The sequence below is a fragment of the Paenibacillus sp. NPDC058367 genome (assembly GCF_042723305.1).
Taxonomy (GTDB): domain Bacteria; phylum Bacillota; class Bacilli; order Paenibacillales; family Paenibacillaceae; genus Paenibacillus_AQ.
In genome coordinates, this window is the sequence record NZ_JBHXIZ010000004.1 from 519042 (window position 1) to 576712 (window position 57671).

The window sequence follows — 57671 nt, forward strand, 5'->3', positions numbered from 1 at the left end:
GCCCTAACTCGGTCATCTTTGATCAGGCTGAGAACCGCCTGCATGCGCAAAAGGCTTTAATGGCTGCGCTGATGAGTTAAGGAATCATAGATAATTAGGATTGAACTTATATTGGTCTAAGATTATATAAAATACTATATAAGATGAACTTAATAAGTAGCGTTGGAATTCCGGTGCGGAGCAATGAAGTGAAAGTTTGGAACTGTAGGAGCGTTAGCGTTCGCCTTTATAATCAGATTTCATCTGCGAAGGCAGACTACAATCATAGAAATCTGATTATAACAGCGACCGGAAGTCCAAACATTTCACGTAGTTGCGCTTTATCACCGGAGTTCTATAAGCGCATTTAAGCGAATCTTATACCCCCCACACGAAAGGAAGTTGCCACACCATGGCTAAAGAAAAAATTGTACTCGCCTATTCCGGCGGACTAGATACATCTGTTATTTTGAAATGGCTTAAAGAAACTTATGATGCTGAGATCATCGCCTTCACAGCCGATATCGGCCAAAAAGAAGAGCTCGACGGTTTGGAGGAAAAAGCACTAGCAACCGGCGCATCGAAAGTATACATCGATGATCTGCGCGATGAGTTCGCTAGCGACTTCATCTACCCTATGTTCCAATCCGGCGCGCTTTACGAAGGCCAATACTTGCTCGGAACTAGTATTGCTCGTCCACTGATCGCTAAGCGTATGGTGGATATCGCCATCGCTGAAGGCGCAACGGCTATCGCGCACGGCGCGACAGGTAAAGGTAACGACCAAGTGCGTTTCGAGCTTGGCGTAGCTGCTCTAGCACCAAACATTAAAGTAATCGCACCTTGGCGTCTGGAAGAGTTCCGCAATCAATTCCCGGGTCGTGCGGAAATGATCGCTTATGCGGAAGCTAATGATATTCCGGTACAAGCATCTGCGGCGAAGCCGTATTCGATGGACCGTAACCTGCTGCACATCAGCTATGAGAGCGGCGTATTGGAAGATCCTTGGTTTGATCCAAGTGCACCTGAGAACAAAGGAATGTTCCTACTGAGCAATGCTCCTGAGGATGCTCCGGATGAAGCGGAATATTTGGAACTCGATTTCGTTAAGGGAGACTGCGTAGCGCTGAATGGTGAGTCCTTAAACCCACTTCAAGTGATGGAGAAACTTAATGAGCTAGGCGGTAAACACGGTATCGGACGTGTGGATATGGTTGAGAACCGTTTTGTCGGCATGAAGAGCCGTGGTGTGTATGAGACTCCAGGTGGAACAATCCTATTTGTCGCTCATCGCAAAATGGAGTCCATCACGATGGACCGTGAAGTGATGAACCTGCGTGACAGCCTGATCACTCGTTACAGCACTTTGGTGTATAACGGTTTCTGGTTCGCTCCAGAGCGTATCGCACTGCAAGCTCTTGTAACACAGAGCCAACAAAATGTAACGGGTACTGTTCGTCTTAAACTGTACAAAGGCAACATCATCGGCGCTGGAGTGAAGAGCCCAGTCAGCCTGTACAATCCTGAGATTGCAACGATGGAAGCTGATCCTACACAAGCTTATGATCAAGGGGATGCAACTGGTTTTATCCACTTGAACGCATTGCGCCTTAAAGTTTCTACTGGTGTAAATGGAGCTTCGAAATAGAACGATAACATAAACTTAAACGGGCAACCCGAAGGCCGTTCCTCCCGTCAGGATAGGAGCGGCCCTCTGGCGTCCAAGAGGAGGAAACTACAGGTGAGCAAGCTTTGGGGCGGACGGTTTACTAAAGGAACAAACAAGCTGGTGGAGGAGTATACGGCTTCCATTGGATTTGATAAGGCTTTGGCCAAAGAAGATGTACAAGGCAGTCTGGCGCATGTCACAATGCTGGGCAAATGCGGAATCCTTCCACAAGAAGATGTGGAGACCATTAAGCAAGGTCTGAACAAAGTATTGGACAAGGTTAACGCTGGAGAGGTTGTTTTCTCCGTAGCGGATGAAGACATCCATATGAATATTGAAAAACATCTGATTGAGGAAATCGGTCCAGTCGGAGGTAAGCTGCACACAGGACGCAGCCGTAATGATCAAGTGGCAACGGATATGCACCTTTACCTACGGGGCCGTGTAGTTGAGCTAGTTAGCTTGCTGCATGAATTGCAGGAAGCTTTGATCGAGCAAGCCAAAGACAATGTGGAGACGATCATCCCTGGTTATACGCATTTGCAACGGGCACAACCGATCCTGTTTGCTCACCACTTGTTGGCTTACGTCTCCATGTTCCGCCGCGATGCAGAACGTCTGACGGACAGCTACAAACGGATCAACGTTCTGCCACTCGGAGCAGGAGCGCTTGCGGGAACGACCTTCCCGATCGATCGCCATTTTGTGGCCGAGCAATTGGGCTTTGACAGTGTTTACGAGAACAGTCTGGATGCTGTCAGCGACCGTGACTTCATCGTGGAGTTCTTGGCGAATGCAGCGCTTGTTATGACACATCTATCCAGACTCAGTGAGGAATTGGTACTGTGGAGTAGCACAGAGTTTAGTTTCGTGGAACTGGATGATGCTTTCTGCACAGGCAGCAGCATTATGCCACAGAAGAAGAACCCGGACGTACCAGAACTGGTACGGGGTAAAACTGGTCGCGTATACGGCAACCTGATTGGCTTGCTGACCGTACTGAAATCACTGCCACTCGCGTACAACAAGGATATGCAGGAAGACAAAGAAGGCATGTTCGATACCGTTACTACACTGACTGGTGCACTGCAATTGTTCGCGCCGATGATCTCCACCATGAAGGTGAACAAGGGACGTATGCGTGAAGCCGTGAACACGGACTTCTCGAATGCAACGGATATCGCCGACTTTTTGGTAGGTAAAGGTCTTCCTTTCCGCCAAGCACATGAAGTAATCGGAAAAACCGTGCTCTACTGCATTAACGAAGGCAAGTTCCTGCTGGATCTGACGTTGGAAGAGTTCATGCAATTCTCACCGCTGTTCGACGAGAATATCTATGCTGTTCTTCAACCGGAAGCTGTAGTTAACGCCCGTAACGTTTATGGCGGCACAGCCACGGTTCAGGTGAAGGCTGCAATCGAACGCGCGGAGCAGGCACTGCACGAAGCTAATGAATGGGTTGTAAAACACGGTGACGCTATATTGTAAACCGTATCAATACCAAATCTCGCCTCAGACTTTTATAGGTCGCAGGCGGGATTTTTTTATCTAAATGGGCTCTACTTATAACATAACTGGATTCACAGTGTTCTTTACGGTTATCCTTATATTAGGGATAGGAGGGCACGTAAGTATGAGTAGAGAGCAAATCCTAGACGAGCTTGGATCGCAATTAGAACTGGGGAATCATATTATTGGAGTAGCCACAGGTGCTGGAATAACGGCAAAGTATGCGAAGCAGGGTGGAGCAGATTTCCTTCTGATGTTAAACTCGGGGAAATTCCGGCAGATGGGGAGGAGCTCTCTCGCTGGGATTTTGCCATTTTGCAATAGTAATGATATGGTGATGGACTTTGCGTCTAGAGAGATCATACCTTTGGTAAGAGATATTCCTATTATTTTTGGACTCAATGCAACCGATCCGACAAAAGATATGGAGAGCTACATCAGTGAAATAAAGAATAAGGGGTTTTCCGGAATTAATAATTACCCCACGGTTGGATTAATAGATGGTCAATTTGGAGAAGCGCTCGAAGATGAGGGGAATGGTTATCTACTCGAAGTAGAAGCTATAAGAATAGCACACGAAAAAGGTTTGTTTACCATTGCTTTTGTATTTGACGAAATCCAAGCCGCTCAGATGATCGAGGCAGGAGCAGATATTATTTGTGCACATTTAGGCTTAACCGAAGGGGGATTATTAGGAGCCAAGAAGGTATTCTCGCTGGAAGCTGCCAAGGCTAAGGCGGACAAGATTTTTAATACATGCAATGAGCTAAAGCCAGATTTAATTAAATTGGTTTATGGTGGTCCGGTGAAAACGCCAATTGATGTGCAGTATATGTACAGTAATAATCAAAACTTGATGGGGTATATTGGGGGCTCTGCTTTTGAAAGAATTCCCTCGGAGAAGTCCATTACGAATATAACCAAAGCTTTTAAAGTGTCGGGGACACTGGATGAAGATGATTTTATGGTCAAAATGTTAGACGGCATCACAAAGCACTATGATTATGTTGAATTTGTAAAAGAATACGTAGCTCAAAATTATATGAATGAGATCTTGTTTGCAGATTTAGCTAAGGTGGCCCATGTATCCCGAAGTTACTTAAGTAGCTTGTTTACCAAAAAAGTAGGCTGCAGCTTTCAAACGTATCTCGTACAATTTCGGATGGATAAGGCAGCGGAAATATTACATAGAGACCCTATCCAGTTATCTGAGCTAGCACCATTAGTTGGGTACCAAGACTATGCGCAGTTTAGCAAAATGTTTAAGAAGTATAAAGGGTTCTCTCCAAAACAATATAAATCTAACATAAACACAAAAACATAAGACATAAAAGCGTTTTCATTGATAAACCAAAGAAGTATGATTAACTCATAAGTTGATCATGCTTTTTTTTGTTGCAGATATTTGAAGAGGAGGTTGAAGAAATGAAGACGATTGCCATTGCCGGAACTTTTGACACCAAGGGTGAAGAATATCTCTACATTAAAAGTTTGCTGGAAAGCTTGGAACTGGGTACGTTCACGATTCATACGGGTGTGTTTGAACCCACCTTTACACCGGATATCTCTAACCGAGAAGTAGCAGCAGCCGCGGGTGTAAGTATAGATGAGCTCGTTGCCAAGAAAGATAGGGCACTAGCAACAGAATTATTAGCCAAAGGTATGGGAAAATTAGTACCTGAATTATATAAGCAAGGCAAATTTGATGGAATTATCTCCTTTGGGGGCACTGGAGGGACTTCACTTGTAACCCCTGGTATGCGGGCATTGCCTATTGGTGTACCAAAAGTGATGGTTTCGACCGTAGCTTCAGGGAATACTGCTCCATATGTAGGCACTAGTGATATTGTCATGATGCCATCCGTAGTGGATGTTGCTGGACTCAACTCCATTTCAACAAAGATTTTTACCAATGCGGCCTTCGCCATCGCCGGTATGCTTAAATTTGAGAATAGACAAGTGATAGAGAAAAAACCATTAGTAGCTACAACAATGTTTGGGGTAACAACCCCCTGTGTGACGGCAGCCCGTAACTATCTTGAAGCTAGAGGATATGAAGTGCTTGTATTCCATGCAACAGGTGTAGGTGGCCAGTCCATGGAAGCGCTAATCGAGGCTGGTTTTATTGAAGGTGTATTGGATCTGACCACAACAGAATGGGCGGACGAAATTATTGGTGGTGTGCTAAATGCCGGACCTCATCGGTTAGAAGCTGCTGGAAAACATCATATTCCACAGGTTGTATCGGTAGGCGCGCTTGATATGTGCAACTTTGGCCCTTATGATACGGTACCCGAGAAATTTGCTGGACATAAGTTCTATAAGCATAACCCTACAGTTACTTTGATGAGAACAACAGTAGAAGAGAATGCAGCCATCGGTAAAAAGCTTGTCGAGAAATTAAATATGGCCAAAGAAAAAACGGTATTAATGTTGCCTCTTAAAGGGATATCCGGCATTGATGTTGCAGGGGAAGCTTTTTATGGCGTAGAGGAAGATCAAATGTTATTTGATATCTTAAGAAATGGTGTGAACAGAAATGTTGTCGAGGTTATCGAGATGGATTGTGCCATTAATGATTTAGAGTTTGCAGAAGCAGCAGCTCAGAAGCTTATAGATCTCATGAGCAAATAAGGCTTTTATAAGATAAATAAATATTTAAATGGAGGCGTTACACATGAACAAAAATACAAGAACTGAAATCATGGCGAAGTTTAGAGAAGAAGTGGCAAATGGAAAGATTCTTTTAGGCGTGGGAGCCGGCACAGGAATTACTGCAAAAAGCAGTGAAGCTGGCGGAGCAGATATGCTGATTGTTTATAATTCAGGAAGATACAGAATGGCAGGTCGTGGATCACTGGCAGGGTTATTATCTTATGGGGATGCCAACCAAATCGTAGTCGAAATGGGTTCTGAGGTATTGCCAGTTGTGAAAAATACTCCCGTATTAGCAGGCGTATGTGGAACGGATCCTTTTAGAGTGATGGAGGTTTATTTAAAACAACTTAAGGAACAAGGTTTCAGTGGCGTGCAAAACTTCCCAACCGTTGGTTTGATCGATGGCGTATTCAGACAGAACCTTGAAGAGACAGGGATGGGGTATGGTTTAGAAGTAGATATGATTAGAGCAGCGCATGAATTAGATATGCTCACCACTCCTTACGTATTTGATCCTGAACAAGCTAAAGCTATGGCAGAAGCAGGCGCAGATATTTTGGTGGCACATATGGGCTTGACTACCAAAGGTACGATTGGAGCTAAAACAGCTCTTACATTGGATGATTGTGTAGAAAGAATTGAAGCGATTATTAAAGCAGGGAAAGCAGTAAATCCAGATATTATGGTGATTTGCCACGGTGGACCGATTGCTGAGCCAGAGGATGCGGCGTATGTAATTGAACGGACAGAAGGCATAGACGGATTCTTTGGTGCATCGAGTATTGAGAGATTCGCTGCTGAAAAAGGAATTACGGAACAGACAGGATTATTTAAAAAAATCACCAAATAAGCATAATTGCCTTCGGCGTCCTTATAAGGACGGTAAGCAATTAAGCGAGAAATATAAGGATAAAGTAGTATGAAATTTATACTCTATCCTTATATTTTAAAAGAACCCTCGGAAGAGGGTAATCTCATTAGAACTGATATTAAAGGTGCAGCTTATGGCTGCACCTTTTTGTTGTCTATTAGAAGAAGCTAGTTATTACTCAACGGGAGCCAAGCTAATATATCGCGGATTTTGGCATCCCAGTAGCCCCATTCATGGTTGCCAGGACCTTCATCGTAGGTGAAATCAAGGGAGGTTGCTCGGCATGCATCGCGGAATTTCAAGTTATCTGTGTACAGGAAATCTTCTGTGCCACAGCATTGATACAGCGCTGGTTTCGGTCCCGTGGAGCGGTTCACTTCCTCAAGCAGCCAAAGAAGGTCTTCGGGCGTTCCGGCGATATCTTCTGTTCCGAAGATCATCTCGTATTCTTTGCTTTTGATGGTAGGATCTTCCGCGTTCATAAAATTATGCGCCATATCGAGTGCTCCTGACAGACTCGCTGCCGCTGCAAAAGACTCCGGTTTACGCAGTCCCAGCTTGATCGCCCCGTAACCACCCATCGATAGTCCAGCTACAAAGTTCTCCTCACGTTTATCTGACAGTGGGAAAAACGAGCGCGCAAGCATCGGCAACTCTTCACTAATAAAGGTCCAATAACGGCCGCCAACCGCCATATCAGTGTAGAAACTGCGATGCACATTTGGCATAACTACAGCTATTCCCATCTCTGCTACATATCGTTCTATAGAAGTCCGGCGAAGCCAGATCGAATCATCGTCTGACAAACCGTGCAGCAAATACAGCGTAGGGTGAAGTTCACCTCTAGTTACGTTGCTCATCCCGATTTGTGTGGTTGTTTTTTGCGGCAAAATTACAGTCATTGAGGTATTCAATCCTAGTACTTCCGAATAAAATTTGCACTCTATTAAAGCCATTTCATCCATCCCCTCTCTTTCCAAATGATAGCACAGAGCAAAAGTGAGAGATATTGTAGAAATATCTGAATTATAAGGGTTTTGAGGATTGCTGTAGCTGGATATGAGAGAATATAATGGAAGTAGAAAATTAAGGAAAAAACGTGCAAATATGAAAGCATTCTCGTAGGCGGGAGGAAGAAAGTAGGATGAAATCAGGCCTAAAGAAGGAAAAAGGATTTACATTGATCGAAGTGCTGGCCGCTATTGTGATCTTATCGATAGTTTCACTGGTACTTACGTCTTACTTTACAAACGCCATGAGTTACTCTAAATCGAATCAAAACAAGACGATTATGGTCAATCTGGCGCGGAACGCGCTGTTTTATGTGGAGAAGCAGGATTTTGAGAAGATGTGGGATTATTTTATAAAGGAGAATTATGATTCGATAGAGGCGGCGAAATGCCAAAAGGATACGGATGATTCCGTGAAATGCGATGATTACATACAGCTTGTTGAAGATACTACCATCTTAAATCAGGTTTTGAACCCTTCAATCAATGGGATCAACTATCAGATCGATATTAAGTATCAGCGTGAATTGCATAACCCAAGCTTAAGCCCAAGCCCAAGTGATTCAGATGAACAGAAGATGGCAGCATATCTATTGCCGGTATTGGTAAAAGTCAGCAGAGTGGATTCTTCTAGTGGACCTCAGACCCAATCTGTTTTGGAGGGATACATTACCGATGAAAAAATTCGTTAACCTTTTCCGCAGGGAGGGTGGATTCACTTTAGTGGAGCTAATTGTAGCCCTATCGTTATTTACAGTTGCTGCAGGAATTATTTCAGGGATCACGATGTTAGGCTTACGCAGTTATCATAAAATATCGATTGAAAACTCATTGCGGGATGAAGGGGATTTGTTAATGTCCGCAATAATTACGGAGCTGTATACCTTTGCGCCTGATAAGATTACCCCAACGATGATCCAGAATGTTGATAAGACCCAGATTATTGATAGCTTCATTACGTTAGAGCGCCAGGACGGCACCAAATCGCGGATTCGTATTGCTAATGGCATTCTTACGATAGCTCCACCCGATGTGATAGATCCTCCAGCGGACACAAGAACTAAGATTACTTCTAGGTTAGCAGAGGGTTCTGCCATTACTCTAGAATGTCAGAATAGCATTCCTTGTGATAGCGGTCTAATATCCATAGATTTATCGCTAGTTCAGAGCTATGACGGAAGAGATTACCCGTTGGAGTTGAAAAGTAAATTCGGATTCTAGGAGGAGTAGGAGGGATGAGGAACCCTAACGAAAGAGGTTCAGCTCTAGTATTGGTTATGTTTGTTGCTCTTCTACTTACGATACTTGGACTAGCTGTACTAGGGGCAACGATGGGCGGGGCACAACGAACGGAAACCAGAGAGAACGATGTGCAAAGTTTACACCTTGCGCAGAAGGGGCTGGACGAAGCGGTCGCTTACATACAGACGAAGCTGGATGGACGAAAGGATATTGATCCTGATCATATGGAAGATGAGATTAAAGGTATTGTCGATGAGGTCAAGAATAAAATCGTTGTAGCCGATTATGGTGTAAGTACGCGATTATCGGGAGCGGGTGGCACGATCAAGAGCATCGCTTATGAGAAACAGATTGAAGAAAAAAATAAGTATTATATTAATTTAGCCGCTGAAGCCACAGTAAATGGCGTGAAAAGGCAATTGAAACAAAAAATTGTCATTGATACTTATCCTGATTTTTTGAAGTATGCATTTGGTTCGGAGGCAATTCTGACGTTAAATGGAGCGCCGGCTATTCATGGGAATATTTATGCAGGTAAAGAATTACACATCAGTGATACGGCCGTGTATAAATATAAGGGGATCGTACCTCCTGGAAAAAAGACCGAATATCCTAGAGTAGAGAATGATCCCACTAGCTCAATACTTACGGAGCCTCTCCCTGAAGTGCATGTACAGTCACTGGGAAGTATAAAGTACTCGGGAAACGGAGTGGTAAATACCGCTGTGAATAAAGACAATGCTTCAAGTGTACTCCCTAACATCCTTGGTATTACTAAAGAACAGGTACTTATCAAGCCGCAGAAAAAATTTGTTCAGATTAATGTACAGGAATCGTTCGCGGATAAAGTGGTGGAAGCGACAGGACTGGTAAATTCCAAGGCTGAAATTAAGCAGGCTATTGTGGAAGGGAAATTGGGTAATTACTTAAGTGCAACAGCATTGGAAAGTTTACCTAGTTTCAACTTCCCTTATCCCAAACCTGAGCTTGAAGAAGAGCCAACAGATGAACAAAAAGAGGCTTACAATGTAGCAATGGCGGATTACGAAATAAAAGAAAAAGAATATCAGAATAACTTATTAAAAGATCGGAATAAGTCAGCAATCTATAATGGCAATGGCGATCTACTCATTGACGGGATTAAATACAAGCAGTTGACGTTTAGTAATGATGCCAAAGCAGGAACCTCTTCTAAACCAAAATGGCTCATTGTAAATGGTAATCTGGAGATAAATAACTATAGCTCAGAGCCCAGGAACTTCTTAGAGATACAAGCGAATATTCTAGTAATAGGTAATGTCACGATTAGAGGCCAAGTAAAGTTCAATTCCACTATGTTTGTTTTAGGGGAAACTATAGTAGAAGATGCCGTAATTCAAGGGTTAGGCGCTCAGGAATTGGTACTTATCTCTCAAGGGAAGATACTTATTAATCGAATTGATGCATTCAATAATCCGCCTGCGAAGCTTAAGCAGGAGGAATTTTATATGAAAGCTTTTTTTTACACGGATAGTACAGCTGAGCTGTACGGGGTTGGATCAATATTTTGGTTGAACGGAGGCTTTTTTGCCAAAGATAACCTTACTGTAAATGCAGTATTAGGTGAGGTCAAAGAACCATTAGTTCCTACATTAGGTTTTGATTTTGATCAACAGGATGTGGATCGATATACTTTGGGTCACCGTTTTCAGATCAAATATAATCAGTATGTTTTTGAGCATCAGCAGTCGAGCCTCCCGCGTGTCAAGCAGGTCAATGTGACTGTTGGGCCTTTGGAGCTTGTAAGTCATTAAGGTGAATTTGAAAAAATAATGGGGTACCCTTAAGCGATTGCTTAAGAGTACCCCATTGTTCGTGGTATTTAGTATCGATCACCATTCTCGGTAGAATTCGTTACCTTCACAGTAATTGTAGCTTCTACAGGTGCTTTACCGGGAATGCCAGAATCAAAGGTCACTTTAATAAGGGCTGACCCCTTTTTGACACCTGTAACGGTTCCTTTGGTGTTCACACTGGCGATTTCAGGAGAGTTACTTACCCAACTCAACTTATCTTTGATTTGATCTATTTTAATAGAGGTTGGAAACGCCCATAGGATATCGGCTAACTCGAATTGGTGACCTACCTCTATAGTAATAAATTCATCTCTAAATCTTAATCCCGTTAACTCAACGATGTTAACCTCGTGCACTGCACTTACAACCTCACCAGATGTAACTACAATCTGTAGCTTTTCTTTAGGAGTGCTACCAGCATTCAGCCTAGCTGTTGAGCCATCTCCTGAAGGCTCAAGAGTAGCAAAATTGTTGTCAGTAGCTTTAACAAAGCTCCAGGTTAGAGATTCTGCTGAAGAGTTATCAGCATCGGTAGGGTTCTTAATCGCCTGTAGATCAATTTGACCTTCGATCAATACCGTTGTTGGCCCCGTAATCGAGAGTGTTAGTGGGTTAGTGATTGTAATTTCCATACTCGCACTTTTCTCCTCTTTATTACCCGGATTAACAGTAACGGTTACACGGTATTTACCTGACTGCGTTACACTGAATCTCTTCTTGCTATCATCATTTGGGTAGTCTGGATCAGAGGTCAGTGCGGGAACAGTAGCTCCTGTAATGACATTAGTGACAGACCAGGTGTAGGGAATTTTAGGATTCTCTTTATATTCAGCACTAAAAGGATAAAATGTATTCACTATGCCAGCTGTACGTCCTTCAAGTGTTAATGAATGATCACTTCGTAAATCTTTTACGGTTATGATCGCAGTAGCTGAAGCATTGCTTCCGTCCATAGCCCTCACAGTAATGCTAGCAGTTCCTACTGCTAGCCCAACAACATCACCGCTGCTAGGTTCTATTTGCACAATCGATTCATTATCTGTCGACCAGAGGAATACAGAATTACTTAAATCTGAAGGTGTAACGTTTGGGATCAGTCGAATCTTATCTTCTACATAAATAGTTTTGTCCTCTAATTGCAGAGCTTTAATCTTATATTCGGCTGTAAAGGTTAAGGTCTCAAACGAAATCGTAGTACGCGCTAAATTAGCTGATGAAGGATCTGTTGGTGCTGGGACAGGCAGCGGATAGATTTCTTCTGGCAAATTGCCGGTAAAAGGAAAATGAAATAAAGTCGCTGAACTCATAGTCATTGAAGCTCCAATGATTGTTCCATACACCTGTCCTCCATCGAATGTTATGGCAGACCGTGGCGCTAGAATGGTTCCGTATACGTTGGCTTGAGATATCCTTAGTTTATGAGGATCGTTAGGATCCGTCTTAGTTGTAGGAAAATTGAATAGTACACGGCTACCATCACTGCCAAGTGGGAAATGTAAGAACGGTTGGTCTGCGCTATCCTCATTAACATTAACAATTACGGTTGATCCTTGAGGAACCTTAAGTTCGGAACTGTTAAGTGTATTTAACACTGAAGTAGAAATATTAACAATATTGATAGATGAGTTACCTGTTACTGTAAGTTTTCCGTATTTATGAGTCTCTGAAGCATTGGAAGGCAGCTTAGCAATAGCATCAGAGAGCCCAAGGAGATAACTCTCATGCTTGTTGAAATTGAGAAGTTCTCCGTATGTGATAGTACCATTTTGGATAGAACCAGGCCGTTGGTCTTTGACGGCACCTTTAACCAATATGTTTCCGTAAACCGTACCTTCAGGAAGAGAAACATCTCCACCCGTGACAATACCATATGGAACTTTGTCTTTGAATTGTTCATTTACTGTAATACCAGCGTTGTTGAAGTTGACTGTGCTCCCGGAAGCTAGTGGTCCTTTAATAGTTCCGCCACGAAGTGAGGTTGTCTGAAGGATAAATGCGTTATATTCATTTGTGATTGCCAGTGGTGGCAATGTAGCGTGAATATCGACATAGGTAAGCTTGGAATCATTTAATGCATAGGTTTGGGTCTGAGTCGGAGTAACCGTGATTTGGAACGTGATCGGTTGCTCAGAATCAGGTTTATAGATCTGTTTGCCATTCTCCGTCTTTAATGAATAAGTTATGTTACTTAGATTACGTGTCAATCTATATCCGCTAGTCACATTCCCCGTGACGATCGTACCGGCTGGTAGTTCTCCTGCAATCTCCAGGTTAGGTGGAAAGTTCTCGGTAAATACAATATCCGATATCAGTTGTGTGTTGTAGGCCTGATTGGTGGTGCTGACGTTTTCAAAAGGTACAGGTTTTGGTGTAATTGAATAACTAAGGGTTACATTTTCTCCCCGCTCTACTTTCCCAGTTATAGTAGCGTTCTCAGAAAGAGATCGTGTCACACTCAAGTTAGAGTTTATTTGCAGGACATTTACTCTGATCGTTTTACTTGAGAGCGCACCGTTTTGGTCCCATGCGTTAATCTCAATATCAAGTGCACCACCCTCCGGAAGTGGATTGTTAAATGATTGATAAATATTTTGGCCCGATTTAATGCTCGTTTTGCTCATTACAGGCGCATCCAAATACTTACCATTTGTTTTGAAACGGACTTCAGTCGTCAGATCCCGATCGTTAAAGTCCAAGTCAGTTACTGTATAGTCGACAAGCAATGTTTTTTGATAAGAAGGAATAGATGAATTATTGGTCGGTGTATGCACGGTAATCTCAGGAGCATGATTAGCACCTATAAAAGCACGATACATGGTATTGACGAATAGCTTTTGTTCCCAAATAGGGAATTTTTTTAGATTGGCCGGAATATCACTTACTCCAAAAAAGTGACCTGTACCTGAGTAGGTAATATTTCCTTTGGAATATGTGTAATATTGATTCCAGCTATCTTCGGTATCACGTTGGTATTTATTATATTCTCCATTTGGTTTAATTGAGGTACCTTCAGGCATACTCTCAATGTTATACCAGGAGACCACCTCAGGGTCTTCCAGGTTAAGCGTAAAGTACTGGTTATGTGTTGGTGCAATTTGCGGTTGAATGATATCGACCTGCTTGTTGTTGGCGTCCCTCTTGCTCAGATAAAAAGGATATTGCATCAAAAGCCCGTCATTCACAGGTTTAACTTTTGTGGAAAGATTGATGGCATTGTGGCCTAAGTTGGTCTCGGGGTTCATCTGGCCAGTGATGCCCATGAAATTATTGATCCAGTTCTTTTTATTCGCATCTAAATTAATAATGGTATCGTGAGTGAACAAGGCGCTTTGCTTGAAGGTACCAGTGAATTGTGTAATCGCGTTGGTTGCATTAGTGTTCAAGTTGGATTTCTTATAGTATTCGTCGACAAAACCAAAAATGAGCATGTCATAGGTGCCGTTTAATCCGTAGCTTTGTGTTGCAGCATATTTTTCGTTCACATATGTGTTAAATTGGGACATGGTTTTGACCGCTATATTAAGTTGATAATCGGCTGTATTCAAAAACAGAGGATCCATATTACTAGTGTTCAGGAGGCTGCTTTCCGTTAGAGTATCAGGCATAACCTGAAGAATATTTACGATGGTCTTCTCTCCGCGATAACGAATTACGCCGCTGGCAAAATCTTTTAATTGCGAACTATGATAATCATTGATTTCTAGCTTCCAGTATAGTAATCCAGAGTAAGTTTTTGGCAAAGTGTATTCGATAGTTCCACTGGATGTATTAAGCTCTGTTTCAGCAACGACCTGTTTTTCTCCCATTTTGATGGACTTATCAAGACCGATATATAGTTTGACTGAGAGCGGAGAGCTTAATATTCTAGGTGCGTTGGTAACATTGAAATTAAAAGAAAGCTTCTCCCCAGGAACATAGATTTTACTATTAGCTACATTAGGGTCATAGTCAGGTATTTTGTCCGTAATTTGAAGACGGGGGCGTTTTTTTAAGTCGTTTATGTATGTAGAGTTCTGTTTTTTTAAATCATCAAAGATATTTGCGAGTTCGGTATCATCTACAAACTTAACTTTTGGTGTGGTGGTGGAAAGACGGTAACTATTAAAAGAGCTGTACAGTATACCTCGCTCAGCTTGAGGTTTTTTATCTTTGTCTTTAAAGGGCTGACTATGAAAGAACACATATAACCCCTTATTAATAAACTCCTTCGTAATTTGTTCAGCCTTCAGCTGAGTGATATCATTCTTCATACTTTTGGTATTCAGTGCCCTAGCTCGATTTTCTTCTGAGGCTGGTTGCTGATTACCCACCTGCGCGGGACTGTAAGTCCCCTTCCCGATATAAATCGCATCGTATCTCCCGTCCAGATCATCCCTCAGCGCCACAAAGCGCTTCATACTCATCGTATCAATGGTAAGGCCAGATATTCCCGTATTTAGAGACGCAAGCTCACTAACTCCATTCTCCGTAACCTCCAGCATCCGAATCTGGTATTCATTTGAACTGGCTTCTACATTCATGAAGTGATTTTTGAGTGGCAGAACAAGCAGAAGGAGAAGCAAGATCGTTACTGTAAAAAGATAGAACCGTTTGTTACTGGCAAATTTCATGGTCATCTCTCCCTGATTGTTAACTATTGGTAGATATGGTCGAATCGTATGTTATATATGCTAGTTTACGACAGCTTTTTCAGCTGATTTCATTGTAAAATTATCCAATCTATGTTATATACATTCTAGGACATTCAGCATTGATAGACAACATAAATCTATTGAAATATACCTATAAATTTATTACTAAAGTCCCAAGTCCATTGAAAAATACGCTGGTTTGACAAAAATGACGAATCGTAATTATGGAAAAAATAATTTTCATATTTTTCAGAAATAGAACTGGTAATTTATCTTTGGTTATTCCTAGTATTATCCATTATTGAGGTCAGTGTAAAAGTATAACCAATAACGGCATACGGAGCTGAACGGACATGGTCATCGCGAAAAAGAGACTTGGCGATTTGCTGGTAGAAAATAATATTATTTCGCAGGAACAGCTGCTTGAAGCGCTTGCGGAACAGCGTAAGAGCAAGCGTAAGCTTGGCGATCTGCTAATCTCTCAAGGCTATATCACGGAGCAGCAGCTGATTGAAGTGCTTGAATTCCAGCTGGGTATTCCGCATGTCAGTTTATTTAAATACCAGATTGATCCTGCGATCACGCAGATTATTCCTGAAAGTATGGCTAAGCGTTATCAGGTACTTCCCTTCTTAAAAGAAGGAGGTAAGCTGATGGTTGCGATGGCCGATCCGCTAGATTATTTTGCGATAGAAGATTTACGAATGAGTACAGGGTTCCGAATCGAACCTGCCATTTCCACTAGGGATGAGCTGCAGAGAGCGATTGCACGTCATTATGGAATGCGTGATTCTATGAATCAGATGCTAGTAGAGCTCCCTACACAAGAAGAAATAGAAGAAACGGAGATCACAGACGAGGACTCACCAATCGTTCGTTTGGTCAACCAGATGATTCAGCAGGCTGTTGCTCTGCGGGCGTCTGATATACATATGGATCCAGGTGAGAATAATCTAACGATCCGCTACCGCATTGATGGAACTTTACGGACAGAGCGGATCATTCCTAAGCAGATGCAGGGCTTTATCACTGCTCGTCTGAAAATAATGGCCCGACTTAATATCGCAGAACGCCGTTTGCCACAAGACGGGCGAATCAAAATGCAATTTGATTACAAAATGGTAGATATTCGTGTGTCCTCATTACCTACGATGCACGGGGAGAAGATTGTACTGCGGTTGCTAGATTTAAGCACAGGTGTCAAATCTGTAGATGCTTTGGGATTCAGTGAGGGGAATGCGGAAGCTTTTAAGGAAATGATTGCTCGTCCTTACGGAATTCTGCTAATCACTGGACCTACAGGTAGTGGAAAAACAACGACTTTATATTCAGCGCTGAACCAACTCAATGTAGAAAGTGCAAATATTATCACAGTTGAAGATCCAGTGGAATACCAGCTTGAGGGTGTAAACCAGGTGCACGTAAACTCGGCTATTGGGCTAACCTTTGCAGCTGGGCTACGTTCGATTCTCCGACAAGATCCGAATATTGTAATGGTCGGTGAGATACGGGATGCGGAAACTGCTGAAATTGCGGTTCGCGCCTCATTAACAGGTCATCTAGTGTTGTCTACTTTACATACAAACGATGCGATTAGCTCCGTCTCTCGATTGCGAGATATGGGAGTAGAGCCTTATTTAATTGCCTCCTCACTAATTGGTGTGGTAGCTCAGCGGCTTGTTCGTAAAATCTGTACTGATTGCAAAGAAACCTACAAACCGTCTGAGCAGGAAGCGATTATGCTACGTAGCTTGGGGTTGCCAGCGGATGAACTACATCGTGGTCGAGGTTGCGGTAGTTGTAGCAGTTCTGGCTATCGTGGCCGAATAGCGATTCATGAGGTACTCAGTATTGACGATCATTTGCGCCAGCTTATTACGAACACTGCTTCAGTAGAAGAACTGCGTGTCGCAGGTAAAGCGCGTGGACTTGTTCAACTGATGGATGACGGACTACTCAAAGTAAGTCAGGGAATCACGACGTTACAAGAGGTCATGCGCGAGACGGTCTCACATTAGGGTCTATTAGGTGTTTTTCATTTCAAAATAGGGGGAGCAGCGGATGCCAACGTATACGCGGGATATAAGACAGCTTTTGCAGACGGCTTACTCCTCCAAGGCTTCCGACTTACATATCTCTGTAGGCTCGCCTCCGGTGATACGTATGGACGGGACACTTCATCCACTTGAGGGCGCACCCGTAACAGCCGATGAAGCTGCTGAAATGGCAGAAGCACTGCTTGGCAGTGAACGAAACGAAGTATTTGAGAGCGCAGGTGAGGTCGATTTTTCTTATCCGCTGGATAGCGGTGTGAGATTTCGGGTGAACGTTTATCGTCAGCGGGGTGAGATTAGTATTGCTGCCCGGGCAATTCCTGTGGAGATTCCGAGTCTAGAACAGCTGTCGATGCCCTCAATTTTATCCACTTTGTCACTCAAACCACAAGGCTTGATTCTAGTTACAGGCCCTACGGGCAGCGGTAAATCCTCTACGTTAGCAGCTATGCTGAATTACATTAACAAGACCGAAAGCAAACATATTGTGACACTTGAAGATCCTATAGAGTTTCTGCATAGTCATGGAACCTGTCTAGTGGATCAACGTGAAGTGGGTAATGACACAGCTAGCTTTGCGAGCGGACTACGTGCCGCATTACGTCAGGATCCGGATGTTATTCTCGTTGGAGAGATGCGGGATTTGGAGACCATTACAGCAGCAGTAACTGCCGCGGAAACAGGTCATCTAGTGATGGCAACCTTACATACAACAGACGCACCACAAACGATTGATCGAATTATTGACGCTTTTCCGGGTCATCAGCAGGGACAGATTCGTTCACAGCTAGCCTCAGTATTACTGGCAGTTATCAGTCAGCGGTTGTTTCCAAGGGCAGGGGGACGCGGGCGGATATGTGCAACAGAGATTTTAGTGAATACACCTGCAGTAGCTAACCTCATTCGTACCGAAAAGACACATCAGATTAAAAATGTGATGCAAACCGGACGCTCGCAAGGCATGCATACGTTGGATATGAGTATCCGCGACTATTTATCCCAGGGGTACATTGAACCAGCAGCAGCTAAGTCATTTATGGCGGAGGTGAGCAGCTAATGCCTCTTTTTGAATATCAAGTAAAGACAAACGCAGGCAAATCCATTAAAGGAAAGCTGACCGCAACAGATAAGCCTACGGCCATGGAGGAACTACGAAAGCGTGGCCTTACAGTATTCTCGCTGATCGAACGCAAAACAACAATTCTATCGATGGATATTTATATCGGTAATCCGGTCAAACCGCTTCATTTCATCATTTATTGTAGGCAGTTTGCCACGCTTATGCGTGCTGGAGTGTCGATTGTGGATGCAACGCGTATTTTGGCCGAGCAGACCGAGAGCAAACCGCTTCGAAAAGCACTTGTGGAAGTGAATTCAAGCCTGATGCGCGGGATATCGTTCTCACAAGCTGTTCAGGATCATAAAAAAATCTTCCCACAGCTATTCGTCAGCATGATCCGTACCGGTGAGGAATCCGGTGATATTGAGGGGACACTCGACAGACTGGCGATGTTTTTTGAGAAGCAGCATTCCACGACGGAAAAAATCAAATCTGCGCTCACTTACCCGATTACCGTCGGGGTTATGGCGATTGGAGCGGTTATATACCTCCTCTGGGCGATAGTTCCACAGTTTGTAACGATGTTCGAATCGATGAATGCAGAGCTTCCGGCGATTACAAAGATGGTATTGGCGCTAAGCAAAAGTATTCAAGGTCAATGGTATTTCTGGATACTCGGAGTTCTTCTCCTAGTGATAGCTTTTCAGATTACCAAACGCACGGAAAAGGGAGCCTATGCGCTGGATTATGCCAAGCTGAAGATTCCGGTGTTTGGCAAGCTGAATCAAAAAGGCTCGATTGCTCAGTTTACGCGAACTTTTTCATCTCTATATGCCAGCTCAGTTCCGATCCTGCAATCTTTGGTGATTGTAGAAGAGGTAGCAGGAAATAAGGTCATTGGGGGATTCATTCGAAGTGCAGGAGATTCGTTGCGACAAGGCAACCCATTATCTGAACCTTTGAAAAAAGCCTGGGTCTTCCCGCCGCTAGTTACACAGATGATTGCAATTGGTGAAGAGACGGGGGCGCTCGACACGATGTTGTCTAAGGTAGCTGATTTCTATGAGATGGACGTAGAAAATACCGTTGATCGTCTGAAGTCACTGCTTGAACCATTGCTGATTGCTTTTCTAGCAGGTGTTGTAGGTGTGATTGTGGCCGCTATTATGCTGCCGATGTTCAGTCTGTATGGCAATATGTGAACCTTGCGGTTCCTTGTAAATATTGAGAGGGGTGACGCCGGGGAGGCGGGGCAGGGTTGCAGATCCTTTGCTAGCGCTAGACAAGGAAGGACGAGCATTGTAGCGGGATTCACGGAAATAAAAGATATAGGCTGTACAATCACACACCACTTAGAGGGGGAAATAAAATGTTAGCACAAGCCATTAAGAGAAGATTGAGCAAAGAGGAAAATCAAAAGGGGTTTACGCTAATTGAGTTGCTGGCGGTTATCGTTATTTTGGGGATTATTGCGGTTATTGCGATACCGATGATTGGTGGAATTATTAATAATACACGAGAAGATGCAGATGCTGCTACTGCACGCCAAATTTATGATGCAGCTCGGTTATATGTGGCGGGAGAATTAAATGGAGTGTATGATCCACATCCAGACGTTGCAGGTGATACCGTTACAATTAACATTATTGGAACTAGTGCTAATCCGGGATTGATGTTTAGAAATTATTTGGAGAATAGTCTTGTGATGCCAAGTACTAAGAATGTCATATCAGCGGGAACAGTAATTTTTACAGATGGCGAATTGGCTACCACAGGCAATGTAGTAACTATAACTTCTGGAACGGGATCAAATGCAGTGACTCATAACTTTACTGCAACACAGGTTTTAAACGCTAAGGCAAGAAATTAAGTTGAAATCCTTTGATTATAGTGATGTATAAGATCTTCTTAAGGAATCGGACTTCCCGATTCCTTTTTTAAAATCCAGAAAGCCAACAGAGGACATCCATGACGATATTCATCGCAAGTTACATCACATTACTGGGCCTGATTCTAGGCTCCTTCTATAACGTAGTGGCACTGCGGGTGCCAGCTAAGGAATCGTTGCTTAATCCACCGTCACATTGCCCGAACTGCAATACGCGGCTAAAGGCGCGGGATTTGTTTCCGGTGATAAGCTACCTGCTGTCAGGAGGCAAGTGTCGTTACTGCGGCACAAAAGTTTCGCCTTTATATCCGCTCGGAGAAGCGGCAACTGGTTTGCTTTTTCTATGGGTGTACTTACAATTTGGTCTGACGGGGAAGGGAATCCTCGGGTTCGTGTTTGTGAGTTTAGCGGTTATTGTGACGGTTGCGGATTTGAAGTACATGCTGATTCCGAACAAGGTATTGCTATTCTTTTTGCCGATACTGCTCATTCTTGTATTGCTCTTTCCAGAGGGGCCGTTATGGCATCACTTGCTGGGAGCTTTACTTGGGGGAGGGGTTCTTATGCCCTTTGTTCTGTTAGGTGGAATGGGAGCTGGAGATGTGAAGTTATTTGCGCTGCTGGGCTTGGTCATCGGATTTCCTAATGTGATTTTGGCTTTTCTAATGGCTTGTCTGCTTGGAAGTGTGGTCGGAGGACTGCTAATGCTGCTCGGAATCATCAAACGCAAACAACCGGTTCCCTTTGGTCCGTGGTTAGCAATAGGTGCTTTAATTAGTTACGGATATGGCTCACACATCATTGGCGCGTATCTCTCGCTCATCGGATAGGAGGACATTGACATATGCTTGGATTAGGCCCTAAAGTGGCCGGGCTTTCAATTGAAGCTACCGGTATTCGTTATATTAGTTTTAAGAATAAACAGTCATGGGAAGTCCGCAAAAAACGGTATCTCCCGCTCCTTCCAGGCATGATCATAGAGAATCAGGTGGCGGATAGCGAGGCTCTTTATGATCGTGTAAGACAGTGGGTGAGGAAGGAAGGATTAAGGGGCAGCAAGGTTTCCTTGTCCATTCCACCTTCGCAGATCATTATCCGCAAAATGAGTATCCCAAGTACCAACGATAAGCAGATTGAACAGCTCGTAAAGCTCGAAGTGGAGACGGGGCTGCATTTGCCATTTGAAAATCCTGTTTACGACTATGTGACGCTCGAAGTGGATGAGGAACATAGCCATTTGCTCGTATTTGCCGCTCCGCGGAAATCGATACAGGATTATGTAGAGATTTTGGAGCGTGCGGGTCTGCGAATAAGCAGTGTTGAAATTTCGGCAACCGCTTTGGCGCGAAGTATAGCAACTGGACATGGGGAAAGCTTTGCGGAAACGATGTTGATTAATCTAGAGCCATCCGTCATGGACGTTTATATGTTCAGAAACGGGAATCCGGTATTCATTCGTACGATTAACTTGCTTGATCTGCATAAAGGTAGAAATGTTGCGGCTTTGGAATTTATGGCAGACAGTGAAGTTTTGGCAGAAACAGCAGTTGCTGTGGAAGAGCAATTATCACCGGAACAAATGGTGGAGATCACTGCGGAAATCTCGCGGATGCTCAGTTTCTACCAATATAGCTTGCACGATGGCTCGACTCGTATCAAAAACTTGGTTATAACAGGTGTCCCTTCCATTCGTAAACAGCTAGATCTAGAGCTTCAACAGTCGCTGGCAGAACTCGACATTACACCGATAAGCCTAGACCAGATGGGTAAAGATGCTGTATCTGATCTTGAGTTAAATGATTACCGAGTAGCGGCAGGGACAGCTCTAAAAAGCATGATCAGCGTGGACACGATTGACCTACTGCCGAGAGAAGATCGGGAGACGTTATTATTCCCCTATGTGACCATGAGTCTTGTGGCGATCTGGCTGGTGGGAACGATTGGGACGGGGATTTATTTTTCGGCTAATAAGGGTCAAATCTCTAATGGTAAAGAGGAGCTGCAGGGCTTGCAGGATCGCAGTTTAATGCTGCAGGTAGAGCTTGGTAAACTTAAGAACAGCGGACCTGGGCAGTTAGATCGGAAGACGGCAATCGCAGAGATTCAGAACAATAAAGTAATTGCTGTTCCTATTCTAGATGAATTAGTCGAAGGGTTACCACTGGGTTCTCTGCTCCGTGACATTAACTACACCTACCGGACATCGATTGACCTGACTGTTAATGTACCTACTATGGTAGATGCCTCTAACTATTTAAGACAACTGCGTCAGATGTCCTTTACATTGGATGCTTCTATTTCGAAGCTGACCGAAGGAACTGTGGATCAGAGTGCGGGGCCAACGAATGCAGCCACTTCCTTAAATATGTATACAGCCATTTATAAAGTAAACTTATTAGCAAATAATCAACAGACAAATGGAACGGATGCAAGCCAAGAGGAGGTGAACAGCGATGGAACAGTTCAATAAGTATCGCTCTCCAATCGTACTGGGTGTATTGATTTTGTTCTTGATGCTGTTTGCCTTTTATATGCTGGGTGTTCAACCGACAAATAAAGAAATATCTGCACAGAACGCCGAGATCAGACAGCTGGAAAAAGAAGCAGAGATTCTCCAAACTAAAATTAATGAACTAAAAAGCAGCGCTACTTCTTTAGATTCGGAACAACAGGAGCTTCTGGCAGCACTCCCGAAAGGCGATGACAGCGAAGGCTTGATTGATGATTTACGAGCGGTTGGGATGTCCTCACAGGCACGCTTAAAGGATGTCAGCTTCATTTTGGATGAGGCTAATCCGATTCAGCAAATGACTGGTTCGGCTGAAGTGCTGTTCCCGACGGTCAAACAAGTCAAAATGACTGCTGTAGTAGAGGGCACCTATACAAGCATACGGCAGTGGATGGATGAGCTACAGGCGCTGGCACGTATAGTGAATGTAGACTCATTTAATTTCCAACAGTCCTATGAAGAGCGTTCTGCGAACACTCCAGAAAGTATCTTGACAGCTAACGTAGCTTTCACAGCTTATTATGAGGTTGTTACTCCTTCTTCGAATTAGATCTCTAACCGTTGTAATAACACTATTTCACGACTCCACTTTTCCTGTAAATCAGGAGGGTGGATTTTTTTCGTTACTATAAAATATAAATGCGTTTTCATTCCTCTGTTTATTGGGTATTTTAGCTTGCGGGGTGCATAAGCTGGAACAGTGGCTATCGCCTGTATTTTTCAGATCAAAAAGGAGGAATTCCGAATGAACAAAAAGTGGATGATTGGTTCGTTGGCCCTTTCCATAGGCCTGATCTCAGCAAGTGGAGGAGCTATGGCAGCTTCACCGTCAGCAGGAAGTACGGCAATCAAGAAGGTGGCCGTGTCTGCGCCTGGGAAAGAGGGCCCTGCTACCATCAATAATTTGACGGTGAAAAGTATCATACCGCTGGTAGTCCATGCAAGAGCTCTTTATTTCTATAGTAATCGAGGCGGAAACATCTTCCCGATAGAAACCTTCACGTATAAAGCGCAGGAGTACCGTTATCTTTCCAGTGACATTGGCACAAAGACGAAGCTGATGAATTACATAAAAAAAGCCTACACTCACAATGCAGCGGCATATTATGTGCAGACTCAATTTTTGGAGTATAACGGAAGAATGTCGCAGGTTAATGCAGATGTGGGCAATTTATTGATGTATGAAAAAGCCACCGCCCGCATGCTCTCTAAAACTGCGACAACCGCTGAATTTGAACTGACTGTTCCTTATCCAGGTGCGCAGGAAAGCAGTGAGTCGGTGTATGTGAAACTGAAGAAAGTGGAGGGATACTGGAGAATCGACACTTCACCGGATATTCTTTTCTGAGGAAATGGGAAGGTATTAGAGGAAAGATGATGGTAGGGGCTATGAACTAACTGCGCTTCAGGTCAGAGATATAAACAACACCTGCGAATTTGCCTTTACGGGTAATGATGACACAGTCATTCTTCATAGGATCTGGGCGGCTCATAGCATTAGCTAATACGGATTCAAGTGATGTGGAGATATCAAAAATGAGTGGAGTTTTATTCATAAGCTTCATGGCAGGCTCTTTGTAGAACAGATCTACTCCTGATCTTCCTGTGGCTTTTAAAAAGAAACGGTCGCACATTAACAATCCAAGCGGTTCATTCATGGCGTTACAGACGACGATGCATTTGGATTCTGGGTGCTGGAACATTACGCGAAGGGCTTCTCTGCAAGTACGTGAGGCAAAAATAGCAGGTGCACTGCGGACAATATTAGAGAGATCATTTACAAGAGCTGTTGACATGGTATTCATCCTTTCTGATTATAGGTCTATTTCTAATGTACCCCCGAATCGTAAATTTTAAAGGCGAGAAAGGTCATCTACAGGTAAAATAGATGAACAAGCAAAAACGGTCAGAACCTCACGAGGTCTGACCGTTTTTTTTGTAGGTAATCTATTCACTTCGAACGCCATCCTCTACCAACTGCTTTCTAGGTGCTTCTGGAATAACAGATTTACTTACGCCTCCACGATTGATGGCGATTAACCGTTTTTGTGCGTAATACACGTCACGGGATAATTTCTTTACCTCAGTGGATTTACCGTCAACAATCCGGGTGCTGTAAGTCTCAACAACATATCCGGTCTTCCCATTTTGTATAACGCGTGAGCCTCCACGGGGGAGGGAAGGGTCGTTTACGTACTTGTCGACTGGAGGCAGCACCTCTACGATTTGTGAGTGGACTTTATATGTAACATTTTTCGGAAAAGTACCGAAGAGCTTGATCGTTAGTGATCGACCTTGCACAGCCGCTTTAATGACTAGATATTTGCCAGTCGTATTGCGAAAACGGAAGTTGATATAGCCTTCAGCAAAGGTGGCATCCTGGCCTTTGGGTAGATAGTTGACCGGCAAGGAGTGATTGCGGCGCTCCACAATCTCCAGTCCGGTGCGCAAAGCGGCATTGTACAGCGTACTGGAAACTTGGCAGATTCCGCCGCCGACGCCGGCTTGTAGCTTACCGTTCACAATAACTGGCGCTTCGCGGAAGCCGTAATCTATTTTTGCTTTTTCAATAGCTTTGCCATAGTCAAAAACGGCTCCAGGTGGGAGCACGGTTCCGTTCACAGCTTTGGCTGCTGATTCGACGTTGTAGATTCGTCCAGGTCCACTTGCTCCGAGAGAGGTGCTGAATTGCATGATTTTTCGCTCAATGCCTTGCTCCTTTAGAGCGTTTAGAGTGATGTCCGGTTGTAATATGGTTAATGGAACTTCCAAAGTGATCCCCTTCTCTTGCAGCGAGAGTAGACGACTAAAACGAGTGGGGGCAGCGGCCCATAGTGAGGTAACCATTCCTGTCCAGTCCACCTCAAGGGAAGTCTTCTCGGACGTATACACTACACGATCATCCCCGGTAATTCGCCGCGTAGCATCTACTGGATCACCGAACGATTCTCTCTCCCAAGCGGGACTTAGGATGGTCTGTAATTGAGCAATATCCAGATGGGCTTCAAGACTCCAATTCTGGGGGAAGCTGTAGCGGGCTTTTACACGATCCCATAGCCGCCCCTCCGTAAGATCTTGTAGACCTTGCTCAAAAGCAGCGGCTTCATAGGCCATTCCAGCTTGTTTAAGCTTGAGGGTAAGCTCAGAATTCCCTTCGACCTGCAACACAAGGGGGATAGATTCAAGGGCCTGTAGCTTTTTCTCCAGTTCGGAACGTACCTCTGAGATATTCAGCCCGCCCACCTCCCATCCGGCAAGGGTTGTACCTTTTGGAAGCGTGTTTTTATGGCCATATAGTTGAAGTCCCCCATAGATTAATGAGCCGATAAGAATGAGTGCAATGACTATTATGAGGGTAAGATGGATTTTTTTCATGAATAATCTCCTTCCTGGATGGCTTCTGCAAGCGGCACATTAGGTGCTTTTTATATGTATATGTACAGACATTACAAAACTTTCGAATAGTGGGGCAGTTACGGGGTACTCAATCGGTTACAGATTTGTTACAATAGATACATTGCGGAAATATTGAAGTTTATGGAAACTTAAGCTGTACCCTGTCGATTCACACAAGTGGAAAATGTCATAATTGGGAAGTGAGAAAATGATTGAAATGCAAGATGTATGGAAGACGTACCCTAACGGAACTCACGCACTGCAAGGAGTTTCAGTAAAAATTGACCGCAATGAATTTGTGTATGTTGTCGGTCCATCCGGCGCGGGTAAATCTACTTTTATGAAATTGATTTATAGAGAAGAAGTGCCAACTAAAGGTCAAATTTCTGTGGGAGGCTTTAACATAGGGAAGCTTAAACAACGTAAAATCCCATATGTGCGCCGTAATATCGGCGTTGTGTTTCAAGACTTTCGGTTATTACCAAGGATGACAGCGTATGAGAATATTGCTTTTGCCATGGAAGTTATTGAAGCCCCGAAGAAGGTCATCAAGAAACGTGTGAATGAAGTTCTCGATCTGGTTGGACTCAAAAATAAAGCAAATCGTGAGCCCTCACAGCTCTCAGGTGGAGAACAGCAGCGTATTGCAATTGCTCGGGCTATCGTTAATAACCCATCTGTTATTATTGCGGACGAGCCTACAGGTAACTTGGACCCTGAGACTTCATGGGGCATTATGCAGCTGCTGGATGAAATTAATTTTCGTGGAACAACAATTGTAATGGCTACCCATAATAGAGATATCGTGAATAAAATGCGCAAGCGGGTGCTTGCGATTGAGAACGGAAACATTGTGAGAGACCAGGCGAGAGGGGAATATGGCTATGAGTTTTAAGACCTTCTTGCGACACTTGCGGGAAGGCTTCAAAAGCGTATTCCGTAATGGCTGGATGTCGATTGCTTCGATCACTTCCATCGTCGTCTCTCTTTTTGTTCTAGGTGTATTTATTCTTCTTGTTCTTAATGTTAATGCTGTAGCGGATGAGGCAGACAGCCAGGTACAGATTAATGTGCATTTGGCACTAAATGTAGATCAGAAGTTGCGTGAGACTTTGCAGACTGAAATTGGCAATATGCCGGAGGTCAGCAAGATTACGTTCATCTCCAAGGATCAAGGACTTAAAGATCTCCGTGCAGATATGGGTGAGGACGCGGCTGAGCTTCTGGAAGGGTTCGATGAAGACAATAACCCTCTCCCAGATACGCTTAAGGTAGAAGTTGTCGAACCTACTACGGTATCGTTTGTGGCTGAGAAGATTGAAGCACTCAACAAGACACATGCTGATCAGCCCATTTACAAAGTGAAATATGGCAAGGGCTCAATAGAAACCTTGTTCAAAATAACACGCGCTGTACGAAACATTGGTTTTATTTTTGTAGCAGGTCTGGGGCTCATGTCTATGTTCCTCATCTCTAATACGATTCGGGTTACGATACTTGCTCGTCGTAAGGAGATTGGCATTATGAAGCTCGTAGGTGCGACAAATTATTTTATTCGCTGGCCTTTCTTTATAGAAGGGGCATTGATCGGTCTGATCGGTTCGCTCATTACCTCCGTTGTCTTGTATTTGGGTTACAGCACTTTGGAATCAACCGTACAGGGAGATCCTATGCTCCAATTGCAGCTAATTCCGTTCGATAATATTTGGATGCTGGTCGTCGGTGTACTAGTTGGACTAGGCGTGCTGATCGGCGTTTGGGGAAGTACGGTTTCTATTCGTAGGTTCCTGAAAGTTTAATATTAAAAAGTGAAGGATGGGGAGTGCAAGTTGAAGAAGATTGCTGCCGGACTAGCCGTAATGTTACTAGCTGTCACTATATTCCAGCCCTCTGATGGATATGCCAAAAAAACAAGTGTTGCCGAAATCGATAAGCAGCTAAAGCAGCTGCAAAAAGAGGTGCAGGAAGCTAAGGCGCAGCAGGAGAAAGCGGCGTCCCAAACGCAGGAAGCACAGCATTATAAGAATAAGACGAATCTCAATCTGCAGTATGTCTTACAGCAGGTGGATCAAGTTAAGGGCAAAATGACCGAAATCTCTACCCAAATTTCCGATACAGAACAATCTCTGAATGTTACGGCAACGGAATTGGATAAAGCAGAAGCACGAGTCGCCTCTAGAGAGGAAGTCTTAGGATCCCGTGTTCGATTAATGTATACCGATGGAGCGGTTTCTTACTTGGATGTTTTGCTCTCCTCGACAAGCTTTGCTGATTTTCTGGATCGCGCGGATTCACTTAAGATGATTGTGGATCAGGACCAGGAGCTGTTAGTTCAACATAAGTTGGACAAGCAGACGGTGATAGAGAAGAAACAAGAGCTTGAAGGGCAATATGCCCAAGCCAAGCAGCTGTATACTTCTTTGGAACAACAGAGAAGTCTGCTGAAGGAGAAAGAAGCTGAGAAACAGGAGCTTATCGCATTCTATGATAAGCAAATTCAAGAAAGTGATGATTTAAGTGAAGAGCAGAATGAAAAGCTAGTCAAACTGGCAAGCGAACGCTCTGCGCTGGAAACGCAAAAGGATAAGATTAAGGCGGAGGAAGCCGCTCGCAGAGCAGCAGCGGCTAAGGCGGAAGCGGCTCGTAGAGCTGCGGCGGCTGCCAAGAAGGCTGCAGCTGCAGCTGCAGCTAGTAAGGGAAGCAGTAGTTCTAGCTCCAGCTCTAGTGATACGGGATATTCAGGTGGAGATGGGCCGTTTCTACTTCCTGTAGGATCCGCAAGAATCTCATCCCCTTATGGACCACGGACACATCCAATCACGGGTGAGAAGGGGAAAGTACACACCGGCGTCGATTTTGCGGTTCCACAAGGAACCAATATTCATGCGGCGGATTCCGGAACGGTTATCTTGGCTGAATGGTGGAGCGGCTATGGATATTGTGTAATTATTGATCATGGAGGCGGAGTTTGGACGCTCTACGGACATATACGTAAAGGCGGTCTTAGAGTTAGTGCCGGGGATAAAGTCAATCGCGGAGATGTGGTTGCTGAATCAGGTTCCACAGGTAATTCAACGGGTCCCCACCTTCACTTCGAAGTACGGATTGACGGTAAGATTGTAAATCCTATGCCTTATCTCTAATTTTTAACGAACTTATAACTCATATTATTTGATTGTACGGCATATACTGGAAGAGATACCGTACCTTTCAGGACGGACTTAGGATGTTGTTTACAAGATGGACAAGAAGGGACGGTGGGAACATCATGTTAAAAAAAAGCACCGCGGCGTTTATGATTATCGCCGCCCTGCTATGCGGTAGTTTAGTAACCTTGGGCGTGACGGGTTATACTCATGTCTTTGGACAAGCTGCAGGACAAGGATTAGCCTCTGCGTTGCAGGTTGCAGGTCTACAGCAGAAGGAATCCCAGAAGCTTGGGACTGCGCTCAGTTTGATTGAGAGCAATTACTACGAGACGGTAGATCGGGAGAAGCTGATAGATGGTGCTGTCAACGGTATGATGGAAGCGCTAGGCGATCCCTATTCCAACTATATGGGTAAAGAAACTGCTGAGAAATTTGAAGAGAGCATTGAGGGTTCCTTTTCAGGTATCGGTGCAGAAGTCTCTTCGGATAACGGTAAAGTAGTCGTGGTCTCCCCAATCAAGGGTTCACCTGCTGAAAAAGCAGGAATTCAGGCTAAAGATGTCATTTTGTCCGTTAACGGAGAATCGCTAGAAGGCATGGATCTAAATGCTGCTGTTGCGAAGATACGCGGACCTAAAGGCAGTAAGGCTACTTTGAAAATACAACGTTCCGGCTCTGTAGAGCCTCTAGAGTTCGCTCTTACTCGGGATGATGTGAAGCTTGAGACGGTATACTCAACTATGGAAAAAGACGGTGTAGGGGTAATCGAGGTCACTCAGTTCTCCCTAAATACTGCAGAACGATTCAAGGAAGAGCTTGGAAAGCTAGAGAAGCAAGGCATGAAGGGATTGGTCATTGATGTCCGTAATGATCCAGGCGGTGTCCTCCCGATTGTTATTGAGATGGCTGAAGAGTTCATTCCAGCTGGTAAAAACATAGTTCAAATAGAATACAAAGATAAAAAACGCGAAGTTAGCACCTCCAAGGGATCTAGCAAGGCTTATCCAGTGGTAGTGCTAATGAATAAAGGTAGCGCGAGCGCCTCGGAAATATTGGCGGGTGCCTTGCAGCAGTCAGCGGGAGCCAAGCTAATAGGTGATAATTCATTTGGTAAAGGCACGGTGCAGACAAGCTTTGACAAACAGCTTGGAGATGGCAGCTTACTGAAGGTTACCATTGCTAAATGGCTTACACCGGACGGCACATGGATCCACGGCAAGGGAATTAAACCGGATATCGCGGTAGCGCAGCCGGATTACTTCTCAGTGGCTCCGATTAACAAGAGCGTGACGCTGCAATATAACATGAACAACGGTGATGTAAAGAGTGCACAGACGATGCTGGATGGCTTAGGCTACAAGCCTGGTCGCAAAGATGGCTATTTCGATACTGGCACTAAGAATGCAGTGAAGAAATTCCAGAGTGAAGCGAAACTTCAAGTCACAGGCATGATTGATGCCAAGACTGCGGAGGCGCTGGAGGTGGCACTGATCAAAGTGATCCAGGACCCTGCCAACGACAACCAACGGAATAGAGGGATTGCTGAGATTCAGAAGGAAATTAAGGCGGCAGCGTCGAAAAAGTAAGAAGGCTGAATTCAGCCTTCTTTTTTTCTGTTAAGATTAGAAAAGGTAAACACTTAGGGCAGAAGGGTACAGTTCAATGCGCAGCAGAATCTTTTGTCGTCTCTAAAGGACGCCGAAGACGTCTCTGCTTGTTATAAACTTATCATTAACCGGAAGAAAAGGAGTGTGACGAACAGTTTGAATGTGATTCAGGAATGGTTAGGAAGCTTGGGCACTGCGTTCTTACACTTATTGATCCAGCCATATTACTATATTGCTATTATATTTATTGCGTTGTATTACCGTCGGCAGGTGGCATTAGAACGTAAGCTAATTCATGTGAAGTTACATAGCTGGGGTCAAGAAACGTGGCGAACGGTGTGGAGCGGGCTGGTGATGGGACTAGTAGTTTCTATTGCAGCCATATTGTTAGGGGTATCCTTATCAGGTACAGCTGTGGCCTGCATTTGGGTAGTTAGTATTCTGTTGTCGCTATTGCGAGTGCGGTATTTGTGCTTCGCTTATTCTATAGGTCTGCTAGGTGTGATTCAATTTATACTGTCTTTCTTTCCGGATGCCTTACATGGCGGAACGGTCGGGAATATTACAACAGCCATACGGGAGATGGATATTCCCGCTTTGCTAGTTCTAGCTGCGCTATTGCACATGGCAGAGGCGCTGCTGGCCCGCTGGCAAGGGGCGAAGCTTGCGACGCCCCTTTTCTTGAAGGGCAAGCGCGGCATGGTTGTCGGCGGCTATCAGCTGCAGGCTTTCTGGCCGCTGCCGCTGTTCCTGCTGATCCCTGCGGGGGCAGGAACGGATCTGCCATGGCAGCCGCTGCTGGGCGGTGGGCTTGGCATTGTCTCTTTGCCCGTCATCATCGGCTTCAGCGAGATGACGCAGGGCATGCTGCCCGGGCGCAAGGCGGCCCGCACTTCAGGACGGCTGCTGATGTACAGCATCGTCCTGCTCGGCTTAAGCCTGCTTGCCGCTTGGTGGAGCCCGCTGACCCTGCTCGCGGCGCTCGCAGCGATGGTGCTGCACGAAGGGTTAAGCTGGTACAGCGCTCTGGAAGAGCGCAGCATCAGCCCCATCTTCGTGCATCCACCGCGCGGCCGCAAGGTGCTGGCCGTGCTGCCGGGCAGTCCCGGACAGGAGCTGGGCATCCTGCCCGGCGAGATTTTACTGAAGGTCAACGGGGTCCTGTTGACCGATGCAGCGCAGCTACATGAGGCGCTGCGCATGAATCCAGCGTTCTGCAAGCTGGAGGTGCAGAACCGTGAAGGGGAGAGCAAATACCTTCAGAGCCCGATCTACGACGGGGACCATCATCAGCTCGGCATCATTCTGGTACCGGAGACAGATGGAGCGGTTACTGCGGAGGCGAAGCCTTCCAGCATCTTCAGCATCATCGCGATGAAGACAGGTACTCGCAGCCGGCATCTTCCGAACGGCCGACTCAAACGGAACAAAGCTACTGAAGCCAAGAAGGAATCAGCGGAAGGATAACTAAAGGCAAGCCCGGACTCTGGAAATAGAGTCCGGGCTTTTTTGTAGAACTCCTATCCCCGTCCACCCTTCAAATAGAAAATAGCGATTTGCGTACGATCTCGCAGCTCTAATTTACTTAGAATATCCGTTATGTAATTTTTGACCGTACCCTCGCTAAGAAATAGCTGTCCGGCGATTTCTTTGTTGGTATGCCCCTCAGCGATGGAGGCGACAACGGCCAATTCCATTTTGGTCAGTCCGAAAGATTCCAGTGGCTGTACCTGTGGAGATTCAGGACGGGCCGCGGGCTGTAGAAAGGTGGTTAGTTTGCGAGCGATATCAGGGTGGATTAGCATGTTGCCTTCATTAACTGTTTTGACACCTTGTATGATACGGTCAGGCGGTATGTTTTTGAGCAAATATCCACTGGCACCGTTCCGCAGCGCCTCAATGATATACTCATCGTCATCGAAGGTAGTTAGCATCAGTATCGAAACCTGAGGAAAAGCCTGCTTAATTTTCTCTGTCCCTTCAACACCACCGCAGCCTGGCATCCGAATATCCATCAGAATCACATCCGCCATATCTCCCGCTTGGAGCAAATTCAAGGCCTCATTTCCGTCACTGGCAGCTCCGATCACTTCAATATCGGGGTCCATCCCTATTAGTACTTGCAGACTTTGACGAATAAAAGGATCGTCATCTACAATCATCACCTTAATCATTAGCGTAGCTCCTTCTTCATAATATAGATTTCTTTTTTGCTTCAAGTCCTACGTTGCCTATACAATCTCTCCCTGCTTATAAATGGGCAACCGCGTAACAATGGTGAATTGAGGCTCCTGCCGCCATTCCAAGGTTCCGCCGATCAGATGTGTTCGTTCGAACATTCCTTTCATCCCGACCCCTCCACTTTCCGGCAGTTTGGTTAGTTTATTGCCTTCGGGAAGCGTCCCGTTGTTGCTGACCTCCATCGTAACTCCAGTATCACTAAAGTCGACTTTAATCGAAATTGCAGTTGCATTTCCGTGACGAAGGGCATTGGTTATGGCTTCTCGGGCGTTCTTATACAAGATCACCTGAATACTAGGATATAGCGGGTAAGGTATCCCATGCACTTGGTATGAGGTCTCGATTCCCGTATCGCGGCCGATCTCTTCTAGCAGACGGTCTAACGCATAAGCTCCCTCTAATTGTGGCGTATAGTTGATACGCTTCACTGCAGAGCGCATATCGTCCATGCTGGCTGACAATTGATCTCGAATGAGCTCCATCATCTGCATTCCGCTTTCAGGGGAGGTGGGTAAGGTGAGTAGCGCGGCTTCCATCATCATTTTAATGCGGATGAGGCGGTGGCCGATATCATCATGGAGCTGGCGGGAGATGCGAACCCGTTCTTTGGACTGGGCTGCATCTTCTATTTGGGCGTTAAACTCCAGCAGTCGGTTGCGGGCTTCATCCAGCTCGAAATGCTTTTTTCGCAGCTCATCGTAAAGATTGAGGGTGTTCTCACGGCCCCGACCCGCCCTCTGTAACAATTCGTTGAGATAGGCGATGAGCAGAAAAGTAATGTTGATGAATGTGATTATAAGTTTTGGAGAATCCCAGAGCGCTATGTTCAAGGTAATCAGATGCACAACCGTAAACACGAGAGGTACTGCTTGGGGCTGAAGTCTAGAATAATAAAGTAATGCTGAAATGGCCGGGAAAATCATTATGCTGCCGTACTGGTAACATAACCAGGCAGTGAACAGTATTTCCACAATGCTTATTAAGGCATGAAAGGAACGGGGTAGCTTTGGCACCATGACCACAAGGAATAGAAGCATCAGAATATGCAACGTGAAGATTCCATAGTCGGCATATGGGTAGATGTAAATGCTAATACAAGCAGGAATTATGATGAGTAGGTATCGCAATAGGGTCAGTTCTCTAGTCACACCTAAGACATCCTTTATAGAGTTTCTTCTAATCTTAGCATATTCGCCTACTTCTTCAGGAGATGACTTAAGTCACCTTCAAAAGATGACCTTTCGTACCTCCGTGGTCAATCCCTTTAAGCTAAAATTGTAAATATAGAAGCGCAAAGACAGGAGCGATGAAAAGATGGCAATCGCCGTATTGACCGATGTGGTGAAACGATATGAAGGTAAATTAACTGTAGATCATGTGAACATGACGATAGAAGAAGGAGAAATCTTTGGCTTGCTAGGCCCAAACGGAGCGGGTAAAAGTACAACGATCAGTATGATCTGCGGCTTGCTTAAGATTGACGGGGGAGATATTCTTATCGACGGTCTGCCCGTGTCCTCGAAATCACTTGAGGTGAAGAAAAGAATTGGTTTGGTTCCACAGGAATTAGCCTTATACGACACGATGACAGCGGCGGATAACGTTACCTTTTTCGGAAGATTGTATGGTTTGCGTGGCAAGCTCTTGAAGGAACGGGTAGATGAGGCTCTTGCGTTCACAGGCCTTAGCGATCGTGCTAAAGAGAAACCCTCAACCTTTTCCGGAGGGATGAAAAGACGTCTGAATATTGCCTGTGCTATTATGCATCGTCCCAAGCTGATTATTATGGATGAACCTACGGTGGGGATTGATCCGCAATCTCGTAATCATATTCTTGAATCGGTTAAGGAGCTCAATCGACTCGGTTCAACGATTATTTATACCAGTCACTATATGGAGGAGGTTGCGGCCATTTGCGATCGGGTAGCCATTATGGATAAAGGGCATATCATTGCTTGCGGCACGGAAAAAGAACTGCGAGAACGCGTTGCCAAGGAAGAAAAAATCGTCATTAAAGCTGCTAATATCACACCGGAGCTTGTTCAGGAGCTGACGCTTCACCCTAGAATTAGACGCGTAGAAGCAAAGGATGAAGTAGTCGAGCTGTATCTGCCTTCTTCACAAGGGGAGCTACAGGACATCCTTTTTATTTTTGCCAAGCATAAGGGGATTATCGGCTCGCTAAATATTGAAGAACCTGATCTGGAGACGTTGTTTCTAAACTTGACCGGAAGGACCTTAAGAGATTAAAGGGGGGATTATTCTGATGAATACTTGGACGATTATGATCTATGAGCTGCGAAGACTATTTAGCTCACGTTCTATGATATTAAATATGTTTTTGCTGCCCCTGTTATTGATCTTTCTCTTAGGTGCTTCGCTCTCCGGTGTCGTTGGTGACAAAGGCTCCACTACTATTGATGTTGTGCGAGTGGCTGTTGTTAATCTTTCTGGTGAGGGCTATGAGAGCTCGGCGATGATGGATAGCTTTTTGAAGTCAACAGAGCTTAAGGATATCATTACTCCGGTTATGGTGGGTAGTCGAGAGGCGGCAGAAAGCGGTCTGCGAACAGGAAAATATGGTTATGCGGTTGTTGTTCCTCCAGGCTTTGATAGTAAGGTACAGAGCGGTGAAGCCGCACAGCTGGAATTTATACTGGGCCAAAAAAGTACAGATAACAGGGTGGCAGGGACGGTCTTCGATAATTTTCTGAGGAATCTTAATTATAAACAGTCTGTGGCGATGACACTGGGTCCAGAAGCTTTGAACGTTATGGCACCTAGTTCCACCAGTAATGAGCCTTCCGTAAAGCTTGGAGAACTGAGCGAGGGAGGATATTCATATACTTCTTCCCAGTTCTATGCGGTATCCATGATGCTGATGTTTTTGCTGTATAGCGGCTTGACGGTATGTACTTCTCTTTTTAATGAAAAAGAAAATCATACCCTTTTCCGGATAAATTCAATGCCAGTCAAAGGCTCAGAACTGTTTATTGGCAAAATGCTTGGTGTGGGTGTTGTAAGTATAGTACAGTGCGCAGCGATTATTATTCTGACGAATGTGCTGTTCGGTGTGAATTGGGGAAATCGCCCGGGCTTGTTACTCCTATTTTGCTTGCTGATGATAGTGGCTTCAATGACCTTATCTATCGTTATTTCTATGTTCAGCAAGACTGGAGCAAGCGCAAGAAGTGTGGTTACGGTACTCACTGTAAGCATGACCTTCATTAGCGGGGGAATGGCACCACTTCCAGAATCGTGGGTGAACTCTATAGGGGCGTTTACGATTAATCATTGGGCAATGCAGGCTATTCTGAAAATGATGTTACATGCCGATGTATCGCAAATTATGCCGAATTTGGGAGTGTTGTCGCTGATCTGCCTAGTGTTGTTCAGTGCAGCGGCTATTTCGTACCGGAAGGTGGGTTATCATGGATAAAATCTTAACGATTGCCTGGAACATGGTGAAACGAACCATTGGTACTAGGAAGGGGGTGCTAATCTATATTCTGCTTCCTTGTATTGTACTTGCAGGTATTGTTTCCGTTACTGGAACGATGGGAGAGAACCCAGCTGTTGTGCTGTATTCGAATATGGATAACGGGGCAGCAGGTAAGCATTTGCTCACTGAACTAAAGAATTCCGGAGAATATAAATTTGTAGAAAAGACTGACGAGACTGCTTTAAGAGAAGGCGTAGTCGATCAGAATGGAGAAGCGGGGATTCTAATTCCAGCAGGCTTCACTTCGGCACTACTTGCTGGAGAAGAACCACAAATTAGTGTGTATGAGCTGAAGACGAATGAAACTTCCGTTATGATTAAATTAAAAGCGAGCACAATTGCTGATGAAATGAGGAGTACGGCCGCGATCATAGGGGCAGTTAATAACGGATCTAAGGACGTTGACGCACAGTTTACTACGGTTATGCAAAGAGCGGAACAGCACAGTATTGGCAGCATTCGAACTGATTATAATCTATATCCTCGGGAGGGATTGGGAGTCGTTACGGGCTTAACGCTAATGTTTCTCATGAGCCTGGTCACGAGCTCTGTGTCTCTGATTATGGATGATCGGAAAGGCCGGACGATGATGCGAATGTTCAGTGCTCCGGTTCGTTCTTACGAGATTGCTATTGGTAATTTTCTGGGTAGCTTCATGGTCGGACTGATTCAGATCGTCGTAGTGCTCGCCTTAGGTCGCTGGGTGCTGCACTATGATTATGAAGTTCCAATCTATCTATATTTCCTTGTTCTTGCGGCATTTATGCTGGTGTCTATGGGGATCGCGAGTACAGTGGCAGGATTAATTCGTAATCCTAATAATGCTGGTATGCTGAATTCCCTTATTATCACACCGACTTGTATGCTTGGCGGCTGCTTTTGGCCTTTATCCATTATGCCGGACTATATGCAGAAGGCGGCTAACTTTGTTCCGCAAAAATGGGCCATCCAAGCGGTCGACATCGCTGCAACCGGTGGGGGCTGGAATGAGTTGTGGTTACCCTTTGCCATCTTAGGTCTTATGGCTGCTGTGCTACTGGCGATTGGTTCTGCCATTCTCCGCCCAAGTGAAGCTGGAATTAATGCTTAGAAAGCATAAGGTTAGATATTCATAGCTTGGGCTGTTACCTTCAGGTACAATAATAGGTATCAAATGTATTTGATTCTTATTATATGCAATAGAGGACATTTCTAGGAGGATGAACAGATGAGCAGCAATAAATTGGCTTGGACATGGCGGGTGAAGGAAGAATGTCTGGAAGAGTATGTAGCGATGCATTTAAATCCTTGGCCAGAAGTTTTGGAGGAGCACAGTAAGGCTGGTATTTCTAACTACTCCATCTTTCAGAATGGTAATCAATTTTTTTATTGCTTTGAATGTGAGGATACAGAAGCGGCTTTCGATTACATTGCTAAAAGTGACGCCTGCAACCGATGGAATGCCATTACTTCAAAGATGGTTGAAGGGTCATTTGATTTCAATGATGAGGTGCCAATGTTGCCTTTACGTGAAGTGTTCTATCTAAAATAGTGAAGCTGATTCTTTATTAACTAAAATTTGCATAAGGTAAAATATCGGCGTGTCTTGTTTACAGTCTTTTATATTACGGTTATAATATATTTAATATTGTTTAATTGAATAATTTTTTGTTTTTTGGAGGAGCCTGTCAACAAGGGCTCCTCTTTGTCTTTTTTTGGCTTGGAGATGTCCCTGGTTGGCAGTTCTTATATACAACAAGGGAGTGGATGAAACATGGAGTTTGTTCTATATCTTATGCTGATTATACTATTCACCAAGCTAGCTGGTGATTTATCTGTACGACTGGGACAACCGTCGGTACTGGGTAAGTTAATTGTCGGTATTATACTAGGTCCTGCGGTACTGGGTTGGATTCAAAATGGAGAGTTTATTCATTATTTTTCGGAGATCGGTGTGCTATTGTTAATGTTTATAGCAGGGCTTGAGACTGATCTGGATCAACTGCGCAAGAACTGGAAGTCAGCTTTCGCAGTAGCCGTCGGAGGTATTATTTTACCTTTTCTAGGTGGATTCGCCATCGGAGAAATGTTTGGTTTTGCTTATCATAATGCTATGTTTATGGGTGTCATTCTTAGTGCAACTTCAGTCAGCATATCGGTTCAGGTACTGAAGGATATGAATAAGTTGAATACACGTGAAGGTTCTACCATTCTGGGAGCCGCTGTAGTCGATGATATTCTGGTTGTTATTTTGCTCGCTGTATTAATGAGCTTTTTCGGCACAGGAGAATCAGTGTCCATTGGTCTTTTAATTACGAAAAAAGTGTTGTTCTTCGCTGTAGCGCTTGTTGTGGGTTGGTTCGTTGTGCCGCGGGTTATGAAATGGATGGCTCCGTTAAAGGTGACAGAGGCTGTTATTGCAGCGGCGCTAATGATTTGCTTTGCGTTCGCGTATTTTGCTGAAATTATGGGGATGGCAGGCATCATCGGTGCTTTTGCAGCTGGGATTGCTATTTCACAAACCTCCTTTAAGCACACTGTGGAATCTAAGCTTGAGCCTATCGCCTATTCGATTTTTGTTCCGGTCTTCTTTGTCAGTATCGGACTTAATGTTTCCTTTGAAGGGGTTGGCAGTCAACTAGGATTCGTCCTCTTGTTGACGGTGATTGCCATTCTGACCAAGTTGTTTGGTGGCGGTCTGGGGGCGCGTCTTACAGGATTTAATAACCATTCGTCGCTTATTATTGGTTCAGGGATGATTTCGCGGGGTGAGGTTGCATTGATCATCGCGGCAACAGGTCTGCAAAGCGGATTGTTGCAGCAGCAGTATTTTACTTCCGTAATTATTGTTGTCATTGTAACTACACTTGTAACACCACCACTCTTAAAATATATGTTCCGCGATCCAGTGCGCGCTAAACAAAAATAATAATCATAGCAAAAGGGTGTCTCGAAAGCCATTTTACATGGCTTTTGGGGTGCTCTTTTTTTGTTTGTTCTAATTCCCTATCCTTCGGAAGGAGAAAGCCCCCCGTCTTAAGACTGAGTACAAAACCAGCCGTAGGGCTGTTTTGACTTCGACCAAAAATGTCTAAACTAAATCTCGGGATGGAAAATAATACATAATGGGGCAGTCATAAGAGGAGTACCAGAAATATACGGGGTGGAAGGGGAAACGATAATGAAATGGTTAACCAAATGGTCGTTCGGTAACAAGGCGGCGGTAGGGCTTTTAGTGGTAATGGCGCTTGTAGTGGGAGGGCTGAGCTACACTTCGCTACCGATGGAATTTATGCCAGAGGCAGATAATCCGCAAGTGACTGTAACGGTGCTCGGTCCGGGTCAGGATGCCCATGCGATGGAGACGAAGGTTACGAAGCCGATTGAGGCTGGGGCCGCTTTTGTAAAGGGAAAGAAAGAAATACTGTCCACTTCCGGAGACGGATACGCACAGGTGAATATTTTTTATGACTCAAAAACAAATATGAAGGATGCTGCTGGGGAGGTGCAAAAGGTTGTAGATTCGTTGCAGTTCCCTGAAGGGGTGATGGCTCCTTTTGTACTTCAACTGAATACTTCCATGATTCCCGTGTCACAGGTCACCCTTTCGTTTGACGAAGGTCTGACTAAAGAAAACCTTAAGCTTGCGGAAGAAACGATCATTCCAGAGATGCAACAAGCAGAAGGTGTAGCCAACGTCGCCTTATATGGGAAAGTAACTCCGCAAGTGCGGGTGAAGCTAGATCCAAAATTAATGGCTGAGAAAGGAATTACGACACCTCAGGTACTAGGGTTACTTCAGGGACGTAATGTATCGGCATCCCTTGGGGAGCAGACGATTGGTGGTCAGACAGGTAACGTTAATGTGGTTTCTACAATTGATAGTATCGATACTCTAAAAAAGCTACCCGTATCCTCGGGTGTTAAGCTACAGGATATTGCTGTCATCGAATTGAAGGAAGATCAAGAGAGCGTTAGCCGCTCGAATGGGAAAGATGTTCTTTTCGCCATAGTAACCAAAGAAGCTAATGCGAATGCAGTAAGTGTCGGAGATCATATACAGGATACCGTAGCACATATTAACAAAACCATTCCAAATGCAGAGGCAGCGGTCGTATTCAGCACATCAGATATGGTGGTTACCTCAGTGAACAGTATGATGCGTGAAGTATTGCTCGGCGCGCTGTTCGCGACGATCGTAATTTTACTGTTTCTACGCAACCTGCGGGCAACACTGATTACGGCGGTTTCTATTCCGCTTTCACTAGCGGTTACCTTATATCTGCTTGATATATCCGGCATAAGTCTGAATATTATCACACTCGGAGGTGTGGCCGTTGCGGTCGGTCGCTTGGTTGATGATAGTATCGTAGTGATTGAGAACATTTACCGTAGGCTGCAAAAAGAACCTTTCTCCCGTGAAATGATTATAAGCGCAACTGGGGAAGTGGCTAGAGCGATTACTTCATCTACGATTGCAACGGTAGCGGTATTTCTGCCGATGGGTCTTCTGCGTGGTAGTTTACAGGCGTTTCTACTTCCGTTTGCCTTAACAGTCACGTATTCATTGCTTACTTCACTCGTTGTAGCTTTGACGGTAGTGCCACTGTTAAGCTCATGGCTGCTGAGAAGAACTTCAATGAAAGAACACGAACCGTCTAAATGGTTCACTCGATTCCTCGATTGGAATCTGCGCCGGAAATGGATAACTTTATCGCTAGGTCTTCTCCTTCTGATTGGCTCCATCGCTGCTTACGTGACTATGCCAAAAGGTGCGCTTGATGCTTCAAATGCCAGCTATGTCTCTGTTCAGTTGAATTATCCGAAGGATGTTCCTGTTAAAGAGATTTTGGAAAAAGGAAAGCAGTTAGAGCAAGACCTGATGAAACAGCCAGAAGCGGAAACAGTGATCATGCAATCAGGGAACAGTGCAGATGCGGCCCAGTGGGGGTCCGTCAGCTCGGAGACCTTAGTGGACTATACCGTTGTGATGAAAAAAGGTGCGGATGCGCAAGGCTTCATCGATCATGTCCGTGATGTGAAGGATTCCTACGCTGGGGCAACACTTGTTGCTAATCAAATGAGTATGATGGGTTCAAGCTCCACTAGCGAATATATTGATATCGTGGGTGATAATCTTACAGATATTACTGCTGTTGCAGCAGAAGTTACGAATAAGTTGAAGACAGTGGAGGGTATTCAGAAGGTCAGTAGCAATATGGAGGATACCAAACCTGTCTTTACATTTAAGGTAGATCCAGCACAGACGAATGCACAAGAAATTACCATGCAATTGTCGGCTATGCTGAATCCGATCCCTATGGGGCAAATCGAACTGGACGGTACACTTGCAGGAGTAGTGTTAGATCCTATAGCTGAGCCAAAGTCGGAGCAAGATTTAAAAGCAATGACGCTCATGACTGTTGAAGGTCCAAAGCCGTTGTCTCAACTAGCAACCTATGAGGTTCGGAATGAACCAGCACTGTTGTTCCATAAAGATGGGAAGCCATATGCGAGAATTACAGCGGAAGTGGATCCGAAGAAGGTGTCTGAAATCGGAGCGGATATTAAAAAGCAAACCGATAGTCTTACCCTTCCAAAGGGTGTGACTCTATTTGCAGGCGGAGCCTCGGTTGATCAGTCAGAGGATTTCGCTGACCTTGGTATGACAGCGCTGATCTCCATCGGGTTGGTGTATCTGATCATGGTCCTCACCTTCAAAACCCTTCGTGCTCCGCTGGCAATCATGTTCTCCTTGCCATTGGCTGCGATTGGGGCGATTGTTGGACTGATCGTATCCGGCGTAACACCTGACTTCACTGCCCTGTTCGGGGCTCTGATGCTAATTGGTATCGTCGTCACGAATGCGATTGTGCTTATCGACCGTATTAAGCAGAATGAAACGCATATGGGTATTCGCGAAGCCATTCTGGAAGCGGCAGGAACACGGATGCGCCCGATTCTGATGACGGCAATTGCTACCATTTGCGCCATGACTCCACTGCTGTTCGGCCATGCCGAGATGGGCAGCATCGTCTCGCAAAGCTTGGCCATTGTGGTCATCGGTGGCTTGACCGCGGCAACGCTGCTTACGCTGGTTGTAGTTCCAGCGATTTACGAGCTGTTCTACTTCCGTAAATCGGCTAAGGAGCGCAAGGGCGTAGTGAAAGTAGAAACTCCGACGCATGGTGCGTAATATCAAAAAGTTATAGTGATAAACAACTGAAACAGGCCCTTCTCAGACATTTTTAATGATGCTGGGAAGGGCCTGATGATTTAGAGGATGAGAACTTTTCGTGTAGTTGGACAGTGCGAAAAGCAGGCCGACGATACTTGGTATCGTGGCCTGCTTTTTTAATACTACTCATTAGCTGTTAACCGCAAGAACAATTCAATACCGGCTTACGTGCGGCTTGGGTCTCATCCAAACGGCTAATCTCTGTGGTATGAGGTGCGTTGATTACGATTTCCGGTGTCTCCTGAGCTTCTTTTACGATCTGGATCATCGTATTAATGAAGCCGTCGAGCGTTTCTTTACTTTCCGTTTCCGTCGGCTCGATCATCATACATTCCTCAACAGTCAGAGGGAAGTACACGGTTGGCGGATGGTAGCCGAAGTCGAGTAATCGTTTAGCAACGTCTAAGGTGCGTACACCATACTGCTTGAGGTTTTTGCCGGACATTACGAATTCATGTTTACATACGCCCGGATATGGGATTTCAAAATATGGCGCCAGACGGTGCATCATATAGTTCGCATTCAGCACGGCATTTTCGGATACCTCACGCAGTCCGTCTGGGCCATAGGTGCGGATATAGGCGTAGGCACGGACCAGAATACCAAAATTGCCGTAAAAAGCTTTCACGCGTCCAATCGATTCAGGACCGCCGAAGTCGAGTGAGAAGCTGCTATCTTCGTTTTTCACCACAGTTGGTTGTGGTAGGAACGGAATCAAGATTGATTTTACGCCGACAGGTCCGGCTCCAGGGCCACCACCGCCGTGCGGGGTGCTCATTGTCTTATGCAAGTTCAGATGCACCACGTCAAAGCCCATGTCGCCAGGGCGGGTAATGCCCATAATGGCATTGGAGTTCGCTCCATCGTAATAGAGTAAGCCGCCTGCTTCGTGCACGATTTCGGCGATCTCAACGATTTGGGTTTCGAACAAGCCGAGCGTGCTTGGATTGGTCAGCATTAATGCGGCAGTATCGCTACCGACTGCTGCCCGCAGTGCTTCAAGATCAACCATCCCTTTATCTGTGGATGGGATCGTGATCGTTTCAAGTCCAGCTGCTGAAGCACTAGCAGGATTGGTGCCGTGTGAGGAATCCGGTACGATAACCTTCGTGCGGGTCTCGCCGCGGCTTTCATGGTAGGCGCGGATCATCATGAGACCGGTCCATTCACCATGAGCACCTGCGGCAGGCTGTAAAGATACAGCATCCATGCCGGTTAGTGCAGACAAGTCATTTTGCAGGGTATACATTAATTCCAGTGCGCCTTGAATACTTTCTTCCGGCTGGTACGGGTGGATCTTAGCTAGGCCTACGATGCGGGCAACATCTTCGTTAATCTTCGGATTGTATTTCATCGTACATGAACCGAGTGGATAGAAGCCGTTATCTACACCAAAGTTTCGGCGTGACAAGGAAGTGTAGTGGCGAATGACATCCACTTCCGATACTTCTGGAAGCACGACGGGGTCGCTACGGAGTAAACCTGATGGAATCAGAGATTCCAAGGTTTCTTCCTGCGGCACATCGCATAGTGGCAAAGAATAGGCCGAACGGCCGGGACGGCTTAATTCAAAAATTAGACTTTGCTCCGGTTTCATAAACAGCCCTCCAGTGCGCTAGCGAATTGGTCGATTTCGTTTTTGCTTCTTTTTTCCGTAACGGCTACCAGCATATGTCCAGCAAGTTCAGGATAATCACGGCCCAGATCATAACCGCCTAGATAACCTTCCTTCAGCAGCTTCGAATTAATTGCACTTACGCTGCTTCCCTCCGGAAGCTTCACGACAAACTCGTTAAAGAATGGGGAGGAAAAGGTAAGTTCAGCCTCTGTTAGTTCGCTTAGTTTATTAGCGGCGTAATGACTTTTACGAATGTTCAGCTCGCCTACTTCACGCATCCCTTCTTTACCCATTACGGACAGGTAGACGGATGCGCAGAGTGCGAGCAGCGCCTGATTGGAGCAAATATTCGATGTCGCTTTTTCACGACGGATATGCTGTTCACGAGCTTGGAGTGTCAGAACGAAGCCGCGTTTACCGTTACGGTCAACAGTTTGACCAACGATACGGCCTGGCATGCGGCGCATTAAATGCTCTGCTACAGCGAAGAAGCCACAGGTTGGACCGCCGAGGGAAGCTGGAATACCGAGTGGCTGAGCGTCACCGACTACGATGTCGGCTCCGAGCTTACCTGGTGTTTCTAGAACACCAAGAGCGATTGGATTTGCACTGACGACGAACAATCCTTTAACAGCATGGATCAGCGGTTCAACCGAGCTAAGATCTTCGATGCTGCCAAAGAAGTTAGGCGATTGCATCAGTACTGCAGCCGTATCACCATCAATGGCCTCAGCAAGCTTAGCCTGATCGGTAACACCGTCTCTATAGTCAATCTCCACTACCTCAAGACCCCAAGCATTAGCCGATGTGCGTAACACTTGGCGCGCTTCAGGATGAACGGTGCGGGAGACAATTAATTTTTTGCGTTTGGTGGCACCAGCTGCGAGGACTGCTGCTTCGGATAATGCGGTTGCGCCATCATACATACTGGCATTGGCAACTTTCATACCGGTTAGTTCGCAAATGTAGGATTGGAATTCGAAGATCGCTTGCAGTTCGCCTTGGCTGATCTCTGGTTGGTAAGGAGTATAAGCAGTGTAGAATTCCGAACGGGAAATGACATGGTTGATCACCACGGGGATGTGATGGTCGTATAATCCGGCGCCGAGGAAGCTGGCGTGCGAATCGAAGTCAGCATTTCGGTCAGCGAGACCTTTCATGTGACGTAGCAGGGCGTACTCATCGAGCGGTTCAGACATCGGCATAGTGCCTTGATAACGGACGGCTTCAGGGATATCGGAGAACAGCTCATCTATGGACTGAATCCCGACGGTTTCCATCATCTCTACGCGGTCCTGTGCTGTCATGGGCAGATAACGGTGCTTCATTAAGGTTTCACTCCTTGGCTTTTTTAAAATATAAGAAAGTACAATTTTCACGTTATACTTTATCCTTTTATTTCTCGCTTAAAAGTTCACCGTCCTAATATGGACGCTAAAGGCGTTTATACTTGTAAAAAGGGGCCTTAATCACGACAGCTTTAAGCTGCTTGCCACGTATCTCTACGAAAACCTCTGTGCCTATTTCACTGTAAGCTGTATCAAGTAAAGCTAATCCCAGGTTTCGTTTCAGCGTTGGAGATTGGGTTCCGGTTGTGACCTCTCCGATTTTGATGCCGTCCGCATAGACTGGGTAATGGGAGCGTGGAATGCCTCGATCAATCATTTCTAGACCGACAAGACGGCGGGGAAGACCGGCTTCTTTTTGCTGTATCAACGCATCGCGTCCGATGAAGTCCGCTTTGTCCAGGTTCACGAAGAACTGTACTCCAGCTTCAAGAGGCGTGATGTCAGCCGACAGCTCCTGACCGTACAATGGCAATTTTGCCTCGAAACGAAGCGTATCCCGTGCGCCCAGTCCAGCAGGTGTTAATCCGTGAGGAGAGCCAGCTGCGAGAAGGCCGTTCCATAACGTTGCTGCCCCATCCAGCGGAGCGTAAATTTCGAAGCCATCTTCACCGGTATAACCCGTACGGGAGATCAGTACTTCTACACCGCAGACGGTTGCGCGTTCGATGAAGTGGAAAGGCTTGAGCGTTGAGATCGGTGCATCAGTAACTTCTGCGAGTATGGTCTCTGCCAGCGGACCTTGCAAGGCGAGCAAAAGCGTCTCGTCAGAGACATTAGTGAGTGTGACTTCACCGAATTCAGAGGTCAGATGTTCTTGCAGCCACTGGAAGTCCTTATCGATGTTGGAGGCATTTACGACAAGCATATAACGGCCTTCACTTAGTCGATACACGAGTAAATCGTCGACCACCCCGCCGTTTGGATAACAGAGCAGCGTATATTGTGCCGCACCATCGGTAAGGCGGCTGACATCGTTGGTCGTCATTTTTTGTAAGAAGGCTTCAGCGCCGCTTCCGATCACCATAAATTCACCCATATGCGATACATCGAACAGTCCAGCCTGCTGGCGAACAGCCTCATGCTCCTTCACGATACCTGTAAACTGTACTGGCAGCTCCCAGCCGCCAAAATCAATGCACCTGGACTCCGCATATGCGGAATAGAGATCATAAAAAGGCGTTCTTTTCAAAGCATCCATGTCGTCACTCCCCTAGTCTGATTACATACGAAAAAAAAGACAGGCAGAAGCAATCATGCATAAATGCACTAATCGCTTTCTGCTCTGTCCTTTGTACCTGAGAGTTACCCTGCGTAACTAACATGCAAGTTTCCCCGTTGGTGACCTGACGCACTCAGCCTCGCGTCTGATGCTCTCCAGAGGTACGTCCGACAAAGGTCCTTTTGCCTGAGAGATTCACCCCTGTTAGGGCTTACTCCTTCGGCGCCGTCTTCAAGTGAGACAGTCTCTCCCTATGCCATCATCCGCAACTGTATTTGTTTCTTATGTCTCCATTAAACGGGTATAGGAGGGCGCTGTCAACAAGAAAAAGTCAAAAAAACGACAAATTTATTTTACTTTTAGTAATATTGACATTATGCTCCGCGATCACTTAGGCTATAACTAAATTTAGAATTCCAATTTGGAAATGAGGCGGCTTGAAATGAGTGAAGTTTTAGATAACCTTCTTTACAGCGAAGAGCATGAGTGGGCACAGCAAGTGGAAGGACGCGTAGTACGTGTTGGGATTACGGATCATGCTCAGCATTTGTTAGGCGATATCGTATTTGTGGAATTTCCAGAAGTGGGTTCGGCCATTTCAGCTGGCGACAGCGTAGGCAGTATCGAATCCGTTAAGACCGTATCGGAACTGTATTCACCCGTCTCAGGGACGGTTACCAAGATTAATGACGGTTTAGAAGCTAGTCCAGAACTGATCAACGATAAGCCTTATGGCGAGGGTTGGATTTTTGAAATTGAAGTGGACGGAGAGTACGCTGATGCTGTAAAAGGTCTGCTAGATGCAGCTGGATATCGTGCATTGGTAGGGGAGTAATTCTAATATTTTTCTGAATATTAATTTCACCGAATGTGATATTTATAGCAGCAAGTTTCCGTTTTTGGGGACTTGCTGTTTGGTGTTTTTATATAGATAGTGGTGGTGATTTTTGAGTTAAATCCTGGGACTGTTTGGAATTATGGGATTTTATTTAAAATCGAATCTACTGATTGTGGAATTAGGGAAAACCTCCCTTATTTTAGACGAATATAGCGTGACACTAAGGGTTTTAGGGAATTCCTCCCTAAAATTTCAGTGAAAAGCGCTATTTCTGACTAAATAGGGTATTAATCAGGGAGGAATTCCCTAATTCTGCGCCTGGACAAGGGAATAGGCAGATAATCAGGGAGTATTTCCGTAATAAATAGTGGCGAGCCCATTTTGGTATGTTGATAAGCAGATTCGCTCCCGCACAGGCCTAGCTATTGTAACTAGCTCTGAGTAAAACATTTTTTATGCACCCTCTTGAAGCTGCCGCAGCACAATGATCTCTACACGGCGGTTCTTTTGCTTACCTGCAGCTGATGTGTTCTCCGCGGTGGGCTGGGTATCAGCATACCCTGCATATTGAAAATTGTCGGGGTTCAACCCTTCATGATCTAAGAAAAAGCGAAGCACTGACAGCGCACGAGCACCAGATAGCTCCCAGTTGTCGTTATAGTGAGAAGCCGAAGATACTGGAGTATTGTCGGTATGTCCTTCAATGCTGATCTTTGCGCCGATATCGCTGAATAAGCCAGATAACTGCTGAAGAGCAGGCAGGGCTGGAGACTTCAGGTCTGCCTTACCTATATCGAAGAGAAAACGGTCACTGAGTGTGATTTCTATCCCCTGCGGTTTGTCGGCAACAAAAATTTGTTCTCCGAGATTATTTTCCTCTACATAGTTCGTAATCACACCCATTAATTCAGCAAGTTTAGCCTCTTGTTCTCGAAAAGCAAGTTCACGTGCCGAAGGTGCTTCATTAACGGCCTTATCGTCTGTGTTAGGACTTGGTTCCGCTGCTGGATTTGAGTTATTAACTGTACTTCCCGGTTTGCTCTCAGGGGTCTTCCCAGCATCTAATATGCCGTTCCCACCCTCAAGGACAGTGCTGCCAGATTTGAAGGTCTCGGATAACGAGCCTGTCACGATGTTATATTTGTCAGTATCCAGGCTGCTCATCGCATACAATATAACGAAAAAAATAAGTAAAAGTGTAATTAGATCAGCATAAGTAATCATCCAACGGTCGCGGCTTTCCCGAGTCTCTACATGCCGCTTGCGCCGGTCTCTTTGTCTCATAGAAGACCTCTAGTTTCCGCACGGTCATTCGTGTCCGTGTCTGAGATGAATGAGTTCAGTTTTTTACGCACCAGCAAGGGGTGATCCCCGTTCTGCAAAGAAAGAATGCCCACGAGCAGCATTTCCATACTATGTAGCTGGCTTTGACTGCGGGATTTGATTTTAGAAGCGATGGGTAAAAATATTAAATTAGCGATGGCAACACCGTACAATGTTGCGGTAAATGCCACTGCGATAGATGTGCCCAGATTTGACGGATCTGTAAGGTTGCCAAGTACACGGATGAGCCCCATCACCGTCCCGATAATTCCCATCGTTGGTGCATATCCACCTGCAGCTTCAAAAATCTTAGCATAGTTCTCATGCTTCAATTCTTTAGCATCCATTTCTAATTCAAGGATCTGTCTTACCTGCTCAGGATCAGTGCCGTCGACAATAAGAAGTAGACCTTCACGTGTAAAAGGGTCCGAATGTTCTTCAGCTTGTTTTTCTAACATTAGAACGCCGCCGCGACGGGCCACGGTTGCCATTGCAATGAGTTCTTCTGCTTTTTCTACATCACGATCAGGGTTGCTACCGAAAGCCATGCGTAATGCTGTTGGAATGGAGCGCAGCTTAGATGCCGGGAAACTGATCATAACGGCGGCAAACGTACCCCCGAACACAATCAAAGCTGCATTAAGCTGCAGCAGTCCTGAGAGGCTTCCGCCTTCCCAGAGATAGCCGCCGATTAACGCAGCCAGTCCAGCCAATAGGCCGATTATTGAGGTAATATCCATGCTTCAAGCTCCTAACATTTCTATGTATTATGGTTTGCAACGATCTAGGCAACACTGTATAATGAACGGGAACACATATTCTTATCTTCCATATTTTTTAATTATAAGAAAGTATAAGTTTCACGTTATACTTTAATCCTTATAATTCTCGCACAAACGCTTAACGTCTTTTAGAGACGCCAAAGGCGTTTTAGCTTGCCATCGTATGGAGAGAGAACATTCAGACAACAATTATAATATATTAATCTAGTTTAGACGATAGAGGGGAGACGGGCAAATGAGTGATATTGTCGTCAGTACAAAGACTTTTGAATTGGAGTCCGAGTATACACCCCAGGGCGATCAGCCTCATGCCATAGAGGAATTACTACAAGGCATCCGGCAGGGCAAGAAGCACCAGACGCTGCTGGGCGCGACGGGTACGGGTAAGACGTTTACCGTTGCACAAGTTATTTCCAAATTAAACCGCCCGACGTTAGTTATTGCGCACAACAAGACTTTGGCTGCCCAACTGGCGAGTGAGTTTAAGGAGTTTTTTCCGCATAATTCGGTAGACTATTTCGTCAGCTACTACGACTATTACCAACCAGAGGCGTATATTCCCTCCTCCGATACTTATATCGAGAAAGACTCCAGTATTAATGAAGAGATTGATAAATTGCGCCACTCCGCAACGAGCTCCTTGTTCGAACGGCGTGACGTTATTATTGTGGCGAGTGTGTCTTGTATTTACGGCCTCGGTTCGCCGATGGAATACGGAAGCTTGCTTTTGTCATTGCGGGTAGGGATGGAGAAGCCTCGAAATGAGATTTTGAGCAGGCTAGTGGATATCCAGTACCAGCGTAATGATATCAATTTTGTACGCGGAACCTTCCGTGTACGTGGTGATGTGGTTGAGATTTTCCCGGCATCTCAAGGAGAACATGCCATTCGGGTCGAATTGTTCGGTGACGAAATTGAGCGAATCACTGAGATTGATGTACTGACGGGTGAACTGATCGGGGAACGCGATCATGTCGCTATTTTTCCGGCGTCTCACTTTGTTACCAAGGAAGAAACGATGCGGGTGGCACTGGTCAACATTGAAAAAGAGCTGGAAGACCGCTTAACGGTTCTTCGTGACGCAGGAAAGCTTCTTGAAGCTCAGCGTTTGGAACAACGGACACGTTATGATATTGAGATGATGAAAGAAGTGGGCTTCTGTTCTGGGATTGAGAACTATTCCGGACCGCTCACCTTCCGTGAACCAGGGGCAACACCGTATACATTAATGGATTATTTTCCGGATGATATGCTGATCGTTATTGACGAGTCCCATGTAACGCTTCCGCAGATTCGGGCGATGTATAACGGTGACCGGGCGCGTAAGACGGTACTGGTAGAGCATGGTTTTCGTTTGCCGTCTGCGCTGGATAACCGTCCACTCCAGTTCGAGGAATTCGAAGAAAAGGTGAAGCAGATCGTATATGTTTCAGCGACACCTGGACCCTATGAAATGGAGCACTGCGACACCATGGTGCAGCAGATTATCCGGCCTACAGGTCTTTTGGATCCGATCATTGAGGTGCGTCCTACAGAGGGACAAATCGATGACTTGATTAGTGAAATTCGTGATCGGGTGGAACGAGACGAACGCGTACTCGTCACAACGTTGACGAAGAAGATGTCAGAGGATTTGACGGATTACTTTAAGGAAATTGGGATTAAGGTTCGTTATATGCACTCTGATATCAAAACGCTGGAGCGGATGGCGATCTTACGTGATCTTCGACTTGGTACATTCCATGTTTTGGTAGGGATTAACCTGCTAAGAGAAGGTCTCGACCTCCCGGAAGTATCGCTGGTCGCTATTCTCGATGCGGATAAAGAGGGCTTCCTTCGTTCCGAACGCTCCCTAATTCAGACGATTGGTCGTGCGGCCCGTAACTCCGAGGGTCGTGTAATCATGTACGGTGATCGAATCACTGATTCGATGGAGAAGGCGATGAGCGAAACGTCGCGTCGTCGCGCCATCCAGATCGCCCATAATGAGAAACACGGCATTACCCCAACCACCATTAATAAAAAGGTGCGTGACATCATTGAGGCAACGAAGGTTGCCGAGTCCAAAGCGGATTACCTCACGGGTGTTGGTGGCAAGATGAATAAGAAAGAGAAACAAAGCCTGATCCAGCGTCTGGAAGCCGAGATGAAGGACGCTGCGAAGAACCTGCAATTCGAACGCGCGGCAGAGCTGCGTGACGCATTGTTGGAGCTCCGGGCCGAGTAATAAACCTTAAATGCATCACCGATATTTAAAATAAGTAATTGAACGGTGCTGTCCTGGCCGTTCTTTTTGAATAAATAGATGGACGCGTATCCCATAGGGACAGCGCTCCACAACGCTTTTGGCGCTTACACGCATCCTGTAGGGACAGCGTTCCGCAACGCTATAGTAGTTGCGATAATCTCGCACTTCCCGCTCTTAGCTAGTATGCGCCTAACGTCCAAGCGGTCCCGTAGGGATAAGCGTTCCAAGCACCACTGTCACTAAGTCCCGTCCCACCAGCCTCCTTCGCCAAAAAATGCGGGTGTCCAGAGGGTGCAACCCTTGGGGCCCTCCCTTGGAAGGGAGGGTTTGGGAGGGATCGAAAACGCTTTTAATAAAGCTCTGAAATCGTTAAAGCTTTGATATTTGATTCATTAAGGAGAGGTTCCGTTGGCGAACGATAATATTGTAATTAAAGGCGCGAGAGCGCACAATCTCAAAAACATCGATGTGACGATTCCACGTGACCGTTTCGTCGTGCTGACGGGGCTGAGCGGTTCGGGTAAGTCTTCGCTTGCATTTGATACGATTTATGCTGAAGGACAGCGGCGTTATGTTGAATCTTTGTCAGCTTATGCTCGTCAGTTCTTGGGACAAATGGAGAAGCCGGATGTGGATTCGATAGACGGATTATCCCCGGCAATCTCTATTGATCAGAAGACAACAAGTCGCAACCCGCGTTCCACAGTTGGTACGGTTACTGAGATCTATGACTATCTCCGGTTGCTTTTTGCTCGGATCGGTCACCCTCATTGTCCAGAGCATGGAATTGAGATTACTTCCCAGACCGTTGAACAAATGGTAGACCGGATTATGCAGTATCCAGAGAAGACTCGTTTGCAAATCCTAGCGCCTATTATTTCAGGACGTAAAGGTGAACACAAAGGACTCTTCACAGATATTTCTAAGCAAGGGTTCGTACGTGTGCGTGTGGACGGTGAGCTAAGAGATCTGTCTGAGGATATTGAACTTGAGAAGAATAAAAAGCACACCATAGAAGTTGTTGTAGACCGGATCGTCGTTAAAGACGATGTGGAGACCCGGCTGACGGATTCACTGGAGACGGCACTTAAACTTTCGGGCGGTAAAATCCTTGTGGATATCATCGGTCAGGAAGAGCTTCTGTTCAGCTCTAATTTTGCTTGTCCGATTTGTGGTTTTAGTATTGAAGAGCTGGCACCACGTATGTTCTCCTTCAACAGTCCGTTTGGAGCCTGCACAGAGTGCGATGGACTTGGAATGAAGATGGTGGTCGATCCAGATCTGCTTATTCCTGATGCTGAGAAATCCATTGAAGAAGGTGCTTTTTTAGCTTGGACTGGAAGTACTTCTAATTACTATCCGCAATTTCTAAAGTCCGTGTGTGAGCATTTTAATATTCCACAGAACGTTCCAGTGAGCAGCTTAACACCTGATCATATGAATAAACTACTGCATGGTACAGGTAGTGAGAAGGTTCGCTTCAAATATGAGAATGATTTTGGACAAAAGAAAGATGCGATGGTTGCTTTTGAAGGGATTATTCCGAATCTGGAGCGTCGTTACCGGGAGACCGCATCTGACGGTATTCGTGAATTTATTGAAGGATTTATGAGTGCTAAGCCTTGTCATGTCTGTAAGGGCAAACGTCTGAAGAAAGAAATTTTGGCGGTGACGATCAACGAACAAAATATTTCGGATATTACCGATCTCTCGATTGGTGACTGTCAGCATTGGTTTGAAGAAATAAAGTTAAGTGAGAAAGAGACAGCTATCGCCAATCTCATTCTTAAGGAAATCTGCAATCGTCTGGGATTCCTGGTGAATGTCGGATTGGACTATTTGACACTTAGCCGCGCAGCAGGCTCGCTATCTGGTGGTGAAGCACAGCGTATCCGGTTGGCCACTCAGATCGGTTCCAGTTTGATGGGTGTTCTGTACATTCTGGATGAGCCAAGTATTGGTCTGCATCAACGGGATAATGATCGCCTGATCTCTACGCTTGCTCATATGCGTGACCTAGGCAATACGTTGATTGTTGTAGAGCATGACGAAGATACGATGATGGCAGCGGACTATATTATTGATATCGGACCGGGTGCGGGTATTCATGGTGGACAAGTTATGGCGCAAGGAACACCGGAAGAGATTATGAAAGATCCGAATTCCTTAACCGGTGAATATTTGAGCGGTCGTAAGTTTATTCCAGTTACCGCTAAGCGTCGTGCTACCGATGATCGTTGGATAGAAATTCGTGGCGCTAAAGAGAATAACCTGAAAAATGTGAATGTGAAGATTCCATTGGGTGTATTTACGGCGGTGACTGGTGTGTCGGGCTCCGGTAAATCTTCACTTATTAACGAAATTCTGTACAAGAGCTTGGCACGGCAGCTGAATAAGGCTGTGAAGGTGCGTCCGGGTCAGCACAAAGAAATTCGTGGCTTGGAAAATCTCGATAAGGTTATTGAAATCGACCAATCGCCAATTGGGCGTACACCACGCTCTAACCCAGCAACCTATACTGGCGTATTTGACGACATTCGTGATCTGTTCTCGAAGACGAATGAGGCAAAGGTACGGGGGTTCCAAAAGGGACGCTTTAGCTTTAACGTAAAAGGCGGACGCTGTGAAGCTTGCCGTGGGGACGGAATTATCAAGATTGAGATGCACTTCTTGCCTGACGTATACGTTCCTTGCGAGGTATGTAAAGGTAAACGTTATAACCGGGAAACACTAGAAGTGAAATATAAAGGGAAAAACATTTCCGACGTGCTGGAGATGACAGTAGAGGATGCTACAGAGTTCTTCGTGAATATCCCTCGTATTCATCGTAAAATGCAAACGCTGATGGATGTGGGTCTTGGCTACATTAAAATTGGTCAGCCAGGTACAACATTATCCGGTGGTGAAGCGCAGCGTGTGAAGTTGGCTTCTGAGCTATACCGTCGTAGTACAGGCAAGACACTCTATATTTTGGATGAGCCTACAACAGGTCTGCATGTGGACGACATTGGTCGTTTACTAGAAGTATTGCACCGCTTGGTGGATTCCGGAGAATCGGTTCTTGTCATTGAGCATAATCTGGACGTTATTAAGACTGCGGATTATATCATTGATATGGGACCAGAAGGCGGCAGTGGCGGCGGAACCGTACTGGCAACAGGAACACCAGAGAAGATCATTACTGTTACGGAGTCTTACACAGGTAAGTATCTGAAGCCAGTTCTGATTCGTGATACGGAGCGTACTGAAGCGCTTATGCTTGAGACGGCGGAAACTACCTAAGCTAATAATGCTGGATAGTATAACTAATAAATAATAAAGGTCGCGGCAATTTGCCGTGGCCTTTATTGTTTGTTGTCCAAAATTATTATTTTGGGAAAACAATTGATCGGTACAATTGCTGGTAGTCACCAGTAAATTAGAGCTCACTAGCAACTTTAAGCTCATAGGCAATTTCAAAATCAAAATCAAATCATCTATCAGTTCGGGTTATTTGCATGTAGTCAAAATCTTCGTTGGAGTGTTGCTTGATTGTTCGTGTGAGTTACGTATTTTGATTATCCGATCTGATATGAGTTTCTAGTAAAAGTATTACGGCTCCTTTAAAAAGAAAACTAAATAGTAGAAGAGATAGGCATATGTAGGGCGTGTCCGTCGTAAGATTGAATGAGGAGCATGCTTTTGCTGTATGTTCGCTTAATGGTTAAAAGAATAACAGCAGGCTCAATGGTTCTTTGAAAAATAAATAACAAACGGCTATATTGCTAGCTCTATCAAATGCTTGTGATACTAGATTAGGGAAAACCTCCCTAATAATCTGATGTTTTGCAGCTTTTAAGCTCAAATCAGGGAAAACCTCCCTATTTATCGAGGCGATTCATCCATAATGAGGGTTCTCTCGTGTTTATTAGGGAGGAATTCCCTAAAAACCTCAAATTGAAGTAATAAACGGCTAATTTCAGGGAGGATTTCCCTAATCCTCAAAAGTATAGACTCTAGTACCAGATTTTTAATTCTAAATTCTAACCCCTAACCTCAAAATTACAAATTGACTAGTAAGATACTAACTCCCGGCAGAGATGCTAAATAACTTCCTTAGTTACATTCACAAAGATCGACCATTACCCGTTAGGTCTCATCATTTTCGCCGCAAAACACCAAACGTCAATGAACAAAATCATTAATTTATCCGATTTTGCAGTAATAAAATATTTTTTTGCGACAAATACATAATTTTTCTACAAAACCTATTGCATCGCCCAAATGGTAGCGATAACATAGAAGAGGATATGGGGAATACTGGATCTTGCTTGACAACATTTTTGAGGAGGTAAGGTAATGCTACTTGCAGAAGTTGCCGCGCAAGGACCGTCTAAATTTCATACCTTTGATGTTTTTATGATTTTATTCACCATCCTAATTTTAGTTGGAGTCATTCGGTTACTGAGGGCTCCCCAGAAGAACAAGTTCGCCATTGGTTTCGGAGCGGTTAGTTTATTGGTTTTTATAATCTCTGACTATGCCATGGTGATGCATTGGTTAAGTTAACGGAAGAATTAAATTGAACAGCTTTGCACCAAAAGACTCCTTTAACGCCGTGGGCGCATTGAAGGTGTCTTTTTTCAAATTATATAATGTAAAATTTATCCATTAGCATAGAGAGGGTCTGGTGAAGGTTGATGAGGATTGGGGAGAAGCTGGTGAAGAAAGGAATGGGCTTGCTGCTGTGCGGTGTGTTGCTGTCAGGAGTATGGAGTGAGTCGGTTTATGCGTTGGGTGATACGACTAAGACGGTTAGCGCGGCGACCACAACCCAGAGAGACAAAATCAAAAATTCAACAGCAGCGGAAGACCCCGTACCAGGGATTATTAAAAGTATCACCCCCTCCGTAGTGGGCATTATCGGCAAAGACGATAGTGGAGGCAATAGCGGACCGGATGATCGATACAATCTGACGCATGGTTCTGGGATTATTGTGAAATCGAATGGATGGATTGTAACCAATGCACATGTCATCAAGGATCTGCAGAATGCTTTGGTAGTGACGTCGGACTCCAAAACCTACAGCATTAAAGAAACATATCTAGATGAAGTTAGTGATCTGGCCCTGATAAAAATCAATGCAACCTCCCTTAAACCTGCAAAGTTTATTCCTTCGACCGGCAAAACCATTGTTGGTGAGAAGGTAGTGGCCGTCGGAACACCGATTAGCTTTTCTCTAAGGAATTCAGCGACCGTAGGGGTTATAAGTGGCCTTAACCGTGAA

The 57671-nt window shown here is 45.1% G+C and carries 44 protein-coding genes and 1 riboswitch (2 of these 45 cut by a window edge); of the genes, 33 read left to right on the top strand and 11 right to left on the bottom strand.

Translation table 11 applies throughout. The features are described 5' to 3' along the window. From argF to ACFWMP_RS22950, 6 genes are all read left to right on the top strand, one after another. On the top strand, nt 1-80 hold the end of the coding sequence (gene argF / locus ACFWMP_RS22925; protein ID WP_379424766.1) for an ornithine carbamoyltransferase. 889 nt of this gene lie to the left of the window's left edge; the window shows 80 of its 969 coding nt (coding positions 890-969); its start codon lies off the left edge, out of view; it ends in the stop codon at nt 78-80. A 311-nt stretch (nt 81-391) separates the two neighbouring features. Beyond that, nucleotides 392-1627, top strand: a complete 1236-nt coding sequence (locus ACFWMP_RS22930; protein ID WP_042192353.1) for an argininosuccinate synthase — start codon at nt 392-394, stop codon at nt 1625-1627. A gap of 93 nt (nt 1628-1720) precedes the next feature. Further along, entirely contained in the window at nt 1721-3136 is a 1416-nt protein-coding gene (gene argH / locus ACFWMP_RS22935; RefSeq protein ID WP_076285684.1) for an argininosuccinate lyase, read from the top strand. A 145-nt stretch (nt 3137-3281) separates the two neighbouring features. Then, nucleotides 3282-4481, top strand: a complete 1200-nt coding sequence (locus ACFWMP_RS22940) for a phosphoenolpyruvate hydrolase family protein (RefSeq protein ID WP_379424767.1) — start codon at nt 3282-3284, stop codon at nt 4479-4481. Nucleotides 4482-4582: 101 nt separating this feature from the next. Next, nucleotides 4583-5791 carry a Tm-1-like ATP-binding domain-containing protein gene (locus ACFWMP_RS22945; RefSeq protein WP_379424768.1) on the top strand — a complete coding sequence of 403 codons (1209 nt, stop codon included), beginning with the start codon at nt 4583-4585 and terminating at the stop codon, nt 5789-5791. 43 nt (nt 5792-5834) lie between these two features. Then, on the top strand, nt 5835-6665 hold the full coding sequence (locus tag ACFWMP_RS22950; RefSeq protein WP_076297888.1) for a phosphoenolpyruvate hydrolase family protein: 831 nt from the start codon (nt 5835-5837) through the stop codon (nt 6663-6665). 188 nt (nt 6666-6853) lie between these two features. Here the strand turns inward: ACFWMP_RS22950 and ACFWMP_RS22955 are convergent, their stop codons facing one another. Next, nucleotides 6854-7642 carry an alpha/beta hydrolase gene (locus ACFWMP_RS22955; RefSeq protein ID WP_379424769.1) on the bottom strand — a complete coding sequence of 263 codons (789 nt, stop codon included), beginning with the start codon at nt 7640-7642 and terminating at the stop codon, nt 6854-6856. Nucleotides 7643-7830: 188 nt separating this feature from the next. Here ACFWMP_RS22955 and ACFWMP_RS22960 point away from each other — a divergent pair, with 188 nt between their 5' ends. From ACFWMP_RS22960 to ACFWMP_RS22970, 3 genes are read left to right on the top strand one after another with little or no spacing between them, the layout of a single operon-like run. Next, on the top strand, nt 7831-8388 hold the full coding sequence (locus tag ACFWMP_RS22960; protein ID WP_379424770.1) for a type IV pilus modification PilV family protein: 558 nt from the start codon (nt 7831-7833) through the stop codon (nt 8386-8388). Continuing rightward, entirely contained in the window at nt 8372-8917 is a 546-nt protein-coding gene (locus ACFWMP_RS22965) for a type II secretion system protein (protein ID WP_379424771.1), read from the top strand. The genes ACFWMP_RS22960 and ACFWMP_RS22965 overlap by 17 nt, the downstream gene beginning before the upstream one ends. A gap of 14 nt (nt 8918-8931) precedes the next feature. Then, nucleotides 8932-10731, top strand: coding sequence for a hypothetical protein (locus ACFWMP_RS22970; protein WP_379424772.1), 1800 nt, complete (start codon nt 8932-8934; stop codon nt 10729-10731). Nucleotides 10732-10799: 68 nt separating this feature from the next. On the opposite strand, the gene ACFWMP_RS22975 is transcribed toward ACFWMP_RS22970, so the two are convergent. Continuing rightward, nucleotides 10800-15383, bottom strand: coding sequence for a collagen-binding domain-containing protein (locus ACFWMP_RS22975; RefSeq protein WP_379424773.1), 4584 nt, complete (start codon nt 15381-15383; stop codon nt 10800-10802). Nucleotides 15384-15757: 374 nt separating this feature from the next. Between ACFWMP_RS22975 and ACFWMP_RS22980 the strand changes: the two genes are divergently transcribed. The 8 genes from ACFWMP_RS22980 (at nt 15758) to ACFWMP_RS23015 (ending at nt 24263) form a co-directional block, all read left to right on the top strand. After that, nucleotides 15758-17422, top strand: a complete 1665-nt coding sequence (locus tag ACFWMP_RS22980; RefSeq protein ID WP_379424774.1) for a GspE/PulE family protein — start codon at nt 15758-15760, stop codon at nt 17420-17422. Nucleotides 17423-17465: 43 nt separating this feature from the next. After that, on the top strand, nt 17466-18515 hold the full coding sequence (locus tag ACFWMP_RS22985) for a type IV pilus twitching motility protein PilT (RefSeq protein ID WP_379424775.1): 1050 nt from the start codon (nt 17466-17468) through the stop codon (nt 18513-18515). Next, a complete protein-coding gene (locus ACFWMP_RS22990) occupies nt 18515-19720 on the top strand; it encodes a type II secretion system F family protein (RefSeq protein ID WP_379424776.1) in 1206 nt (401 codons plus the stop codon). Before ACFWMP_RS22985 ends, ACFWMP_RS22990 begins: the two co-directional genes overlap by 1 nt. Nucleotides 19721-19887: 167 nt before the next feature. Next, nucleotides 19888-20388 carry a type II secretion system protein gene (locus ACFWMP_RS22995; protein ID WP_379424777.1) on the top strand — a complete coding sequence of 167 codons (501 nt, stop codon included), beginning with the start codon at nt 19888-19890 and terminating at the stop codon, nt 20386-20388. Between the two features lie 98 nt (nt 20389-20486). Continuing rightward, entirely contained in the window at nt 20487-21236 is a 750-nt protein-coding gene (locus tag ACFWMP_RS23000; RefSeq protein ID WP_042192329.1) for a prepilin peptidase, read from the top strand. Nucleotides 21237-21250: 14 nt separating this feature from the next. Beyond that, a complete protein-coding gene (pilM, locus tag ACFWMP_RS23005; protein ID WP_379424778.1) occupies nt 21251-22876 on the top strand; it encodes a pilus assembly protein PilM in 1626 nt (541 codons plus the stop codon). Continuing rightward, entirely contained in the window at nt 22860-23465 is a 606-nt protein-coding gene (gene pilO / locus ACFWMP_RS23010; protein WP_340973149.1) for a type 4a pilus biogenesis protein PilO, read from the top strand. Before pilM ends, pilO begins: the two co-directional genes overlap by 17 nt. Nucleotides 23466-23660: 195 nt before the next feature. Beyond that, nucleotides 23661-24263 (top strand): DL-endopeptidase inhibitor IseA family protein, encoded by a 603-nt coding sequence (locus ACFWMP_RS23015; protein WP_076297876.1) that lies wholly within the window; start codon nt 23661-23663, stop codon nt 24261-24263. 46 nt (nt 24264-24309) lie between these two features. On the opposite strand, the gene ACFWMP_RS23020 is transcribed toward ACFWMP_RS23015, so the two are convergent. Further along, entirely contained in the window at nt 24310-24711 is a 402-nt protein-coding gene (locus tag ACFWMP_RS23020) for a CBS domain-containing protein (RefSeq protein WP_379424779.1), read from the bottom strand. A 151-nt stretch (nt 24712-24862) separates the two neighbouring features. Continuing rightward, the gene (locus ACFWMP_RS23025) at nt 24863-26290 is read right to left on the bottom strand and encodes a VanW family protein (RefSeq protein ID WP_379424780.1); all 1428 of its coding nucleotides are present in this window, start codon (nt 26288-26290) and stop codon (nt 24863-24865) included. A gap of 229 nt (nt 26291-26519) precedes the next feature. Between ACFWMP_RS23025 and ftsE the strand changes: the two genes are divergently transcribed. The 5 genes from ftsE to ACFWMP_RS23050 all read left to right on the top strand — a co-directional run bounded on the left by ftsE (nt 26520) and on the right by ACFWMP_RS23050 (nt 32534). Beyond that, nucleotides 26520-27206 carry a cell division ATP-binding protein FtsE gene (gene ftsE, locus ACFWMP_RS23030; RefSeq protein WP_042192319.1) on the top strand — a complete coding sequence of 229 codons (687 nt, stop codon included), beginning with the start codon at nt 26520-26522 and terminating at the stop codon, nt 27204-27206. After that, nucleotides 27196-28110 carry a permease-like cell division protein FtsX gene (gene ftsX / locus ACFWMP_RS23035; RefSeq protein ID WP_379424781.1) on the top strand — a complete coding sequence of 305 codons (915 nt, stop codon included), beginning with the start codon at nt 27196-27198 and terminating at the stop codon, nt 28108-28110. Before ftsE ends, ftsX begins: the two co-directional genes overlap by 11 nt. Nucleotides 28111-28140: 30 nt before the next feature. Then, the gene (locus tag ACFWMP_RS23040) at nt 28141-29454 is read left to right on the top strand and encodes a murein hydrolase activator EnvC family protein (RefSeq protein WP_339243708.1); all 1314 of its coding nucleotides are present in this window, start codon (nt 28141-28143) and stop codon (nt 29452-29454) included. Nucleotides 29455-29579: 125 nt separating this feature from the next. After that, the gene (locus tag ACFWMP_RS23045) at nt 29580-31046 is read left to right on the top strand and encodes a S41 family peptidase (protein WP_042192313.1); all 1467 of its coding nucleotides are present in this window, start codon (nt 29580-29582) and stop codon (nt 31044-31046) included. A gap of 177 nt (nt 31047-31223) precedes the next feature. Then, nucleotides 31224-32534 carry a PDZ domain-containing protein gene (locus tag ACFWMP_RS23050; protein WP_379424782.1) on the top strand — a complete coding sequence of 437 codons (1311 nt, stop codon included), beginning with the start codon at nt 31224-31226 and terminating at the stop codon, nt 32532-32534. A 53-nt stretch (nt 32535-32587) separates the two neighbouring features. On the opposite strand, the gene ACFWMP_RS23055 is transcribed toward ACFWMP_RS23050, so the two are convergent. Both ACFWMP_RS23055 and ACFWMP_RS23060 read right to left on the bottom strand, forming a co-directional pair. Then, nucleotides 32588-33241 (bottom strand): response regulator transcription factor, encoded by a 654-nt coding sequence (locus ACFWMP_RS23055; protein ID WP_149645289.1) that lies wholly within the window; start codon nt 33239-33241, stop codon nt 32588-32590. A 57-nt stretch (nt 33242-33298) separates the two neighbouring features. Beyond that, the gene (locus ACFWMP_RS23060; RefSeq protein ID WP_042192307.1) at nt 33299-34456 is read right to left on the bottom strand and encodes a sensor histidine kinase; all 1158 of its coding nucleotides are present in this window, start codon (nt 34454-34456) and stop codon (nt 33299-33301) included. Nucleotides 34457-34622: 166 nt separating this feature from the next. Between ACFWMP_RS23060 and ACFWMP_RS23065 the strand changes: the two genes are divergently transcribed. The 6 genes from ACFWMP_RS23065 (at nt 34623) to ACFWMP_RS23090 (ending at nt 42985) form a co-directional block, all read left to right on the top strand. Next, complete coding sequence (locus tag ACFWMP_RS23065; RefSeq protein WP_379424783.1) at nt 34623-35558, top strand: ABC transporter ATP-binding protein; 936 nt, start codon at nt 34623-34625, stop codon at nt 35556-35558. 16 nt (nt 35559-35574) lie between these two features. Then, nucleotides 35575-36747, top strand: coding sequence for an ABC transporter permease (locus ACFWMP_RS23070; protein ID WP_339243701.1), 1173 nt, complete (start codon nt 35575-35577; stop codon nt 36745-36747). Beyond that, complete coding sequence (locus tag ACFWMP_RS23075) at nt 36740-37900, top strand: ABC transporter permease (RefSeq protein ID WP_076285708.1); 1161 nt, start codon at nt 36740-36742, stop codon at nt 37898-37900. Before ACFWMP_RS23070 ends, ACFWMP_RS23075 begins: the two co-directional genes overlap by 8 nt. 117 nt (nt 37901-38017) lie before the next feature. Continuing rightward, a complete protein-coding gene (locus ACFWMP_RS23080; protein WP_042192298.1) occupies nt 38018-38341 on the top strand; it encodes an L-rhamnose mutarotase in 324 nt (107 codons plus the stop codon). A 222-nt stretch (nt 38342-38563) separates the two neighbouring features. Next, nucleotides 38564-39718 (top strand): cation:proton antiporter, encoded by a 1155-nt coding sequence (locus ACFWMP_RS23085; RefSeq protein ID WP_042192295.1) that lies wholly within the window; start codon nt 38564-38566, stop codon nt 39716-39718. Nucleotides 39719-39970: 252 nt separating this feature from the next. Continuing rightward, complete coding sequence (locus ACFWMP_RS23090) at nt 39971-42985, top strand: efflux RND transporter permease subunit (RefSeq protein WP_379424784.1); 3015 nt, start codon at nt 39971-39973, stop codon at nt 42983-42985. Between the two features lie 178 nt (nt 42986-43163). Here the strand turns inward: ACFWMP_RS23090 and gcvPB are convergent, their stop codons facing one another. The 3 genes from gcvPB to gcvT form a co-directional block, all read right to left on the bottom strand. Further along, nucleotides 43164-44624 carry an aminomethyl-transferring glycine dehydrogenase subunit GcvPB gene (gene gcvPB / locus ACFWMP_RS23095; RefSeq protein WP_379424785.1) on the bottom strand — a complete coding sequence of 487 codons (1461 nt, stop codon included), beginning with the start codon at nt 44622-44624 and terminating at the stop codon, nt 43164-43166. Then, a complete protein-coding gene (gcvPA, locus tag ACFWMP_RS23100) occupies nt 44621-45973 on the bottom strand; it encodes an aminomethyl-transferring glycine dehydrogenase subunit GcvPA (protein ID WP_379424786.1) in 1353 nt (450 codons plus the stop codon). Before gcvPA ends, gcvPB begins: the two co-directional genes overlap by 4 nt. 106 nt (nt 45974-46079) lie before the next feature. Next, the gene (gene gcvT, locus ACFWMP_RS23105; protein ID WP_379424787.1) at nt 46080-47192 is read right to left on the bottom strand and encodes a glycine cleavage system aminomethyltransferase GcvT; all 1113 of its coding nucleotides are present in this window, start codon (nt 47190-47192) and stop codon (nt 46080-46082) included. Between the two features lie 185 nt (nt 47193-47377). Further along, nucleotides 47378-47476: riboswitch (glycine riboswitch) on the bottom strand. Nucleotides 47477-47655: 179 nt separating this feature from the next. Here gcvT and gcvH point away from each other — a divergent pair. After that, a complete protein-coding gene (gene gcvH / locus ACFWMP_RS23110; RefSeq protein ID WP_042131286.1) occupies nt 47656-48048 on the top strand; it encodes a glycine cleavage system protein GcvH in 393 nt (130 codons plus the stop codon). A 456-nt stretch (nt 48049-48504) separates the two neighbouring features. Here gcvH and ACFWMP_RS23115 read toward each other — a convergent pair whose 3' ends face one another. Beyond that, on the bottom strand, nt 48505-49335 hold the full coding sequence (locus tag ACFWMP_RS23115; RefSeq protein WP_379424788.1) for a flagellar motor protein MotB: 831 nt from the start codon (nt 49333-49335) through the stop codon (nt 48505-48507). Continuing rightward, on the bottom strand, nt 49332-50114 hold the full coding sequence (locus tag ACFWMP_RS23120) for a flagellar motor protein (RefSeq protein ID WP_379424789.1): 783 nt from the start codon (nt 50112-50114) through the stop codon (nt 49332-49334). Before ACFWMP_RS23120 ends, ACFWMP_RS23115 begins: the two co-directional genes overlap by 4 nt. 277 nt (nt 50115-50391) lie before the next feature. Here ACFWMP_RS23120 and uvrB point away from each other — a divergent pair, with 277 nt between their 5' ends. The 4 genes from uvrB to ACFWMP_RS23140 form a co-directional block, all read left to right on the top strand. Then, nucleotides 50392-52383 carry an excinuclease ABC subunit UvrB gene (uvrB, locus tag ACFWMP_RS23125; protein ID WP_339267480.1) on the top strand — a complete coding sequence of 664 codons (1992 nt, stop codon included), beginning with the start codon at nt 50392-50394 and terminating at the stop codon, nt 52381-52383. Between the two features lie 429 nt (nt 52384-52812). Next, nucleotides 52813-55686, top strand: coding sequence for an excinuclease ABC subunit UvrA (gene uvrA / locus ACFWMP_RS23130; protein WP_042192277.1), 2874 nt, complete (start codon nt 52813-52815; stop codon nt 55684-55686). A 1056-nt stretch (nt 55687-56742) separates the two neighbouring features. Beyond that, nucleotides 56743-56952: a DUF2759 family protein gene (locus ACFWMP_RS23135; RefSeq protein WP_042131279.1), complete on the top strand. Its 210-nt coding sequence runs from the start codon at nt 56743-56745 to the stop codon at nt 56950-56952. Nucleotides 56953-57080: 128 nt separating this feature from the next. Continuing rightward, nucleotides 57081-57671: the 5' portion of a S1C family serine protease gene (locus ACFWMP_RS23140; protein ID WP_379424790.1), read on the top strand. 543 nt of this gene lie beyond the right edge of the window; 591 of the gene's 1134 nt are visible here — the first part of the coding sequence; its start codon is at nt 57081-57083; its stop codon lies off the right edge, out of view.

Coding starts and splice junctions, on each gene's coding strand:
- ACFWMP_RS22930 (WP_042192353.1), top strand. CDS start 392: ATGGCTAAAGAAAAAATTGTACTCGCCTATTCCGGCGGACTAGATACA.
- ACFWMP_RS22940 (WP_379424767.1), top strand. CDS start 3,282: ATGAGTAGAGAGCAAATCCTAGACGAGCTTGGATCGCAATTAGAACTG.
- ACFWMP_RS22945 (WP_379424768.1), top strand. CDS start 4,583: ATGAAGACGATTGCCATTGCCGGAACTTTTGACACCAAGGGTGAAGAA.
- ACFWMP_RS22950 (WP_076297888.1), top strand. CDS start 5,835: ATGAACAAAAATACAAGAACTGAAATCATGGCGAAGTTTAGAGAAGAA.
- ACFWMP_RS22955 (WP_379424769.1), bottom strand. CDS start 7,642: ATGGCTTTAATAGAGTGCAAATTTTATTCGGAAGTACTAGGATTGAAT.
- ACFWMP_RS22960 (WP_379424770.1), top strand. CDS start 7,831: ATGAAATCAGGCCTAAAGAAGGAAAAAGGATTTACATTGATCGAAGTG.
- ACFWMP_RS22965 (WP_379424771.1), top strand. CDS start 8,372: ATGAAAAAATTCGTTAACCTTTTCCGCAGGGAGGGTGGATTCACTTTA.
- ACFWMP_RS22970 (WP_379424772.1), top strand. CDS start 8,932: ATGAGGAACCCTAACGAAAGAGGTTCAGCTCTAGTATTGGTTATGTTT.
- ACFWMP_RS22975 (WP_379424773.1), bottom strand. CDS start 15,383: ATGAAATTTGCCAGTAACAAACGGTTCTATCTTTTTACAGTAACGATC.
- ACFWMP_RS22980 (WP_379424774.1), top strand. CDS start 15,758: ATGGTCATCGCGAAAAAGAGACTTGGCGATTTGCTGGTAGAAAATAAT.
- ACFWMP_RS22985 (WP_379424775.1), top strand. CDS start 17,466: ATGCCAACGTATACGCGGGATATAAGACAGCTTTTGCAGACGGCTTAC.
- ACFWMP_RS22990 (WP_379424776.1), top strand. CDS start 18,515: ATGCCTCTTTTTGAATATCAAGTAAAGACAAACGCAGGCAAATCCATT.
- ACFWMP_RS22995 (WP_379424777.1), top strand. CDS start 19,888: ATGTTAGCACAAGCCATTAAGAGAAGATTGAGCAAAGAGGAAAATCAA.
- ACFWMP_RS23000 (WP_042192329.1), top strand. CDS start 20,487: ATGACGATATTCATCGCAAGTTACATCACATTACTGGGCCTGATTCTA.
- pilM (WP_379424778.1), top strand. CDS start 21,251: ATGCTTGGATTAGGCCCTAAAGTGGCCGGGCTTTCAATTGAAGCTACC.
- pilO (WP_340973149.1), top strand. CDS start 22,860: ATGGAACAGTTCAATAAGTATCGCTCTCCAATCGTACTGGGTGTATTG.
- ACFWMP_RS23015 (WP_076297876.1), top strand. CDS start 23,661: ATGAACAAAAAGTGGATGATTGGTTCGTTGGCCCTTTCCATAGGCCTG.
- ACFWMP_RS23020 (WP_379424779.1), bottom strand. CDS start 24,711: ATGTCAACAGCTCTTGTAAATGATCTCTCTAATATTGTCCGCAGTGCA.
- ACFWMP_RS23025 (WP_379424780.1), bottom strand. CDS start 26,290: ATGAAAAAAATCCATCTTACCCTCATAATAGTCATTGCACTCATTCTT.
- ftsE (WP_042192319.1), top strand. CDS start 26,520: ATGATTGAAATGCAAGATGTATGGAAGACGTACCCTAACGGAACTCAC.
- ftsX (WP_379424781.1), top strand. CDS start 27,196: ATGAGTTTTAAGACCTTCTTGCGACACTTGCGGGAAGGCTTCAAAAGC.
- ACFWMP_RS23045 (WP_042192313.1), top strand. CDS start 29,580: ATGTTAAAAAAAAGCACCGCGGCGTTTATGATTATCGCCGCCCTGCTA.
- ACFWMP_RS23055 (WP_149645289.1), bottom strand. CDS start 33,241: ATGATTAAGGTGATGATTGTAGATGACGATCCTTTTATTCGTCAAAGT.
- ACFWMP_RS23065 (WP_379424783.1), top strand. CDS start 34,623: ATGGCAATCGCCGTATTGACCGATGTGGTGAAACGATATGAAGGTAAA.
- ACFWMP_RS23070 (WP_339243701.1), top strand. CDS start 35,575: ATGAATACTTGGACGATTATGATCTATGAGCTGCGAAGACTATTTAGC.
- ACFWMP_RS23075 (WP_076285708.1), top strand. CDS start 36,740: ATGGATAAAATCTTAACGATTGCCTGGAACATGGTGAAACGAACCATT.
- ACFWMP_RS23080 (WP_042192298.1), top strand. CDS start 38,018: ATGAGCAGCAATAAATTGGCTTGGACATGGCGGGTGAAGGAAGAATGT.
- ACFWMP_RS23085 (WP_042192295.1), top strand. CDS start 38,564: ATGGAGTTTGTTCTATATCTTATGCTGATTATACTATTCACCAAGCTA.
- ACFWMP_RS23090 (WP_379424784.1), top strand. CDS start 39,971: ATGAAATGGTTAACCAAATGGTCGTTCGGTAACAAGGCGGCGGTAGGG.
- gcvPB (WP_379424785.1), bottom strand. CDS start 44,624: ATGAAACCGGAGCAAAGTCTAATTTTTGAATTAAGCCGTCCCGGCCGT.
- gcvPA (WP_379424786.1), bottom strand. CDS start 45,973: ATGAAGCACCGTTATCTGCCCATGACAGCACAGGACCGCGTAGAGATG.
- gcvT (WP_379424787.1), bottom strand. CDS start 47,192: ATGGATGCTTTGAAAAGAACGCCTTTTTATGATCTCTATTCCGCATAT.
- gcvH (WP_042131286.1), top strand. CDS start 47,656: ATGAGTGAAGTTTTAGATAACCTTCTTTACAGCGAAGAGCATGAGTGG.
- ACFWMP_RS23115 (WP_379424788.1), bottom strand. CDS start 49,335: ATGAGACAAAGAGACCGGCGCAAGCGGCATGTAGAGACTCGGGAAAGC.
- ACFWMP_RS23120 (WP_379424789.1), bottom strand. CDS start 50,114: ATGGATATTACCTCAATAATCGGCCTATTGGCTGGACTGGCTGCGTTA.
- uvrB (WP_339267480.1), top strand. CDS start 50,392: ATGAGTGATATTGTCGTCAGTACAAAGACTTTTGAATTGGAGTCCGAG.
- ACFWMP_RS23135 (WP_042131279.1), top strand. CDS start 56,743: ATGCTACTTGCAGAAGTTGCCGCGCAAGGACCGTCTAAATTTCATACC.